The organism is Flavobacterium pedocola (assembly GCF_053764385.1).
The window spans coordinates 57,672-115,342 of the sequence record NZ_JBSNCR010000001.1 but is presented as its reverse complement, the minus strand read 5'-3'; the positions used below and the strand labels follow the sequence as shown (position 1 = coordinate 115,342).

At 36.5% G+C, this 57,671-nt stretch carries 59 protein-coding genes and 1 other RNA gene (2 of these 60 cut by a window edge); 23 read left to right on the top strand and 37 right to left on the bottom strand.

Annotation, left to right across the window (positions count from 1 at the left end; all coding sequences use genetic code 11):
• The 3 genes in view from ACWPKD_RS00535 to ACWPKD_RS00525 are tightly spaced (at most 55 nt apart) and all read right to left on the bottom strand, a layout consistent with a single transcriptional unit that may run on beyond the window.
• Positions 1-741, bottom strand: the 5' end (the start) of a protein-coding gene (locus ACWPKD_RS00535; protein ID WP_455410723.1) for a PH domain-containing protein. It extends 786 nt beyond the left edge of the window; only the first 741 of its 1,527 coding nucleotides appear in the window; the start codon lies at positions 739-741; its stop codon lies beyond the left edge, outside the window.
• Complete coding sequence (locus ACWPKD_RS00530; protein ID WP_455410722.1) at positions 734-1,270, bottom strand: PH domain-containing protein; 537 nt, start codon at positions 1,268-1,270, stop codon at positions 734-736. Before ACWPKD_RS00530 ends, ACWPKD_RS00535 begins: the two co-directional genes overlap by 8 nt.
• 55 nt (positions 1,271-1,325) lie before the next feature.
• Positions 1,326-2,165 carry a 1,4-dihydroxy-2-naphthoyl-CoA synthase gene (locus tag ACWPKD_RS00525; RefSeq protein WP_455410721.1) on the bottom strand — a complete coding sequence of 280 codons (840 nt, stop codon included), beginning with the start codon at positions 2,163-2,165 and terminating at the stop codon, positions 1,326-1,328.
• Positions 2,166-2,222: 57 nt separating this feature from the next.
• Here ACWPKD_RS00525 and ACWPKD_RS00520 point away from each other — a divergent pair, with 57 nt between their 5' ends.
• The 4 genes from ACWPKD_RS00520 (at position 2,223) to ACWPKD_RS00505 (ending at position 5,183) form a co-directional block, all read left to right on the top strand.
• Positions 2,223-2,744: a hypothetical protein gene (locus ACWPKD_RS00520; RefSeq protein ID WP_455410720.1), complete on the top strand. Its 522-nt coding sequence runs from the start codon at positions 2,223-2,225 to the stop codon at positions 2,742-2,744.
• Between the two features lie 120 nt (positions 2,745-2,864).
• Positions 2,865-3,065, top strand: coding sequence for a hypothetical protein (locus tag ACWPKD_RS00515; protein ID WP_455410719.1), 201 nt, complete (start codon positions 2,865-2,867; stop codon positions 3,063-3,065).
• A 311-nt stretch (positions 3,066-3,376) separates the two neighbouring features.
• A complete protein-coding gene (locus ACWPKD_RS00510; RefSeq protein WP_455410718.1) occupies positions 3,377-4,564 on the top strand; it encodes a serine hydrolase domain-containing protein in 1,188 nt (395 codons plus the stop codon).
• A 184-nt stretch (positions 4,565-4,748) separates the two neighbouring features.
• Positions 4,749-5,183, top strand: coding sequence for a PH domain-containing protein (locus ACWPKD_RS00505; RefSeq protein WP_455410717.1), 435 nt, complete (start codon positions 4,749-4,751; stop codon positions 5,181-5,183).
• On the opposite strand, the gene ygiD is transcribed toward ACWPKD_RS00505, so the two are convergent.
• The 6 genes from ygiD to ACWPKD_RS00475 form a co-directional block, all read right to left on the bottom strand.
• Positions 5,180-6,013, bottom strand: coding sequence for a 4,5-DOPA-extradiol-dioxygenase (gene ygiD / locus ACWPKD_RS00500; protein WP_455410716.1), 834 nt, complete (start codon positions 6,011-6,013; stop codon positions 5,180-5,182). The genes ACWPKD_RS00505 and ygiD overlap by 4 nt on opposite strands.
• A 131-nt stretch (positions 6,014-6,144) precedes the next feature.
• The gene (locus ACWPKD_RS00495; protein WP_455410715.1) at positions 6,145-6,972 is read right to left on the bottom strand and encodes a CvfB family protein; all 828 of its coding nucleotides are present in this window, start codon (positions 6,970-6,972) and stop codon (positions 6,145-6,147) included.
• A gap of 124 nt (positions 6,973-7,096) precedes the next feature.
• Complete coding sequence (locus tag ACWPKD_RS00490) at positions 7,097-7,438, bottom strand: DUF2853 family protein (RefSeq protein ID WP_455410714.1); 342 nt, start codon at positions 7,436-7,438, stop codon at positions 7,097-7,099.
• A gap of 96 nt (positions 7,439-7,534) precedes the next feature.
• Complete coding sequence (gene menD / locus ACWPKD_RS00485; protein WP_455410713.1) at positions 7,535-9,187, bottom strand: 2-succinyl-5-enolpyruvyl-6-hydroxy-3-cyclohexene-1-carboxylic-acid synthase; 1,653 nt, start codon at positions 9,185-9,187, stop codon at positions 7,535-7,537.
• Between the two features lie 88 nt (positions 9,188-9,275).
• Positions 9,276-9,923: a hypothetical protein gene (locus tag ACWPKD_RS00480; protein ID WP_455410712.1), complete on the bottom strand. Its 648-nt coding sequence runs from the start codon at positions 9,921-9,923 to the stop codon at positions 9,276-9,278.
• A 110-nt stretch (positions 9,924-10,033) separates the two neighbouring features.
• Positions 10,034-10,714, bottom strand: coding sequence for a hypothetical protein (locus ACWPKD_RS00475; protein WP_455410711.1), 681 nt, complete (start codon positions 10,712-10,714; stop codon positions 10,034-10,036).
• A 67-nt stretch (positions 10,715-10,781) separates the two neighbouring features.
• Between ACWPKD_RS00475 and ACWPKD_RS00470 the strand changes: the two genes are divergently transcribed.
• Positions 10,782-11,279 carry an N-acetyltransferase family protein gene (locus ACWPKD_RS00470; RefSeq protein ID WP_455410710.1) on the top strand — a complete coding sequence of 166 codons (498 nt, stop codon included), beginning with the start codon at positions 10,782-10,784 and terminating at the stop codon, positions 11,277-11,279.
• Between the two features lie 157 nt (positions 11,280-11,436).
• Here the strand turns inward: ACWPKD_RS00470 and ACWPKD_RS00465 are convergent, their stop codons facing one another.
• The 3 genes from ACWPKD_RS00465 to ACWPKD_RS00455 all read right to left on the bottom strand — a co-directional run bounded on the left by ACWPKD_RS00465 (position 11,437) and on the right by ACWPKD_RS00455 (position 16,690).
• Positions 11,437-12,024 carry a glutathione peroxidase gene (locus tag ACWPKD_RS00465; protein ID WP_455410709.1) on the bottom strand — a complete coding sequence of 196 codons (588 nt, stop codon included), beginning with the start codon at positions 12,022-12,024 and terminating at the stop codon, positions 11,437-11,439.
• Positions 12,025-12,137: 113 nt separating this feature from the next.
• A complete protein-coding gene (gene ccsA, locus ACWPKD_RS00460; protein ID WP_455410708.1) occupies positions 12,138-15,332 on the bottom strand; it encodes a cytochrome c biogenesis protein CcsA in 3,195 nt (1,064 codons plus the stop codon).
• A gap of 140 nt (positions 15,333-15,472) precedes the next feature.
• Complete coding sequence (locus ACWPKD_RS00455; protein ID WP_455410707.1) at positions 15,473-16,690, bottom strand: porin; 1,218 nt, start codon at positions 16,688-16,690, stop codon at positions 15,473-15,475.
• Between the two features lie 99 nt (positions 16,691-16,789).
• Between ACWPKD_RS00455 and prmA the strand changes: the two genes are divergently transcribed.
• Together prmA and ACWPKD_RS00445 are read left to right on the top strand one after the other, a co-directional pair.
• Entirely contained in the window at positions 16,790-17,626 is an 837-nt protein-coding gene (gene prmA, locus ACWPKD_RS00450; RefSeq protein ID WP_455410706.1) for a 50S ribosomal protein L11 methyltransferase, read from the top strand.
• Between the two features lie 27 nt (positions 17,627-17,653).
• The gene (locus tag ACWPKD_RS00445; protein WP_455410705.1) at positions 17,654-17,929 is read left to right on the top strand and encodes an ATP-dependent Clp protease adaptor ClpS; all 276 of its coding nucleotides are present in this window, start codon (positions 17,654-17,656) and stop codon (positions 17,927-17,929) included.
• Between the two features lie 33 nt (positions 17,930-17,962).
• Here the strand turns inward: ACWPKD_RS00445 and ACWPKD_RS00440 are convergent, their stop codons facing one another.
• The 4 genes from ACWPKD_RS00440 to ACWPKD_RS00425 form a co-directional block, all read right to left on the bottom strand.
• On the bottom strand, positions 17,963-18,391 hold the full coding sequence (locus ACWPKD_RS00440; protein WP_455410704.1) for a hypothetical protein: 429 nt from the start codon (positions 18,389-18,391) through the stop codon (positions 17,963-17,965).
• A gap of 194 nt (positions 18,392-18,585) precedes the next feature.
• Entirely contained in the window at positions 18,586-19,014 is a 429-nt protein-coding gene (locus ACWPKD_RS00435) for a lipocalin family protein (protein ID WP_455410703.1), read from the bottom strand.
• 88 nt (positions 19,015-19,102) lie between these two features.
• A complete protein-coding gene (locus tag ACWPKD_RS00430) occupies positions 19,103-19,525 on the bottom strand; it encodes a DUF6691 family protein (protein ID WP_455410702.1) in 423 nt (140 codons plus the stop codon).
• Positions 19,526-19,534: 9 nt separating this feature from the next.
• Complete coding sequence (locus ACWPKD_RS00425; RefSeq protein WP_455410701.1) at positions 19,535-20,092, bottom strand: YeeE/YedE family protein; 558 nt, start codon at positions 20,090-20,092, stop codon at positions 19,535-19,537.
• 120 nt (positions 20,093-20,212) lie between these two features.
• Between ACWPKD_RS00425 and ACWPKD_RS00420 the strand changes: the two genes are divergently transcribed.
• The 10 genes from ACWPKD_RS00420 (at position 20,213) to ACWPKD_RS00375 (ending at position 26,519) form a co-directional block, all read left to right on the top strand.
• Positions 20,213-20,689: a DUF4199 domain-containing protein gene (locus ACWPKD_RS00420; protein WP_455410700.1), complete on the top strand. Its 477-nt coding sequence runs from the start codon at positions 20,213-20,215 to the stop codon at positions 20,687-20,689.
• A gap of 3 nt (positions 20,690-20,692) precedes the next feature.
• A complete protein-coding gene (locus ACWPKD_RS00415) occupies positions 20,693-21,160 on the top strand; it encodes a 2-dehydro-3-deoxyphosphooctonate aldolase (protein WP_455410699.1) in 468 nt (155 codons plus the stop codon).
• An 89-nt stretch (positions 21,161-21,249) separates the two neighbouring features.
• Positions 21,250-22,068 (top strand): 3-deoxy-8-phosphooctulonate synthase, encoded by an 819-nt coding sequence (gene kdsA, locus ACWPKD_RS00410; RefSeq protein ID WP_455410698.1) that lies wholly within the window; start codon positions 21,250-21,252, stop codon positions 22,066-22,068.
• Positions 22,069-22,211: 143 nt separating this feature from the next.
• On the top strand, positions 22,212-22,820 hold the full coding sequence (locus ACWPKD_RS00405) for a hypothetical protein (RefSeq protein ID WP_455410697.1): 609 nt from the start codon (positions 22,212-22,214) through the stop codon (positions 22,818-22,820).
• Positions 22,821-23,471 carry a YiiX family permuted papain-like enzyme gene (locus ACWPKD_RS00400; RefSeq protein WP_455410696.1) on the top strand — a complete coding sequence of 217 codons (651 nt, stop codon included), beginning with the start codon at positions 22,821-22,823 and terminating at the stop codon, positions 23,469-23,471. It abuts the gene before it with no gap.
• 2 nt (positions 23,472-23,473) lie between these two features.
• A complete protein-coding gene (locus ACWPKD_RS00395; protein ID WP_455410695.1) occupies positions 23,474-23,776 on the top strand; it encodes a winged helix-turn-helix domain-containing protein in 303 nt (100 codons plus the stop codon).
• A 72-nt stretch (positions 23,777-23,848) separates the two neighbouring features.
• Positions 23,849-24,304, top strand: coding sequence for a hypothetical protein (locus tag ACWPKD_RS00390; protein WP_455410694.1), 456 nt, complete (start codon positions 23,849-23,851; stop codon positions 24,302-24,304).
• A gap of 2 nt (positions 24,305-24,306) precedes the next feature.
• Complete coding sequence (locus tag ACWPKD_RS00385; protein ID WP_455410693.1) at positions 24,307-24,606, top strand: hypothetical protein; 300 nt, start codon at positions 24,307-24,309, stop codon at positions 24,604-24,606.
• An 18-nt stretch (positions 24,607-24,624) separates the two neighbouring features.
• Complete coding sequence (gene creD, locus ACWPKD_RS00380; protein WP_455410692.1) at positions 24,625-26,004, top strand: cell envelope integrity protein CreD; 1,380 nt, start codon at positions 24,625-24,627, stop codon at positions 26,002-26,004.
• Between the two features lie 14 nt (positions 26,005-26,018).
• A complete protein-coding gene (locus ACWPKD_RS00375; RefSeq protein ID WP_455410691.1) occupies positions 26,019-26,519 on the top strand; it encodes a hypothetical protein in 501 nt (166 codons plus the stop codon).
• Positions 26,520-26,579: 60 nt separating this feature from the next.
• Here ACWPKD_RS00375 and ACWPKD_RS00370 read toward each other — a convergent pair whose 3' ends face one another.
• A complete protein-coding gene (locus ACWPKD_RS00370; protein ID WP_455410690.1) occupies positions 26,580-27,782 on the bottom strand; it encodes an NAD(P)-dependent oxidoreductase in 1,203 nt (400 codons plus the stop codon).
• Between the two features lie 278 nt (positions 27,783-28,060).
• On the opposite strand from ACWPKD_RS00370, the gene ssrA reads away from it, so the two are divergent.
• Positions 28,061-28,459: a transfer-messenger RNA gene (gene ssrA, locus ACWPKD_RS00365) on the top strand.
• Between the two features lie 120 nt (positions 28,460-28,579).
• On the opposite strand, the gene ACWPKD_RS00360 is transcribed toward ssrA, so the two are convergent.
• The 4 genes from ACWPKD_RS00360 to ACWPKD_RS00345 all read right to left on the bottom strand — a co-directional run bounded on the left by ACWPKD_RS00360 (position 28,580) and on the right by ACWPKD_RS00345 (position 37,517).
• On the bottom strand, positions 28,580-29,947 hold the full coding sequence (locus tag ACWPKD_RS00360) for an RCC1 domain-containing protein (RefSeq protein WP_455410689.1): 1,368 nt from the start codon (positions 29,945-29,947) through the stop codon (positions 28,580-28,582).
• 460 nt (positions 29,948-30,407) lie between these two features.
• Positions 30,408-33,032, bottom strand: coding sequence for a prolyl oligopeptidase family serine peptidase (locus tag ACWPKD_RS00355; protein ID WP_455410688.1), 2,625 nt, complete (start codon positions 33,030-33,032; stop codon positions 30,408-30,410).
• Between the two features lie 11 nt (positions 33,033-33,043).
• Positions 33,044-34,468, bottom strand: a complete 1,425-nt coding sequence (locus ACWPKD_RS00350; RefSeq protein ID WP_455410687.1) for a RagB/SusD family nutrient uptake outer membrane protein — start codon at positions 34,466-34,468, stop codon at positions 33,044-33,046.
• 16 nt (positions 34,469-34,484) lie between these two features.
• The gene (locus ACWPKD_RS00345) at positions 34,485-37,517 is read right to left on the bottom strand and encodes a SusC/RagA family TonB-linked outer membrane protein (RefSeq protein WP_455410686.1); all 3,033 of its coding nucleotides are present in this window, start codon (positions 37,515-37,517) and stop codon (positions 34,485-34,487) included.
• Between the two features lie 555 nt (positions 37,518-38,072).
• Between ACWPKD_RS00345 and ACWPKD_RS00340 the strand changes: the two genes are divergently transcribed.
• The 3 genes from ACWPKD_RS00340 to ACWPKD_RS00330 all read left to right on the top strand — a co-directional run bounded on the left by ACWPKD_RS00340 (position 38,073) and on the right by ACWPKD_RS00330 (position 41,481).
• Entirely contained in the window at positions 38,073-38,348 is a 276-nt protein-coding gene (locus tag ACWPKD_RS00340; RefSeq protein ID WP_455410685.1) for a hypothetical protein, read from the top strand.
• Positions 38,349-38,483: 135 nt separating this feature from the next.
• Positions 38,484-40,658 (top strand): hypothetical protein, encoded by a 2,175-nt coding sequence (locus ACWPKD_RS00335; RefSeq protein ID WP_455410684.1) that lies wholly within the window; start codon positions 38,484-38,486, stop codon positions 40,656-40,658.
• Positions 40,659-40,743: 85 nt separating this feature from the next.
• A complete protein-coding gene (locus ACWPKD_RS00330) occupies positions 40,744-41,481 on the top strand; it encodes a DUF2971 domain-containing protein (protein WP_455410683.1) in 738 nt (245 codons plus the stop codon).
• Between the two features lie 438 nt (positions 41,482-41,919).
• Here the strand turns inward: ACWPKD_RS00330 and ACWPKD_RS00325 are convergent, their stop codons facing one another.
• A complete protein-coding gene (locus tag ACWPKD_RS00325; RefSeq protein ID WP_455410682.1) occupies positions 41,920-42,090 on the bottom strand; it encodes a hypothetical protein in 171 nt (56 codons plus the stop codon).
• A 566-nt stretch (positions 42,091-42,656) separates the two neighbouring features.
• On the opposite strand from ACWPKD_RS00325, the gene ACWPKD_RS00320 reads away from it, so the two are divergent.
• Positions 42,657-44,207: a Fic family protein gene (locus ACWPKD_RS00320; RefSeq protein WP_455410681.1), complete on the top strand. Its 1,551-nt coding sequence runs from the start codon at positions 42,657-42,659 to the stop codon at positions 44,205-44,207.
• Between the two features lie 365 nt (positions 44,208-44,572).
• Here the strand turns inward: ACWPKD_RS00320 and ACWPKD_RS00315 are convergent, their stop codons facing one another.
• The 12 genes from ACWPKD_RS00315 to ACWPKD_RS00260 all read right to left on the bottom strand — a co-directional run bounded on the left by ACWPKD_RS00315 (position 44,573) and on the right by ACWPKD_RS00260 (position 51,909).
• The gene (locus ACWPKD_RS00315) at positions 44,573-44,713 is read right to left on the bottom strand and encodes a hypothetical protein (RefSeq protein ID WP_455410680.1); all 141 of its coding nucleotides are present in this window, start codon (positions 44,711-44,713) and stop codon (positions 44,573-44,575) included.
• A 154-nt stretch (positions 44,714-44,867) separates the two neighbouring features.
• A complete protein-coding gene (locus ACWPKD_RS00310) occupies positions 44,868-45,284 on the bottom strand; it encodes a hypothetical protein (RefSeq protein WP_455410679.1) in 417 nt (138 codons plus the stop codon).
• Between the two features lie 3 nt (positions 45,285-45,287).
• Positions 45,288-46,091, bottom strand: a complete 804-nt coding sequence (locus tag ACWPKD_RS00305; RefSeq protein WP_455410678.1) for an endonuclease/exonuclease/phosphatase family protein — start codon at positions 46,089-46,091, stop codon at positions 45,288-45,290.
• A 20-nt stretch (positions 46,092-46,111) separates the two neighbouring features.
• Complete coding sequence (locus ACWPKD_RS00300; RefSeq protein ID WP_455410677.1) at positions 46,112-46,321, bottom strand: hypothetical protein; 210 nt, start codon at positions 46,319-46,321, stop codon at positions 46,112-46,114.
• Positions 46,322-46,448: 127 nt separating this feature from the next.
• A complete protein-coding gene (locus ACWPKD_RS00295; RefSeq protein ID WP_455410676.1) occupies positions 46,449-46,814 on the bottom strand; it encodes a DUF4359 domain-containing protein in 366 nt (121 codons plus the stop codon).
• A gap of 10 nt (positions 46,815-46,824) precedes the next feature.
• Positions 46,825-47,880: a type I restriction endonuclease gene (locus ACWPKD_RS00290; protein WP_455410675.1), complete on the bottom strand. Its 1,056-nt coding sequence runs from the start codon at positions 47,878-47,880 to the stop codon at positions 46,825-46,827.
• Between the two features lie 4 nt (positions 47,881-47,884).
• A complete protein-coding gene (locus ACWPKD_RS00285; protein ID WP_455410674.1) occupies positions 47,885-48,217 on the bottom strand; it encodes a hypothetical protein in 333 nt (110 codons plus the stop codon).
• A 28-nt stretch (positions 48,218-48,245) separates the two neighbouring features.
• Positions 48,246-48,665 carry an FxLYD domain-containing protein gene (locus tag ACWPKD_RS00280; protein ID WP_455410673.1) on the bottom strand — a complete coding sequence of 140 codons (420 nt, stop codon included), beginning with the start codon at positions 48,663-48,665 and terminating at the stop codon, positions 48,246-48,248.
• Positions 48,666-48,670: 5 nt separating this feature from the next.
• Positions 48,671-49,015: a hypothetical protein gene (locus ACWPKD_RS00275; protein WP_455410672.1), complete on the bottom strand. Its 345-nt coding sequence runs from the start codon at positions 49,013-49,015 to the stop codon at positions 48,671-48,673.
• A gap of 224 nt (positions 49,016-49,239) precedes the next feature.
• Positions 49,240-49,905 (bottom strand): response regulator, encoded by a 666-nt coding sequence (locus ACWPKD_RS00270; RefSeq protein ID WP_455410671.1) that lies wholly within the window; start codon positions 49,903-49,905, stop codon positions 49,240-49,242.
• 7 nt (positions 49,906-49,912) lie between these two features.
• A complete protein-coding gene (locus tag ACWPKD_RS00265) occupies positions 49,913-51,616 on the bottom strand; it encodes a tetratricopeptide repeat-containing sensor histidine kinase (protein ID WP_455410670.1) in 1,704 nt (567 codons plus the stop codon).
• A gap of 53 nt (positions 51,617-51,669) precedes the next feature.
• Entirely contained in the window at positions 51,670-51,909 is a 240-nt protein-coding gene (locus tag ACWPKD_RS00260) for a hypothetical protein (protein ID WP_455410669.1), read from the bottom strand.
• A gap of 332 nt (positions 51,910-52,241) precedes the next feature.
• Between ACWPKD_RS00260 and ACWPKD_RS00255 the strand changes: the two genes are divergently transcribed.
• Entirely contained in the window at positions 52,242-53,144 is a 903-nt protein-coding gene (locus tag ACWPKD_RS00255; protein WP_455410668.1) for a hypothetical protein, read from the top strand.
• A 351-nt stretch (positions 53,145-53,495) separates the two neighbouring features.
• On the opposite strand, the gene ACWPKD_RS00250 is transcribed toward ACWPKD_RS00255, so the two are convergent.
• The 3 genes in view from ACWPKD_RS00250 to ACWPKD_RS00240 are tightly spaced (at most 12 nt apart) and all read right to left on the bottom strand, a layout consistent with a single transcriptional unit that may run on beyond the window.
• A complete protein-coding gene (locus ACWPKD_RS00250) occupies positions 53,496-53,945 on the bottom strand; it encodes a hypothetical protein (protein WP_455410667.1) in 450 nt (149 codons plus the stop codon).
• Positions 53,946-53,955: 10 nt separating this feature from the next.
• Positions 53,956-54,282, bottom strand: coding sequence for a hypothetical protein (locus tag ACWPKD_RS00245; protein WP_455410666.1), 327 nt, complete (start codon positions 54,280-54,282; stop codon positions 53,956-53,958).
• A 12-nt stretch (positions 54,283-54,294) separates the two neighbouring features.
• Positions 54,295-57,671, bottom strand: partial view of a DUF6443 domain-containing protein gene (locus tag ACWPKD_RS00240; RefSeq protein WP_455410665.1) — the 3' portion only. The gene runs 706 nt beyond the window's last position; only the last 3,377 of its 4,083 coding nucleotides appear in the window; its start codon lies off the right edge, out of view — the gene reads right to left on this strand; it ends in the stop codon at positions 54,295-54,297.

Sequence of the window (57,671 nt, the reverse complement as noted above, 5' to 3'; positions counted from 1 at the left end):
TATCACGCCCGAATAGAGCACCGCATTGGTATTGATCAAACTGTCGATCTTTTCATCCACGGCATCGGCAGCACCATTGGCATCGGCACTTCTTAAAAACTGGTTTACATTTTCATAAATCGTGATAAAAAAAGCAAGTATGATGAAAAAACTGCGCACATAATTGGAGGTAATCCCGATTTTAATCAGACTAGGCAAACCGATTTTGATGAAAGGTTCTTCTTTTGCAACCGCATCGACACTATCCTGCTCGGTACTTTCAGTAGTTCTTTTGGCTTCACTTAACAGTTTTGTTTTTAATGCTACCGCCAACTCATGGGAAATGGCACGAATGGAAACCTCTTTTTTGTTGCTTCCCGCCGTATCCACATCCAAAGCATGAACGCCGATTATCTTCTGAATTAATGTCTGATTGATATTAACCTGCTGGATTTTATGCAGTTGAATAGCAATTTTGGTTTTATTCAACACACCTTTATTGATGATGAATTCGTCGTTGTCTTCATCGATATAAAAGGTAAAATTCCAATATTGCAAATACGCAATTATCCCGACAACCAGAATGACTACGATTAAGCCCAAACCCAGATAGAGCTTGTTCATTTCGTTGAATTTGAACAACCAGACCACCAGTATCGGCCACATGGCGCGGGCAATCTTCTGAAACGTGTCGGTAAACATGACCAGGACACCTACCAGGGATTGTCGTTGCGGTTGGTTAAATTGGGCTTTTTCACTCATTTTCCGAAACTGAATTATGAGGTTGTTCGGTAAGTTTCGACATCAGCAATTGCTTGATCTGCATCGCTTTTTCTCTTTCAATCCCAGGAATTTCGATATCGCTGTCGCCACCACCGGCGGTAAAAATACCAACGGAAGCCAAACCGAACATTCGGGCAAAAACACCTTCATGCAATGCCACGTGCTGCACCCTGCTGAACGGAATTATCGTTGTCGTTTCCGCAATGACACCGCTCCTGTACAACACATCGTGCTGACGGAAAGCATACCCTTTCTTCCTGAAACTGATTCTCCCCAAAAATAACGTCATCAGAAAAACCAACGCTACGGCAATCGCAAAGAAAAGCCAAAACTCACGGAGTTCTTCATTAAACAACAATAGTAATCCTGCAGCAGCACTCATAATTCCCAGAAAAATAAATCTTGCGATCAACATGATTTTCCAGTAATCCGGATGCAACGGCTGTAATGGAACTTCTTCATATTTAGGAAGCTCGGCGATGTTTATGGTTTCGTTGGTGAAATTCACTTTACAATTACGAATTAGAAATTACGAATTATGACTCTTGAAGTTCGACTTTCGACTACGGAATATATTTCTTCTCAAAATTAGGCTTACGTTTTTCAAGGAACGCATTTCGTCCTTCAATCGCTTCATCGGACATATAAGCCAAACGGGTAGCTTCTCCTGCAAAAACCTGCTGTCCTACCATACCGTCATCGGTTAAATTCATGGCAAACTTCAGCATTTTAATAGAGATTGGCGATTTCTCAAGGATTTCCTGTGCCCATTGATACGCTGTATCTTCCAATTCTGCGTGAGGCACCACTGCATTTACCATGCCCATATCAAAAGCATCCTGAGCGGAGTAGTTTCTGCCTAAAAAGAAGATTTCACGGGCTTTCTTCTGTCCTACCATTTTTGCCAAATATGCCGATCCATAACCGCCGTCGAAACTCGTAACATCCGCATCCGTTTGTTTGAAAATCGCATGCTCTTTACTCGCTAAGGTCAAATCGCAAACTACATGCAAACTGTGTCCTCCGCCAACAGCCCAACCCGGCACTACGGCAATCACCGCTTTTGGCATAAAACGGATTAAACGCTGTACTTCTAAAATATTTAATCTGTGGTAACCGTCATCGCCTACGTATCCTTGCTTTCCTCTTGCTTTCTGATCGCCACCACTGCAAAACGACCAGATGCCGTCTTTACTAGAAGGCCCTTCCGCAGACAACAATACCACTCCGATAGAAGTATCTTCGTGCGCATCATGAAAAGCTTCTAAAAGTTCCTTAGTGGTCTTCGGACGGAACGCATTGCGAACATCCGGGCGGTTGAACGCGATTCGGGCAACGCCGTCGCATTTTTTATAGGTGATATCTTCAAACTCCTTTACGGTTTTCCAGTTGATTGTACTCATAATTTCAAATTTTATCGTAAAAATACTATTTTAGCGCCAATATAAAGAAACATAAAAATGAAAAAAATCTTAACTCTTGCATTGTTTGCACTGTTTAGTGTTACATCCTTTGCACAATCTTCTCTTACTACTTATTCCGAATCTGGATTCGCTGCTAAATTTGCGGTTGCGCCACAGGTTGTAAATCAAAACATTCCGACAAAACTTGGTGATACTCCCATGACGATGTACGTGTCCGAAGGGCAAGATTATGTGATTATGCTTTCTGTTAATAAATTTGCAGAAGACATTGTTAAAAAATTAGATGAAGCAGGTGTTCAGGGTTTATTGAACGGTTCAAAAAACGGAGCGATAAACAATCTTGCCAAACAAATGGGAGCCGAATTTAAATCGGTTAAAGAAGAAAAATACTTATACGAAGGTAAATTTCCGGCACATAAAGTTGAAGGAACCATTAATGACACTGAAGTAAAAGCGAACTATATTTTTAAATCAAACCAATTGTTTCAGGTTTTGATATTGGGAAACACTACCTCTAAAGAGGTAACGGATTTCGTCGCAAGCTTTAAACTGATCTAATTGAAAACTTTAACATAAAAGTTTTCAACGCTTCTTTTCTTTGAATTCTTTTTTTTGTAATTTTAACTACTTCTTTCACAAGAAGTTAGCTCACTGATTTATTAATTAAAAAGTTATTCTTTGAAAAAATCTGTAATTTTTGTCGCTCTTTTATCTGTAGTATTTTTTGCAAGTTGTAAAAACTCTTCTGAAGTAAAACCGGAAGAAGCAACACCAGAAACAACAATGCAAGAGCAAGTGGATTCCGTTGCCACTGACAGCATTAATGCTGACGAAGTAGCACCTGTGGGAGTTGAAAAGGACACATTGACAAAAAAATAAAGTCAATTTCTTTTAAGTTATTTTAAAAACCACGGGTAACGAAGTGAATGTCGGGTTAATGTGATGAAGTTTCGACTATCCATTTAAAAGACAAAGAAATTTTAAGGCAACTCTTTTCAGCACTATTTTTCGGCTGATCAGTATGTCAGAATTTATTTTTTTTAAAAATAATTAGGCTAACTCAAAAGGTTAGCCTTTTTTATTTCGTCATACACTGAATTAAGACGGGATAATTTTAACAGAAATAATTAAAAGAACAGTTTTGAAAATTATAACAGTTAGTTATATTTGCTTTTTACCTAAGATTACCAATGAACATCTCAAGATATATCACCTTACTTTCCCTTTCATTATTACTAAGCTGCAATAAAGATAAATCAGGAAAAAACGGAAACCCCAACGATACGTTATTATTAGCCGATAAATACGAAGTAAGTTTACCCAAGCTGAGCAAAAAATATTTAGCGGAAAACAAATCGTATGTTGAAAGCTTTTACAACAAACATTACAACCCGAAAGACTTTAGTGGTGCATTTCTTGTAGCTAAAAACGGACAGGTGGTTTATGAAAACTACAGCGGCTACGCTTACAAGGAAAAAGGCTGGAAAATAGAAGCCGAAACCCCGATTCATATTGCCTCGGTAAGTAAAACGTTAACCGCGGTTTGTGTTCTGAAACTTGTGGATGAAGGCAAAATACAACTTGACAAAACCGTTCAGGCCTATTTACCGACTTTCCCTCACGAGGTTACCACGGTCCGTATGCTTTTGAACCACCGAAGCGGCTTACGCAATTACGCTTATTTTACAGCTGATAAAGGCGTATGGGACAAAAAACAAACCCTTACCAATCAGGATGTTTTAGATCTTTTGGCGACCAAACCCATAGGATTGGAATCTAAACCCGGAACGCGTTTTGGTTATTGCAACACCAATTATGCGCTTTTAGCACTGATTATTGAAAAAGCGACCGGAAAATCCTATTCACAAACGATGAAAGAGATGATTTTCGAACCGCTTGGCATGAAAAATACCTTCGTTTTTGACAATCTGGAAAAGAAAGACGAAGTGAGCCAATCCTATAAAAACAACTATTTGCGTTTGGCCTTTGAATTTTTGGATCAGGTATATGGCGATAAGAATATTTATTCCACGGCGAGAGATTTGCTGAAATTTGATATTGCCACGTATTCCGATGAATTCCTGAGCCCTGAAATGAAAAAAGAAATGTTCAAAGGGTACAGCTATGAAGCCAAAGGACAGCGAAACTACGGCTTAGGCATCCGAATGATGGAGTTTGAAACTGGACAAAAGTACTTCTTCCACAACGGTTGGTGGCACGGCAACACCTCATCTTTGGTAACTTTGAGAAAAGAAAATGTCACTTTGATTTCCTTATCAAACAAATACACGCACAAAACGTATCAAACCAAAAAACTGGCGCCTCATTTCGGGGATTATCCGTTTAAGTTTAAGGATGCGATGATTGGAGCAGAATAGTCAGACTGAAGATTGCAGATTGCAGATTGCAGATTGCAGATTTGAGATTGAAGACTGAAGATTGAAGATTGAAGATTGAAGACTGAAGACTGAAGACTGAAGACTGAAGATTGAAGATTGAAGACTGAAGACTGAAGACTGAAGATTGAAGATTGAAGATAGCTGAACTTTACAACTTAAAACAATGAAAACCTATCGTTCCACATTGAATCCTATTATTGTTCCGGTTTTGGTGATGATTGTTTTCGGAATTATTGCCTCTTTTTTTATCGGAAAGAATGAAATTGGGGAAGAAATGCCGATTCCCATCAAAATCTTTTTAGGAGTGGTTGGCGCTTTAATTTTGTGGATACTTCTGGACACCAACTATAAAATAGAAGACAATCATCTCTATTATTGCTCTGGCCCTATCCGTGGTAAAATCGACATCTTAAAAATCAACAAAATAGAGAATGTAAAAACCTGGTATGTGACTTCCCTCTTAAAACCAGGGCTTGGTTCTTACGGGCTAACGATTACCTACAATAAATTCGACGACATTTACATTTCACCAAAAAACAAATCGGAATTTTTAGCCGAATTGCTAAAAATCAACCCGAATATCCAGATCATCGCTTAACCGATTTTCACGGAAGTCATCGTTAAGGAACCTCCTACCGCTTTATCGTTGAAGAAACGCACCTCGTCTTTTGCATCCTGTAAGGCGAGGGAATACAACATCGGATAATAATGATCCGGTGTTGGAATAGCCAGTTTCGCTGCTTTATTCAGGGTTTCATAGTCGATTAAAGCTTTATGGTTCCCATCGGAAATTTTGCTTTTGAAAATCGTATTCATTTCCGTAGCCCAATCGTACCCGTATTCCGGTTCGCTTAGTTTGTCCCAGGCGACCATTCGCAAATTGTGCACCATATTCCCGCTACCGATGATCAAAACGCCTTTTTTACGCAAGGCGGCTAACTGTTTCGCTAAATCATAATGGTATTGAGGCGGCTTGTTGTAATCAATACTTAGCTGCAACACCGGAATGTCTGCATCGGGATACATATGACGCACAACCGTCCAGGTGCCGTGATCCAAGCCCCAATCGTGATCCAATCCAACTTCTGTGGAAGTAATTAGTTTTTTGGTTTCCAAAGCCAGTTCAGGACTTCCGGGCGCCGGATATTGTACTTCAAACAATTCCTGAGGAAAACCACCGAAATCGTGAATCGTTTTAGGATTGTTCATCGCAGTGATATGGGTACCGTTTGTCAGCCAATGCGCAGAAACCACCAACACTGCCTTCGGTTTTGGGATTTCAGTACCCATTTTGGCCCAATTTCTTGAAAACTCGGTGTCTTCAATACCATTCATCGGCGAACCATGGCCGATAAATAAAACCGGAAGCTTTACCTCTTCTTCCTTTAAATCCTTTGTCCAGTTATAAAACGGTTGCAAACTTGCCATGACAGTTCCTCCTATTATAGTTTTTATAAAATCGCCCCTATACATTTCTATACAATAATTGTATATACAAATGTAATAATAAGTCAAATACGAATTATAAAATTAAGACATTTTAACAGTAAACAATTGATTTACAAAAGATAAATTCCGTCCGGCTTGATTTCGATCAGCTTTTGCTTGTAAAGCGTTCCGACAGCTTTCTTGAAAGTTTTTTTGCTCATGCGAAGCACGGTTTTGATATCTTCCGGATGGGAATCGTCGTTCAGACGCAAGAAACCGCGACTGGCTTTCAGTTCATCTAAAATAGCCTGAGCAGAAGCATCGATACGTTCCATACCGAATGGCTGACGGGAAACGTCAATTTTACCGTCCGGGCGAATGTTTTTTATGTAGCCGATAATACGGTCTCCGGTGCGTAAATCCTCGAAAACTTCATTCTGATACAGCAATCCTTTGTGTTTTTCGTTGATGATTACGTTAATCCCCACTTCAGTGATATGAGAAACGATCAGATCGACTTCTTCCCCTACTTCAACGGTAATTTCCTTATTATCCAAAAACTGATTGGTTTTACTCGAACCTACCAAACGGTTGCTTTTCTCATCAAGATACATGTAGACCAGATAGCGTTTTCCCTGATCCATTGGTCTCGCCTGCTCCCTGAAGGGAACGAACAAATCCTTTTCAAGCCCCATATCAAGGAAAGCTCCGGATTTATTGGTGTAATTTACCCGTAACAAGGAAAACTCATTCAGATAAATGTAAGGTTCAAGTGTTGTGGCCACCGGTCGTTCTTCCTGATCCAAATACACAAACACCTCGATTTCATCTTCAAGCTGAAAACTCTTCGGTACATATTTATTGGGTAATAAGATGTCCGTGGTGCCATCGGTTAGGTATAATCCTATGGAGGTTGTTCTGGCTATTTTCAGGGTGTTGTATTTGCCTATTTCAATCATATCTGCAGTTTATTATATCTGTTCGCCTTTATGGCTCGGGTCAAAGCGGCAAAGGTACAAAGTTTCAAAGTGGTTTCAACAAAAAAGCGCCCGATTTGGACGCTTATCTTTATCAGAATACTATTTATTTGTATACGTTTTCTTTCTTAAAATGAACCGCTAACAAGTAATACACTACGGCTCTGTATTTGTTTTTATTCGATTTACCATACTTCTCAATTACCGTATTGATGCCTTTGATCAGCTCGGGACTGTCTTTTAAACCTAGCTTTTTGATTAAAAAATTGTTCTTTACAATCTCAAGTTCCTTTTCGGAGGAACCGGAAACCGTTGCCGAATCGGCATTGTAAATAGAAGGTCCGCAGCCAATGGTCACTTTGGTAAGCAAATCCATGTTTGGGGTTACACCGCACTTGTCTTTTAAATCGGCAGCGTATTTGACAATCAGTTCATCTCGTTTACTCATAATGCTGAATTTTTGAAGTGTATAAAGGACAATCCTTTCAAATTTAAGCATTACAACGAAAAGCAGGCACTGTTTCTTACCCCGGAACTATTATAATTATGTTAAACTTTTAAAGTAGTTCTTCAAAACCACATCGTTTACTTCGGTCGGGGTAAAAATTTCCAAAATAGACGGTTTATCGGCGTTCAAAAAAGATTCCATTCCGGTTGTCAGTTCCGACTCGTTATTCGCTTCAAAATAGTCGAAACCATACATCTTAGCCAAATGATTTGCCGTTAATTGATGCGTTGTTTCAAAATAAGTATTAAAAACCGGTGTTTCCTGATGGCCCGGCAAAATCCTGAAAATCCCGCCGCCCCGGTTGTTAATCACAATGATCTTGAAATCTTTCGGGATATAACTGTTCCAAAGCGCGTTGCTGTCGTAAAAGAAACTCACGTCTCCGGTAATCATTACTGTTGGTTTTCCGGATGCCAGAGCTGCTCCGATTGCTGTTGTGGTACTGCCGTCTATACCGCTGGTTCCTCTGTTACAATACACTTCGATTCTTGAATCGATGGCAAACAACTGCGCATAACGTATTGGTGAACTGTTACTGATCTGTAATTGTATATTGGTTGGCAACATTGGGAAAATCGTACCGAAAACCTTAAAATCTGAATACGGAACGGCCTCAAGATATTGCTTGTGCTTTTCGCTTCGCAACGTTTTTAAATCCAGAGTTTTTTGAAGATAATCACTTTCCCCAGCTGTTGTCATCGGAAGCAATTCGCTGAAAAAACGGTTTGGCGTAACTTCAAAATGCTGAGTAAGGCAATCAAAAGTGTTGTACGCGCGTAATTCGTCTATGTGCCAATGTTCCTGAGGCTGGTATTTTCTTAAAAAAGCTTTTATTCTTTTAGACACCACCATTCCGCCTATAGTAATCAGGATTTCCGGTTGAAAAGCCTTGAAGTCTTCTTCGGAAAATGGCGTGATTATCGTATCAATATTAGTGATGAAATTCGGGTGATGAATATTCGACGTTGCCTCAATCATTACAACAACTGAAGGATCATTTGCAAGATTTTCAATGATTTTGGTATCGATTTGAGCCGGATAATTCACCCCGATTAAAATGAGTTTCTTCTTCGCAGCAGCCCATTGTTTTGCAAAGGCTTCCAGATGGGGCAACTGCTTTTCTTCCTTGTATAAATCTACAACAGCCGGGGTAACCGAAAGTGCTGCAACAGTTTCGTAAAGCGGTTCTTCAAAGGGAGCGTTGATATGCACCGGGCCTTTCTGTGTAATGGCTACATGAATGGCTTCGTTGATTTTCAAATCGTTTTCTTCCGAAGCATCTTCCAATAAGTTGGCATTGAAAAGAATATGATTCGCATAAACATTTTCCTGACGGATGGTCTGCCCGTCACCGATATCGATTTTGTTTTTCGGTCGGTCCGCTGAAACGATAATCAGGGGAATCTGACTGTAAAACGCTTCGGCTACTGCAGGATAATAATTCAGCAAGGCCGAACCGGAAGTACAAACCAAAACTACGGGCTTTTTCTTCTGCTGGGCCATTCCCATGGCAAAAAACGCAGCGCAACGTTCATCGGCTATACTGTAACAGTCAAAAGCCGGATTGCTAGCGAATCCTATGGTTAACGGTGCATTACGGGAGCCTGGGGAAATTACGATATCGTGGATGTCTTTAGCGCGCAGGATTTCTATAATACTTTGGGCTAAAGGTATTTTTGGGTAAATCATTTTATAATCCGGTAAGAAACAAAGATACAAATATTTGGGGATTTGAGGATTTGGTTATTTGGGATTTGAGGATTCGGTTATTTGGAATTTACTTCTCTGCTTTCTTAGCCAGTTCTTCATCTTTATAAACCATGAATCTATAAAATGTGTAATGGGAAACGCCATAAAAGACAATAATCAGTTGGAGGAATATCTGCTGCTTCAGATAAAATCTGTTGACAAAAAACAAACCGACCTGAACCACAAAAAGCAATGCACTGATTAACAGCCAATAACTTTTCCGGTCTTCCTTATAACAATAATTCGATACGGCCAAACCTCCTACAAATGCAGTTAAAAAACCATTGAGCAGCCATATGTAATAACTGTTCTGAACATTTTCTTTGATTAAATTGACAAGGTACCAAAAGATAAAAACAATGGGCAACGAGGTTAAAATGATAGTCTTCCAGCGCTTATCGCTAATAGCCCTGAAGATGATGATCAAAAGTGAAATCCGAAACAGGACCGAAACAATGGCACCAATTAAAAGGCTCGTATCCGATTGCTGGTTAAACAGTACATAAGCAGCCTGAAATAAAAGTAACGCTAAAAAATACCAATAATCTTTCTTTAAAGACGAAAAAAAATAAAGCAACATTAAGACCGGTACCCTGATAAAACCAAAGACTTCTTTTAAAGGAGCATAGTCGAAATAAACAAAAATACTGTACAAGACGATAACCGAAAAGTACAATAGTGTAAGGTTGCGTATACTAATATCATTATGCTGAAAAACCATACTTAAAGTTATGGCTTTTTTTGGAATTTGTTAAATAATTTACTGAATAACAACTGATTACAGCATCATTCCGGCACCAATTTCTCTTCTTCCTTCAGCACCAGGAATTTATAAAAGGTGAAATGTGAAATGCCATAGGAAAGAATTACCATCTGGTAAATCCCATCGCTTTTAACATAGAATTTATTGATAAAAAAGGCCGCAATCTGCACAATAAACAGGATAGCACTGATTAACAGCCAATAGCCTTTTTCATCGTTTTCGTTTACATAATGAATGATCGCAATGCCTCCCATAAAAGATGTCAAAAGGGCATTTAGTATCCATATATAATAACTGTCACCCAGCGATTCGACTACCAGCTCGATTACATATAAATACAAAACGAAAAAAGGCAGACTGGCAAAAATAATGGCCATCCGCTTTCTTACGGCAAATAAATCCAAAACCAGTAAAACCAAACAGAATTTAAACAATACCGAGGAAAAAGTACCGTAGAGGAAATACTCCTCATTTCCGGTAAAAAACAATACTGAAGCTAACTGATACAACAAAAGCCCTAAAAAGTAGAACGGTTTTCTTTCTTTGGAGGTAATAAAATACAAAATCATCAGAATCGGTATCCTTGAAAACCAAAAATACTTCCCCATTTCCTCATTATCCAATAATGAAAAAACACTGTATATGAGCAGATTAACAAAATAAAATAGGATTAATCCTTTAGAAAAATTATGTTCCTTCATCATTAACGGCCGACATCTTTTACCCTTATCTTCTTTAAATTTACTAATTTTATGTTCAGAATCAAAAATTATGTCAATAATCATCCGAAAAATAACCCCTGAAGACATCCCGGCAGTACTGGAAATCGTAAACCATGAAATTCTTAACTCAACTGCCATCTGGGATTATGACGTCCGTACTCTAGAACAGCAAACCGCTATAATCAACGAAAAGAACGAAAGCGGATTTCCGTTTCTGGTGGCTGAGAAAGAAGGCAGAATTGCAGGCTTTGGAACCTACGGCACTTTTCGGTATAAAATCGGGTACCGCTTTACCGTAGAGCATTCGGTATATATACACAAAGATTTTACGGGGAACGGAATTGGTTCGCTCCTACTGAAAGAATTGATCGAAATAGCAAAACTTCAGAAACTCCACACCATGATTGGCGTAATTGATGCCGAAAACGGAGGCAGTATTGCCTTCCACGAGCGCCTGGGTTTCAAACGCGTGGGTCATATCAAGGAAACCGGTTATAAATTCGATCGTTGGCTGGATTCGGTTTTTGTACAGATTCTTTTGGAGTAAGCAATTTTCAGTCGCAGTCTCAGTTGACAGTCTCAAAAAAGCAGATAAAAAAAAGACCTATAAATGATTTTTTACAGGTCTTTTTTTATTGATTGTATCTTGAAAAATTAACGGATTACTGTGACTGAATACTGTGACTGTAAACTGCGACTGAACACTAAGCTTTAATCCAGTTAGTGATTTCTTTATCATCAGGTAAAACCCTCGGACTGATCACGTTTTCCAACTGACCTTCTTCGTTGATTAAGTATTTCTGAAAATTCCATTCCACCTGATTATCTTCCAGACCGTTTTTGGATTTTTCGGTCAGGAAATGATACAACGGATGCATGTCGTCCCCTTTTACCGAAATTTTCTCCATCATCGGGAAAGTCACGCCGTAATTTCTGCTGCAAAACGTTTTGATTTCCGCGTTGCTCCCAGGTTCCTGTGCTCCGAAATTATTAGCCGGGAAACCTACAATTACAAATCCTTTGTCTTTAAATTCATTGTAAACATGCTGTAATTGTTCGTATTGCGGTGTTAAGCCACATTCGGAAGCCGTGTTGACAATCATGATTTTTTTTCCTTTCAAAGTAGCGAAATCAAATTCTTTACCTTCAATATCTTTTACTTTAAACTGATAAATGTTTTGCGCATTCATTACTTTATTTTTTTGTACTGTTTCCATGTTTTTTTTATTTTGATTTTGCCCCTGACAGCTCATTATCAACAACAAACTGAAGGCTAAAATGATACTTCTCATGCGATTAATTTTTTTATAAAATTACTCAAAATGTATGCTATGAAATACATTTTGTGATTAAAGTTTTGTTAAACAAAAAACCCACAACCTTTAGATTGCGGGCTTTGTGCTCATTATTTTTTAAAATATTTTCGGTATTTAAAGAAAGAAGCAATTCCCAACAAAGTCACTAAAGTCACAGAAATATAAACGAAAGTCGGTGTTACTACTTTATCGCCTGTCGCATAGGAATGCAATCCTGTTAAATAGAAATTCACCCCGAAATAAGTCATCATAATTGAGTAATACGCAAAAACACTCATCAGGTTAAAAAACCATTTTCCGCGTAAAGCCGGAACAAACCGCGCGTGAATCACAAAAGCATAGACCATGATACTGATTAACGCCCAGGTTTCTTTCGGATCCCATCCCCAGTAACGTCCCCAGCTTTCATTAGCCCATTGACCACCCAAAAAGTTACCGATGCTCAACATCACCAAACCTACCGTCAGCGTCATTTCGTTGATAATGGTTAACTCACGGATATTCAGCTCCATTTTCTTTTTATTCTTTTCGGTGGTTAACAACATCAATAACAAGGAAACGATTCCTAAAATCATTCCCAACGTAAACGGACCGTAACTCCCTACAATTACCGCCACGTGAATCATTAACCAGTATGAATTTAAAACCGGTTTTAAGTTGGCAATCGCCGGATCCATCCAGCTCCAGTGGGCAATCATAAGAATCATTGAGGCAACAAAAGTACCGGCTGCAACTGTCAACGGGGATTTGTTTACCAGTTTATGTCTTGCCAGTAACAACCACAACGGATTTCCAAAACCAAGCACCAAGGTAAAAAGCATGGTCGCCCAACTCACATAAATCATCGATTCGTAAGCATCACTCCAAGGCGCGTGTCCTGAAATATACCATCGGGCGATCAATCCTGCAGTATGCAGCAAAAACAATAGTAAAACAATAACATTAAAGGCTTTAATGGAAAACTGAAGCCATTTTTTATTGTTGAATATGTTTACAATAGCTAAAATCAACATCAATAATCCAACATACATGTACCAGGAATACAACTTCTTGAACACATCGTATTTGTTGTATAAAATCTCCGAATCAATCTTCTCTTCACTCGGATATACTTCTTTACCATATTTCTTCTGGAATTTGATCAAACCGTCCAGGAACATATTGGCAGTTTTGTAATCCTTTTTTACCGGAACTTCATCCAATGCAGCCAAATAAAGCGGAATGGCATTTTTAGTGAACAACGAATCCATACCGGTCAAATGCGCTTCATTCAGTTCCAGATGAGAAACCCATTTGTTGTTCTTGTCTGCCGGAACAGGGAAAATCTTCAGAATTTGCCCGCTTAACGCAGAATATAAAAGATTTACCTTTTTATCGGTATCAATAAAATCCGTCTGAAACTTGTTCGGAACGGCAGCTTTATAGGCTTCATCAAGGTATGGAGCCAGTTTGTAATTTCCTCTTTCATCGAAGAATTTCATCAACGAAACATACTTGGCATTTTTATCAGCACCAATCAGATTGTGAATACTGTCGTTGTATTTTGGAATAAAAACAATCGGAACATTATACCAAAGCTGCGGAAACTGTGTCATGGAAAGGAAAGCCTGATCGGAATTCATTCCCTTATAGGTATCACTTTTACTGACTTTTCTAAGCAATTCTGATGAAAACGTATTTACAGGTTTCATACGCCCGCCCTGATCCTGAACAATCAGGCGGCCAAATTTTTTCGCGTGCTCTTCAGATACTTTGTATTTCGAGAGCATGGAATCAATCTGTTTTTCCGAAGGCATTTTAGGCTGATGTGCTTCATGCTGTGCCAATGCAGAAAAACTGAAAAACAATGCTATCATTGCAGTTAACGCGGCTTTTTTGCCTTTTACTTTTTTCAGTTTGCGTTTTAAATCTCCGAAACGGGAATCTTTGGTAAACAAAATCCCCAGCAAGCCGATGTACAATAACGCATAACCGATATAACTTACCCAAGTTCCCCAAAAGTCGTGGTTCACGGAAAGAATGGTACCGTGCTCATCCGGGTCAAAAGATGCCTGAAAGAAACGGTAACCTCTGTAATCCAAAACGTTATTCATGAAGATTCTTGCGTTGAATTTGTTGTTTTGCTCTTTATCATCCAACGTTACCTGGCTTTCGAAAGCGGAATAACTTTTCTCGGTTCCCGGATATTTCGAAGCGATAAAATCGTTCAGTTTAATGCTGAATGGCGTTTCATAGACTTTACTTCCGTACATGAACGTATATTCAAGGTTCCCTAATTTGAAGGATTGCGGAACGCCCATTTTTCCTTTGGAACCTACAAGCGTTATTTCTTTTTCTTTTCCTTCATTGGTTACCGTGAGCACCAAAGCATCATCGGTATCTTTGTCTTTGTAATCTCCGTTGGATTCGTGTACAATCTTTCCTTTAACGGCAGGCTGCGGAATTACGAATTGTGTCCCGCCCATATTATAAAGCGAACGCAGCATTAACGGCTGGATTTTGTCCTTTTGAACGGATCCTTTGAACTGATCGGCCATTCGCATGAAGTTACCGTCAAATGGAGTCTGGATTGTATAAGCCTCACTTACTTTGGTGATATTAATGGCTCCCTGTGTGAATTTATTGAACGCAAACAACACATTATGAATATTTTGCACTTCTCCTTCTTTGATAAAATGCTCATGTCGGGTACCGTCTCCGGATTCGACCAATTTCAGAAAGTAAACACCGTTTGCGTCTTCTTTAATGGTTTCTTTGGCACCCATGATGAAATCTTTGTATCGGATTTCAAACGGAATTTCGTCAAACTTCTCTGAAATCGAAAAATCGTTATCGGTTGCCGGTGACATCAATAATTGTTTCTCGAAAGAGCGGCGTTTCATTTCGCCTTCATGTTTTCCGTCCACAAAAACATTCAGATAAGTCTTCTCCGAAAAAATCTGTGTGGACGATTCTCCTTCACGGATCGGCATCATCCCTTCAAAACTGATGTATCGTGTAATGAATGCTCCGGTAATAATCAGAATAAACGCCAAATGCAATAACAAAGAAGCCCATTTGCTTTTCTGTAATAAATTGTAACGCTTAATATTTCCGATGAAGTTAATTACGAAAAATACCATAATTACTTCGAACCATCTGGTGTTGTAAATTAAAATTCGTGCGGTATCGGTATTGTATTCGTTTTCGATAAAAGTTCCGGCTGCCATGGCAACTGCAAAAACAATAAACAAAACAGCCATTAAACGCGTGGAAAACAAGAAGGAGAATATTTTTTTATCCATGACGGAAATCGGTTTTTCAAATTGTCGCGAAGATACTTAAAAACAACCTTTTGTTAAGCCTTTTTAACGAAATTTAAGAAATAAAAAAAGCCTGATTGGAAGTTCCGCTCAGGCTTATGATTCTGTATGTCTGTCTTGAATTAAATTCCGATTTCCACCTGGAAACGGATATACCAGTTGTCTTTGGTAGCACCATTATTATAATGCAACTGATCATAGGTGAATTCCGTTTGCAGTTTAAAGGCATGCTCCCAAATATATTTGGTTACACCGATAGTATATTCTCTTGTATTTGGCGTCAAAGCTTTGATATCGTCATGTGCATTCTGGTACGAATAGCGACCGATGATTTCATACATCGACGGGAAAATATAACTCAATTGGTAATCCATTCCTTCCCCAACATAGGCATAATTGGTTTTGGTTATATCCAAAGGATTCACAGTAATCGGATCTTTAGCCATACGTTTCATGTAAGTGGCCATAGCCGCCCATCCGTTGTATTTAAAAACCGCATCTCCGAAAAGTGAGGACATGGTGCGCTGTTCGTACAAATCACTACCGGTTTCCCCTTGCGTTCTTCTGGCAAGGTTGTTTTGGTGTGCTGCCCCGGAAAGCATAAATTTAGGTTTATCTTCACGGGCTAAATCACCTTCGAAATTGGAACCGTCTTTCTTAAAACTACCCAACGGAAATAATTCGATTTTTCCAGTAAATGCCACTCCATTATCCGGGCTTTTTGTCCAGTTTCGCCCTTCACCTGTTGTAACGGCTGTTTTGAAGTTATAAGAGAACTTATCTTTCTTTTCATGCAGATAATACGCCTGGATACCAAAATCCCTGTCAATATTGAATTTCGCATTATTGATGGAACGGTCTGTTAACTGTAAAGCTCCTGATGAGTTTACACGCTGACGGTTTCCGGGAATTTTTGTTTGTCCGAAAGTGAAACTCCAGCTTTTGTTCGGGCGGTAAATTACAGCCGCATCACGAATAATGTTCAGATTTTCCCCGTCGTGGATTTCTCCGACATCACCCGGCGCGAAAGACAACTGCAATACATATAAGTATTTCGGGTTACCAACATAACCGTCGAAACGCAAACGCAAACGACGAACCTGACCGTCATACGCCGCATCTTCCCCATCGTTCTGAATGTAACCGATACGGTTTTGCATACGGAAACGGATGTTCAGCTGGAATAAACTGTCCGCAGAAGTAATCCCTAATCCTTTACCATAACTATAATACGGTAAGGCCGCTAATTTTAAATCGTTATCTTTAGTAGATAATTTTATGTCCTGCGCCTGTAAAACAGCAACAAAACACAATGACAAAATTGTAATTAATTTTTTCATGTTAAGAAAATGTAAGTGGTGTGTTATTCGGGGGCAAAACTAATGTTATTAATTTCAGTGAATATTAAGGAATTGTTACCTTTGCGGAAATTTTGCGTTATGGAAAACAGCTATATCGGGTACCATTTCACCGTGGAACCGAGAGAATTAGGCTCAGAAATACTGATTGCCGAACTAGGGGAAAGAGCCTTTGAGAGTTTTATCGAAACCGAAACAGGAGTTTCTGCTTATGTGCAGAAAGAATTCTGGAACGAACATATATTGGATGATATTTACATTCTTCAATCGGAGGAATTTAAAATCTCTTACACCTTTGAAGAAATCGAACAGGTAAACTGGAACGAAGAATGGGAAAAGAATTTTGATCCGATTGATGTGGACGGAATCTGTCATGTACGCGCACCGTTTCATCCGAAAACCGATGCACAATACGATATTGTAATCGAACCTAAAATGAGTTTCGGAACCGGTCATCATGAAACCACTCATATGATGATCCAGCACCTTCTTGAGACGGATGTAACCAACATGAAAACCCTGGACATGGGCTGCGGAACGGCTATTTTAGCCATTTTAGCCGAAATGAAAGGTGCCCAACCGATTGATGCTATCGATATTGACAACTGGTGCTACCTGAATTCCATAGAAAACGCAGAGCGTAATCACTGTAAACACATTACAGTTTATGAAGGAGACGCTTCTTTGCTGCAACAGGGACAAAAATACGATTTAATCATTGCTAACATCAACCGTAATATTTTACTGGAAGACATGCAAACGTATGTAAACTGTTTAAACAAAGACGGTATTTTACTGTTAAGCGGTTTTTATAATGAAGACATTCCTTTCATTGATGCCTCCTGCACGGAAAAAGGATTAACCTATGTTAAAAAGTTCCAAAAGAACAATTGGGTATCACTAAAATACGTAAATTAGCTTAAATTTCAACACAAGTAATTGATTATGAGTGTAAAAGAAAAAATAAAAGAACAGGTCTCCGTTGAGGAATTATTGGCCAGCAATTATGAAATCATCTTGTTCAATGACGATGTCAATACCTTTGACCATGTGATCGATACTTTAATTGATGTTTGCGACCACGAACCTTTACAGGCGGAACAATGTGCCCTTTTGGTTCACTACACCGGAAAATGCGGCGTAAAAACAGGCCCTTACAGCGAACTGGAACCGCAATGTTCAGCATTACTCGATGCCGGACTGAGTGCCGAAATACAATAATAAAAAAGTCCCGAACGATTCGGGACTTTTTTATTAAGAACTCCTGATAAACTCAAGAATTAAATAATCATCAAGTTTAATTTTCAGCATCGTGGAGGTCAGTATTTGAATTTCACCATAAATTTCAATATCGCCGTCATCTAAAACAATACTGTTTCCGTTTCGGGTCCAATTCCCATAAAAATAAAATAATTCACACGGGATAACTTCAGAATCATAATCTCCAATCAGTAATTCATTGTTTGATTTAATGTGAATATAATCCTTGGGACAACCAACTTCGTTTCCTTCATAGGCCATCATTACTTCCTTACCGTCAACAATCTGTCCCTGTCGTGAAAAATTCCATTTCCCGGCAAGATTCCCTGAAGTCAATGAATTTCCTCCATCGTCACTACTACAGGAAAAAAATAACAAACCTAAAATTGGGGCAATAACTAATGAAAGAATAATTTTCTTCATGATTAACCACTTTAAGATTCTAATACAAAGTTACTTACTATAATCTAAAGGAATTTTAAAACCAATTAATATATCAAATCCGAAATTTTTATACTGTCAGTTTAACAGATTAAAAAGAGTGCTATGATCATGTCGCCAATAAAAAATCCCCCACTTGAAAACAAACGGGGGATTTTTAATTATTGTGTTACCATTTATGATCTGGTCATTTCATAAATTTCTACTTCTCCTGAAACACTTCTAACTTTCAACATTGAACTGTTCAAAATTAAAATTTCATATGTTTTAGCTTCCCCTTCAAAATTAACCGTAACATAATTCCCTTCTTTTGACCATGTTCCGTTAGACGTAAACACTTCACATGGAGCATCAAATGAATCATAATCAGTTACGACTACCGTTCCGCCGGAATTAAACGTCATATAGTCTTTTGAACAACCGCTTTCATTACCTGAATAATCCACCATCACCTCAGTTCCATCTACACTGGTCCCTTCCTTAGAATAGTACCATCTTCCTGTAATTGTTCCTGAACTGTCCGATGAATCATCATCTTTATTACAAGATGTGAATGAAAGACCTAATGTTAAAGCCGACACAAATAATAATGCAATTTTTCTCATTTTTATAGTTATCTTAGTTAATAATCCCTGCAATAATAGTAATAAAGATTTAAGCGAAAAAACCTACACTAAAGATTTAACAAAATATTTAATGGGGCAATTTGTCTTTAAAAACGCCGTAAAGATACGTTCCTAAAAGTGCCCCGGCCAGTACAATTACAATTCCGTAAAAACCGGCTCCTAAAAGGATAAAAATAGGTCCCGGACAAGACCCTACAAGCCCCCATCCTAACCCAAACAGGATTCCGCCCACTACATAACGGACAAATCCTCTTTCCTTATCGGCAATTTCAATAGGTAATCCTTTAATATCTTTCAGTTGGTTTCTTTTTATGAATTGCACCCCTGCAAGGCCTGTAAAAACAGCAACTCCAATAATTCCGTACATGTGAAAAGACTGAAATTGGAACATTTCATAGATTCTGTACCAGGAAACCGCTTCGGATTTTGTCAGTACAATACCGAACACAAAACCTACTAGAACAAATTTTATCAAGTTTAAAAATTTCATACGCCTGGTTTAAAAGATTAACGGTAAAAGAAAATGCGCCATAACCAAACCTCCTATAAAGAAGCCGATAACCGCAATAAGAGACGGTTTCTGAAGGTTACTCAATCCGGAAATCGCGTGTCCTGAAGTACAACCGCCGGCATAACGGGTACCGAAACCGATCAACAATCCGCCGAAGAATAAAATCAATAGTGTTTTCGGGGTTTTAATGGCTTCCCAACCGAATAACGATTCCGGACCTAATTTCCCGTTCGGTGCTTCGATGTTCATGGCTGCCAATTGTTCAACCGTTTGCGGATTCAGGTTTACCCCGCTTCCGTCGCTTAAAAAATGTACGGCTACAAATCCGCCTAAAATCGCTCCGAAAACCACTGCAAGGTTCCACTTTTGCTCGCGCCAGTCGAATTTGAAAAAATCAACTTTCCTGCCGGCTCCTGCAATCGTACAAAGCGTCCTTAAATTGGATGACATCCCGAAAGACTTACCGAAATACGTCAGGGTAAGCATGATCGCCCCTATTAAAAACCCTGAAACATACCAGGGCCATGTACCTAAAAATGAATACATATCTATTTTTTTTACACAAAAGTAAATATTGACAAACTAATATGTGTAACAAACATTACATATTTTTCGTTTCCATAGAAATATTCTTCTAAATTTGAATCACCAAAACGAATCAGGTTTATGAAAAATTTTAAGATTGAAATCAAATGGGGTATCATTTTTGCTGTTGCTTCATTAGTTTGGATGTGTATTGAAAAAATGGTTGGGCTGCACGACAAACATATTGACAAACAATTTCTCTATACTAATATTTTTGCCGTTTTTGCCATTCTGATTTATGTTTTGGGCTTAAGAGACAAAAAGAAGCATTTCTTTAACGGGCAAATGGATTGGAAACAGGGATTTGTAAGCGGGATTGTCATCACGATTGTTGTGGCGGTTTTAAGTCCTTTAACACAAGTGATCACAAACACATTGATTACTCCTGATTTTTTCAGTAACGCGATTGCTTATGCCGTGGAACACAAAAAAATGACACAGGAATTGGCTGAAGCGTATTTCAATTTGTCCAGCTATATTGTTCAGGGCATCTTCGGAGCGCTTTCCATGGGAGTGGTAACTTCTGCGATAGTTGCATTTTTTCTTAAATCAAAATAACCTATGTTAAAAAGAGTTTTCTTTATTTTTATTTGCGGATTGGGCCTTACCTCCTGCATCAGTACAAAATCTACTATCAAAAATATCGATAATGGTTCCATAAAGCCTGTTATCAAAGACGATACCTATCAGCTTAAAGAATATGCCACCGATAAAAAATATGGCCATGATTCCGATTATCCGGTTAACATCGGATTCATTATGGAAATTAATGAAGAAAAATTCATAAAGTATTACTTTAATGCCCTTGAAGGCCCGAAAGGAGAAGAAATCCATTATAAAAAGGCCGGCAACTGCTGCCCATTCCCGACCATGAACAACAAAGTTGGCGGCGGGATGCTTTCCATATATGAAGTAACCTGGGAAGGTCAGAGCAAACCTATGCTGTTGCATTTCAATATTTTTGAAAGAGGCAAAATTATGTGCCCGACAGGTCTTTCCATTAAGAAATCGATCTTAAATACTCCTTAATTTTAAGAATAATATAAGATTTACAACCTTCTAATGAGTCGTTTAGAAGGTTTTTTTATTATATCTTTGTACAACTTTTAAATACAACTATGAATTTACAGAACATACCTCAAATCAAACATACTGACAGCAATAACTTCTTTCTTTTGGCCGGACCTTGTGCCATTGAAGGGGAAGAAATGGCTATGCGAATTGCCGAAAAAACCGTTGCCGTTACAGACAAATTGAAAATCCCTTATGTATTCAAAGGTTCGTTTAAAAAAGCAAACCGTTCCAGAATTGACAGTTTTACGGGTATCGGTGACGAGAAAGCCTTAAAAATTCTGCAAAAAGTTTCCCGTGAATTCGGAGTACCGACCGTGACCGATATCCACACCAATGAAGATGCAGTAATGGCTGCTGAATATGTAGATATTTTACAGATTCCGGCCTTTTTGGTTCGCCAGACAGATTTAGTGGTTGCAGCTGCAAATACAGGAAAAACCGTTAACCTGAAAAAAGGACAATTCATGAGCCCTGAAAGCATGAAACATGCTGTTCAAAAGGTGCTAGACTGCCACAATCAGAACGTTATGGTTACCGATCGCGGCACCATGTTCGGGTATCAGGACATGATTGTGGATTACAGAGGAATTCCGACCATGCAGCAGTTTGCTTCAACGGTTTTGGATGTTACCCACTCTTTACAACAGCCAAATCAAATGGTTGGTGTGACCGGCGGTCGTCCGGAAATGATCGAAACGGTTGCCAAAGCCGGTATTGCCGTTGGTGTTGACGGAATTTTCATCGAAACCCATTTCGATCCGGCCAATGCGAAAAGCGATGGCGCGAACATGTTACACCTGGATTTATTCGAAGGTTTAATGGAGCGTCTTGTAGCAATCCGACAGACAATCAACAAATTCTAAATACAATCCCTGACTTGTTCAGGGATTTTTTTTACTGGCAAATGCTTCTTCGGAAAACAGTCCTTCCTCTTTCAAAAAAATACTGAAAAAAAATTTGTTCAGTTCAAAAATTATAGCTTACTTTGTTTTTCAAAGTACTTTATATGGATACTCAAAATTATTTACAGGATTTAAAAGAAATCAAGGATTTGATGAACAAATCATCACAATTCATTTCTTTAAGCGGTTTGTCCGGAATATTGGCCGGTATTTACGCCCTTATCGGAGCTGTAATTGTTTATTTCCTAATAGAAAACCATACGGAATACTATATAACATTAGAAAGTCTGACTTTTAAACTTATTGTGCTGACAGCAGTAACCGTTTTATTGGCTTCTCTGGTAACTGCCTACATCATGACAGTCAATAAAGCCAAAAAAGTAGGTGAAAAAGTCTGGAACACTTCCTCAAAACGATTGTTGACGAACTTTTTCATTCCTTTGGTTTCAGGAGGGATTTTTGCATTATTATTACTTAAAAACGGGCATTACGGACTGATTGCCCCAATCATGCTTATTTTTTACGGAATGGCTTGCCTTAACGCCAGCAAATACACCTTACGCGATGTGCGTTACCTTGGCATCACAGAAATAATCATTGGTTTGTTTGCGGTTGAATTTTCAGGGTATGGTTTGTATTTTTGGGTTTTGGGATTTGGAATCTGCCACATCGTCTACGGTGCGGTGATGCATTATAAATACGACAGAAAGTAAATGAAAAAGTTATTATTATTAGTAATCACGGCTTTTATAACGGTTTCTTTTATTGGCTATTTCAAGTTCGAGAAAGCTAAGGAATCGATACAGCAATCACAGGCTTTATTAAAAGACGGCGATATCATTTTTCAAACGTCTGTTTCCGAACAATGCGAAGCTATCAGAATTGCAACGAATTCGAAATACTCACATTGCGGCATCATCTATGTTTCAGACGGTAAAAAATATGTTTTAGAAGCCGTACAACCGGTAACCATAACACCTTTTGAAGAATGGATTAAACATGGAGAAGGCAGAAAATATCTGGTAAAAAGGCTAAAAAATGCTGAAACGGTTTTGACTCCGGCAGTAATTTCTAAAATGAAAGAAAAAGGTGAGCTATATTTGAACAAAGATTATGATTTATATTTCAACTGGTCTGACGATAGGATTTATTGCTCAGAACTGGTTTGGAAAATTTATAAAAATGGAGCCGGTATTGAACTTTGCCCGTTTCAGGAACTGAAAGATTTTAATTTAAACGATCCGAAAGTCCAGAAGATTTTAAAACAGCGCTATGGCAATGCAATTCCTTATAATGAAAAGGTAATTGCGCCTTCACAGATCGAAAAATCTGCTATATTAGAAACCGTAATCGACACGTATTAATTTTGAAAAACATCATTCAAAATATAAACAAAGCTTTTGACAACCGTATCCGTTTGGGTATCATGTCGATATTGATGGTGAACGAATCTGCCGATTTTTCTACCCTTAAAGAATTATTGGGGATAACGGACGGAAACCTGGCCAGCCACGCTAAAGCCCTGGAAGCAGAAAATTATATCGCAATCGAAAAACAATTTATCGGAAAAAAACCTAATACAAGTTACAAAGCGACAACCGAGGGACGAAAGGCCTTTCAGGAGCACATTGACGCCCTTGAAAAACTGATTACACCCCCAACCCGCTAAACCCGGTTTAGAAGCAGAGCTATTTTTTTATCCAAAAACTTTGAAATTCAAAGTACTTTTAAGACATAAAAAATGAAAGACCTAATCATCGAGACACTTTACAAAACTATCAAAAAACCGTATCAGATCATGTTCAAGAAAAACAAAGCATGGAACTTAACCATCGAAGATTATATGACTAATCCTCGGGAAAGTCTTGGGTATCAATTAGGTACTTTTCTGAAAGCCAATAATTTTGACATTCAACAGGAATTGGAGGAACACGATGTCTATCACGTACTTACCCGAACCGGTACGACCGTAAAAGACGAAATCTTGATGCAGTTCTATCTGTTGGGCAATGGAAAGCATACACCTTTTGTATACATCGTTATTATGACCGGCATCTTCTTCTATCCTTTTGATTATAAATCATTTATCGAGAATTACAAAAAAGGGAAGCAGGCACACCGGTTTTATGATCTGGATTTTTCAAAAATGCTGGCCCTTCCTATTCAAAACATTCAATCATCCTTTAATATCAAATAATCATGGAAAACACAGAATTCCAACGTGATTTAAAGCAATTAACCAATTACACAGCCCTCACTTGCTTCGTTATCGGCACGCTTCTCTTTTTGAGCGGAATGCTCTTTAAGCATTTGGATACGCTTTTTTTAATAGGTTACTTCTATGTAATCATCGCATTCATCATAAACGCTTTACTTGTTGCTGTGCTACTGCTGACACTTATAATCAACCAAAAAGACTGGCTTTTTTATCTAAAAAGGATATTGGTGCTTTTAGCCAATGTTCCCGCTGTTATTTTATACCTGTACTTGCTTTTTTAACCGTTAATATTTTCAATCATGGAAACCGAAAACCAAAACCAACCTGTAATGAAAATCGAAGCCAACACTTCCTTTTTTCAATCCAATACCGCTAAAATGATCATGGTGGGAATACTCACCCTGGTGTTACTCATTCCGTTAGCGTTTGTAAATGAACTTATCACCGAACGCTCCGAACGCAAAAAAGAAGTCGTTAATGAAGTTACCCAGCTTTGGGGTGAAGATGTTTTTTTCTACGGGCCGATTTTAAAAGTTCCTTATAATTCCTATTCAGAAACGGCTGTTATCGACCCTAAGACCAAGCAAACATCCATCGAACGCAAGGCAATTATTAACTATGCTTATTTTTTCCCGGAAAAACTGAACAATAAATCGAACATTAAAAAGAATACTTCCTTAAAACGAGGCATTTACAACAATGTGGTCTATACGGCCGACATGCAATTTGAAGGTTCTTTCGGTAAATTAAACGTTGAAAAATTAGGAATAAAAGACGAAGATTTACTTTGGGACAAAGCAGCTCTTGTTGTAAAAACGACCAACCTGAAAAGCATCAAGAGCGATTTAAACATCAAACTGAATCAGAACAATTTCAATTTTGAATCTAAAGCCGAAGAGGATAATTTCTACGGCACACTGGAAACCGGTCTTTTCGATTATAAAACACTGGCTGCCAACAATACACTGAACTTCCATTTTGCCATGAAATACAACGGAAGCAATAGCGTGAAATTCATACCCATTGGGAAAACAACGCAGATCAGTATGGATTCGGATTGGGATTCGCCTAGTTTTGAAGGAATGTTTGCAGCCAATGATGCTACAAAATCCATAGCAAAAAGCGGTTTTCATGCCGATTGGAAAATCCTGGACATCAACCGTTCGTTTTCACAGCAATATGCCGGTAAAATCCCGAATCTTAAGGAATATTCATTCGGTGTAAAACTGATCGATACCGTAGACGAATACCAACAGAACGAGCGCGCTTCCAAGTACGGTTTTCTGGTAATCGGCTTGACCTTCCTGATTTTCTTTCTGATCCAGTCTGTAAACAAAATCAACATTCATATTTTTCAGTATACGATGTTGGGACTTGCTTTGATCATGTTCTATACCTTATTGATTTCGATTACGGAACATTCAAGTTTCTCACTCGCGTACCTAATTGCTTCGGTAGCCGTTATCGGAATGATCGTACTCTATTCGGTATCGATACTGAAGACGAAAAAATTCCCGGTTTTCATCGGATTGGCACTTGCCGCGCTGTATTCTTTCATCTATGTGATCATCCAACTTGAGAATTATGCGCTGTTGGTAGGAAGTATCGGATTGTTCATTATCCTTGGACTGGTGATGTATTTCTCCCGAAAAATAGACTGGAATAATAGCAATTCTTAAATTAATAATGACGAATGAAAACCATTTTTAAAATAATTCATTTTACGATCACAGCATCATTGCTTTTAATAACAATTTTCATTTTTTATATATTTTCAGGTTTGCAAAAACCGCTAAACAATATTGTTCTATTTGAATTAATTTTAGCATTAGCTATTTTACTGTTCTTACTATACGGTAGCATAACTAAAAATGGGGTCACGTTTATAGTTCCGTTGCTAGTATCAAACTTGTTTTTTATGCTCGTTTCCTGTATACAAAAACCAGTTATTATGAGAAATACAGGCTTTCATGACGCATCGCTTGTACCTATAGTAAATCCATTAGCAGGATTATCAATACTGTATTGTTTGTTAATGACGTATATAACCTATAGCTCAAAAAATAAAAAATTAATCTCAACCAATTTTAGTTATATACTATATGGTGTCATTATTTCTGCAATACTATTAGTAATCTATCTGAAAATTAGTTCTGCTGATGAAATTCAGGAAATAATTCATTTTAAAGGATAAATAAAAAAGCCCCGACAAAATCGGGGCTTTTTCTATAGTCTATTTTCTATTCTCTAACTTCTAATTACCGTCTACAAACTCCTGAAGATACTTGAATCTTTCCGTTAACTGACCTTTTTCTGTAATTTTGGCGCGTTGCAGGATTCCGTCTTTGTCTTCGTTGTAAAAGGCCGGGATTACATGTGTAAGGAACATTTCCCCGAAACCTTCACTGGCATCTTTTGGTAATTCGCAAGGCAGATTATCTACCGCCATCACCACAACAGCACCCGGATGGTTAACATCCACCTCAATACCTTCACTTGGATAATACCCGTATAAAGGTTCAGCTATAGTAGAAGCTCTCAAGGTCGATTCGATCGGGCCGCCCACATCACAGGAAATATCGGCAATTACTTTTATTTTATTGTCTGCAGCGTTCAACATGTCTCGGGTTAAAATATGTGGTGAACCGTTGCTGTAAAAATGCCCGGCAATGAAGATATCGGCTACTTTAGTAAAACGCTCGAAATCGGAAACATAGTCTTGTGGTTTTGTATAGAAATCTTTATTATCGATCTTTTGACCGTCTTGGCGCTTGTTATAATCCAATACGTCGATTTGTGCGTAAACCGGCTGGGTATAGGTTTTAGACAGAAAATCTTCCGGGGAAACCTGTTTGATTTTCATACCGTCCAGAATCTCCTTGGCTCCCATTCCTACTTTACCGTGTCCTGTCAGCACAATTTTGATCGGCGGTAACATCGGACGACGCAAACGTTCAATCAAAGCGGCTTTATCGGTTAAGGTTTCCGCTTTTGGCAAATTGTACAATTCAAATTTCAACCCAAAAGCCCTGAAAGCATTATAAGCGCCAACGATTCCGGCATAACGCCCGAATCCGATCAAGCGGTGGTTGGTGTGGTCTACAATGGTTTCATGATCGATCAATTCGATGTTTTTCTCTAAGCAAGCGATAAGTAATTTTCTGTTATAGGCCTGTTTTTTAATAGTGTGTGAAAAGAAAAAATATTTTTTGTTCGGAATTAAAGCCTCTACCGGCACTTCTTTAACCCCAATAAGGACGTCGCAATCGGAAAGGTCTTCCGTCACTTCAAAACCCAAAGCGGTATACTCCTCGTCTTTAAAGACACGAATATCGGAAGCTTCCACTTTAATTTCCGCCTGAGGGTATAACTCCTTCAGTTTCACCAACTCTGTAGGCGTAAAAACAACCCTTCTGTCTGGTGGATTTTTTCTTTCTTTAATAATTCCAAATTTCATTGTAAGGCAATCTTTGTAAAATTCTGAACAATCGTTAAAAATTTATAACAAAAGTTTAAAATTTTTAATTAATTTTAATTGGTTTTTAGCTATTTTCGCCCAAATGTAACATTTTAAGCACAGCAATGCAATTATTTTCTTTCGTTTTTTTAATTGTTTCTTAAGAATGTTCCGCTTCATTATTTTAAAAAATTTTCTTTCCTCAGGAGTTTCAATTGAAATTTAAAAAGGCTAACTTTACGGCGTGGTTTTTGCAGTACATAAATCACATTTCAACTGGGGTCGACTGGTTTTGACAGCGGGTGGAATTAAATGGTAAGCACGTCGAGCATTGTGTTTTTGGCTCGTAAATATCAAGGACACGAACTTATAAACGGCGAAAATAATTACGCTTTAGCTGCTTAATCTGAATTATAGTAAGATTTGCCTAGTTCCGGCCAGGCCGGAAAGCTAGATTCTCCTCAAAAGCCTTGGTTTATGGCGCTTGATTCAGGGGAACCGTAAAAGTAAACCTAAGAACGGTAATGCTTTAAATCCGCTCTGACACTCATAAAGCTAAGCAGAAAGTGGCGGTTTCCGGCCTTGCTTTTTGTCGAAAATCCAATCGGGAACTAAACGTGTAGAAAGCTCTTTGATTGCCTGTTTGGACGAGAGTTCGATTCTCTCCGACTCCACAGTAAAAAACCGCAATTAGCTAATTTTAAAGCTTTTGCGGTTTTTTCTATTTATAAACGGCCTATTTCGTGTACGGTTATCTTAACCCAAGTACCTATTTTTTGAAATTTGTTTTTCAGGATTTAATGTAGTACGATCTTTCTTTTTAAAACAATATCCCCAACAAATACCTGAATTGTATATATTCCTCTTGCCAAATCAGCCACATTAATTTGCGTATGGTTGCCGTTAAACTCAACTACTTCCCTACCCGACAAATCTACAACCTCAACTTTATCTATCACACCACTGCTAATTTGAATCGTTAAAACGTCTTTTGCAGGGACAGGAAACACCATTAACTCTGATTTTTTATGAAAATCTATTGTTTCGAGATTAGCACAACTTACCTGTGAAGGAATATAAGTATTATCTGGATTTACTACTCCCAGTGAACCATGAATATATAAACCCCAAGTCCAAAGGGTTCCGTCAGCTTTAATAGCGGATGAAAAATAAACTCCTGCACTTATTTTTTGCCAATTATTGCCCGTACCTACCTGAACAAAGATGTTTTTATCCACTTCGGTACCATCTCCTAACTGTCCATCAGAATTACTGCCACAAGACCATAAAGTACCGTCATTTTTAATGGCTAAAGAAAAGTCCCCTTCTGCATAAACCTTATGCCAATTAGTCGCTGTACCGATTTGAATTGGAGCGTTTTTATCTGTATTAGTCCCGTCTCCAAGTTGTCCCTCATAATTATACCCCCAAGCCCACAGTGTTCCGTCTGTCCTGGTTGCGATACAGTGATAATAACCGGCACTTATTGACTGCCAATTATTTGAGGTCCCTATTTGTAATGGAGAAGTTGTACTGTTTGTTGTTCCGTCTCCAAGTTGTCCCTGCCAATTACTTCCCCAAGCCCAAAGTGTCCCATCCGTTTTGATGGCATAGGTAGAATTGTACCCCCCAGTGAATGATTGCCAGTTTGTAGCAGTACCGACTTGAATCGGAATGTTTCTGTTAGTAGTATTACCAAGCCCAAGCTGACCATAGTTATTTCTGCCCCATACCCATAATGTGCCATCACTTTTTAAAGCAATGGAATGCTCAAAACCAGTTTGCAAAGCAGACCAGTTTGTACCTGTTCCTATTTGTACCGGAGTATTTTTGCTTACGTATGTTCCATCTCCTAATTGACCATATTCATTTGATCCCCAAGCCCATAATGTACCATCAGTTTTTATTCCTAATGAATGAGTACCTCCAGATGCAACTACCGCCCAATCATTATCAACTCCAATTTGTACCGGAGTAAACCTATTAACATTAGTTCCATCGCCAATTACATTAAAAGCATTTCCACCCCATCCCCAAAGTGTACCATCGGTTTTAATGGCCAGGGAATGTACACCTCCGGATGAAATTGTCTGCCAACATTGTGCATTACAAAGTGTTGACAGTAAAAGCATTGACAGTATTATAAATTTGCTATTCATTTTCATAGGAGGCTAAAATTAGCAGCAAAGTTAATCTATTTTAGTTAGTGATAGTACTACAAATTTGATAATGAAAAGCAGGTTCCTCAATGTTAACCATTAAAATCAACAATCCTTTTTTATTAGCTAATATATTCAATCTAAGGCCATCATGAAAAGACTTCAACTTTTTACGGTTGTAGTTTTGGCACTTCTCTTTGTGTTACTATAGATAGCGCGGATTTACTTCCTCTGTTCGGCTAAAGCCCCGGGTACAATCTGCGCTATCGAAATGCACTTTTAATACACTCCCCATACTTTATCCATACCTTTACCATAGCTTTACCATAGCTTTAGTAGCCTATAAAGTTGAATAATGTTTCTTTGATGGTGCTTCTATTACCTGTCTCTCAATAGTGTTTCTGTTTTTCTATACATCCTGTACTTTTATAAAACAATGCAGCTCCCATTTAAGGGAGCTGCTTTTTTATTGGGGTGCCATCCAGTCCTGCTCTTTACCGTCTTTAAGGTAGTGGTCAAACCATTGCATGATTTTAACCGTGAGGTCTTTTTGATAATTCTCATTTACAATAGCGTGGTTTTCATTTGGGTACACAAGCATAACGTGCTTCTTTCTTAATCGCCTTAAAGCCGTATACCATTCAAAACTTTGAAAACTGTTTACCTGGGTATCACTGTTCCCTGTCCACGACAGCAAGGGTGTTTTTACTTTTTCAGCGTGTTGTATTGGCGAATTGTTCAGATAACCCTCTTTATCCTCAAAAAACGTTTTCCCCATCCGCATCTGATAGTTTTCAAAACGCCAAGTGTCGTCTTTGGCATAACTCCAGCCAACCGACAGGTAACAACTGGTAAAATCCATAATTCCTGCACCGGAAATCGCAGCCGCGAATATATCGGTTTGCGCAATGATAAAATTGGTTTCATAGCCTCCAAAAGAATGCCCAATCAATCCAATCTTCTTCGGGTCTACCGGTACATTTTTAATCGCCTGTTTGGTTGCAGCCACTACACAATCCACTGCCGATAACCCTGGGTTTCCAATCTCATAAACAATACTCGGGAACAATACAAAATAGCCTTGTGAGGTAAAATTACTTTTATTAAAACCATCCGAATTGTGCCAACTTGGGTTCTCAAAAGTATGGAGCGCGCTCAATTGCTTTTCATAAATGTGCACCACCATCGGATATTGCTTTTCAGGCTTATAATCAAACGGGTAGAACAATATCCCCTTTAAGGTTTCCCCTTTTGCGTTCTTGTATTCAATAATTTCAGATTTTCCCCAGTTGTACTCTTCATACTGCTTGTTACTTTCAAAAATTGTTTTGAATTGTTCTTGCTCTTTATCAATCACTTTAAGTATTGGCGGCTGGTTATACTTTTGTTGTACATGTAAAAACACATCCTGTTCTTCTGCTTTTAGCACATCACTCACTTTACAATCCTCAAAAACAATTGGCTTAAGCCCTTTGTCTTTCTGATAACTGTAATAACCCGACATGGAAAAATCCGGGATAACGGCGTCCAGTAGTATTTCATTGTCAGGATTCACTGTTATAATGGGCTTTGAAAAAGACAAAGAATTAGCACTCTCCATCGATTGTTTATTAATCCTAAAAATAACATTGTTTTCCCTCCCCTTGGTTATCCTTTTTACAATGTTCTTTCCTAATGTAAATTGCCATATATCATGTTTATCATACAAGAGCAATTCTTTTTCATCTTTTGTCCAAGCCGCTATGCCATAGGGCTGCGCAACTTCCGGTGTGTCAATATCCTGGTCAAAAAAATTTGCGGCAGTATTTTTCGATAAATTGTAATGCGTTTTGCCGGCAACATGGTAAAGCCACCAAATACCATCCTTTGCATAAAGTACATAACTGCCTTTTGGAGAAAATTCTATATTCCTGTAGTCACCAAACCCTTCCTTAATAAAACTTGTCTTTTTACCCGTAGGAATGTCCAGCAAATAATAATCCGCATCCGGCGTATATTTAGATTGTGGTTTATAAGCATCCGGATCCATAAGGATTGCCTTTTTCTGATTGGGCAGTAACATGGCCGATGGCTGCTTTTCGTTACCAATAATCTCAAAGGTGCTTCTTTGTGGGTACCACACCGCCAATCGGTTTTGCGATGCCCTATCTCCGTACCGCTTTCTAAACTCAAATAAATCTTTATCCGCCGCATTCCAGATCTGTACATCTTTGTTATCCGTCAGCTCCTTTTCGTTTCGTTTCTTTTTAACTGTAAAGAAAACTGCCGTTCTATCGTCCGAAATCCTTAAAGCCTCTGTAATGACGGATTGTATCAGCATATCCTTTGGCCAGTTTTTGGCTTTCTCAAGTTCAAAAGAGTACTGCTTTTTTGCGGATATGTCGTAATAAAACAGTTTCGCCGAATACGATTCATCAGGCCCTTTCAATTGGTTCACAAAAGCAAAAGCTTTCCCATCCTTATGCCAAACAAAGTTTTGAAAAGAATCAGTTTCACTTTCAGTCACCTTAACTGTCCTAAGTCCATTTTCCAGGCTAAGGCAATTCACTACACTGCTGCCTGCAACATTTGTCTGATAAACTATTGCTGTTTTACCTGGGTTTACTGCAAACTTGTTTACAGCAGTAATAATTTTAAGCACTCTTAGGTCTTTATCCCTTATTTCCAAAGCCGTGTTTGCGTTTAAATTGCGAACAAACAACAACTGCTTTCCGTTATTCAAATACTGGTACTCACTCACGTCTTCTATTTTTTGGATTTGGTTTGTTTTTAAATCGAGTAATTCAAACGTATTGCCGTCTGTAATACAGGCAAACTGCTCCTCATTAGTAAATAGCCCATTATTCCCTTTTGCAAAGGCAATTGGGTTTAAACTATTTGTATTTTTCACAAACAGGGTGTCATTTCCGGATTCATAAGTTATCGCATAACTAACCCAATTTCCTTTATCCGATAGGTCATGGCGCTCAAGCGTACTCCACAACGAATCATTTGCTATATCCAGTTGGGGCGTTTGCCCAACCTGTCCCATTACAGGACAGGCTGTGGCAAACAAAATACAACCCACCCAAATAGCTTTTATAGTTTTCATAATTGTTTTCATTAGTAACCCGGATTTTGAGGTGATAGATTAGGGTTTAGCAGCAGTTCCGATTCCGGAATTGGAAAAAGCGCATCATGGGTACTCCAACCCGCTTTTACTAGTAGTAAAACTTCATTTAGTTTCCCAAAGCGCTTTAAATCGAAAAACCGGTGCCCAAATTCCGTAAAGAGTTCCACTCTTCTTTCTTTTAATATCGCATCAAGGATTTCCTGCTGTGTAGATGCAGTGGTGTTAGGCAATCCTGCCGTGGTACGTATTTTGTTCAAATCTGTTTTGGCAGCCTCCAAATCACCTAAACGCGCATAGGCTTCTGCACGGATTAAATACAATTCAGCCAAACGAAGTACAACAGAATATTCCAGCGAACCTGCCGAGTTGTTCCGCTGCTTGTATTTATAAGGGTGGTACCAAGTGGTAACCCCATCGGTAACTGCGTTTACCCAATTAGTTTTTCTTTGGTCTAAAGGCTCAAAGGCATCAATAAAATTTTGGGTTAAGCCCGATAAGGGTGGCGGGCCGCTTGTAAAAATAAAAGTTGCTCCCTCTTGTGTATTCCCTCCATTTCCGGACGGAGCAAACTGCCAAATGGTGGTATTGCTTTCTTTTAGGAAAACCTCATCAAGGTTATTCTCCCAAACGTAAAGTCCTGTGTGTTCCAGTACCGTAGTAGCCTCGTTTTTGGCAGCCTCCCAATTCTCAGTGTAAAGGTATACCCTTGCCAGTAAGGCATGCGCTGCATATTTATTAGGGCGGACTCTTTCGGGTGTTGGATAGTCCTCAGGTAGCAGCATAATAGCGGCCTGTAAATCTTCAATAAGCTTTGCGTACACCTCATTAATGGGCGTTTTTGTTACCCTGCTGTTTTCGCGGTAATCTGTTGTGGTGATATACGGGATGTCCCCATATAAATTAACCAGATAAAAATGCAGCATAGCCCTAACAAATAAAGCCTCACCTTTAAGTTGGTCTTTAACGTTTTGCGACAATGCTGTCGAATTCTCTACCCCTTCAATAACACTATTGGCGCAATAAACCTGATTGTAGGTATTGTTCCAAAACTGCTTTACATCCGGGTTAGAGGCAATTAGCGCATTGTTGTAAAAAGCCACCGCTCCATTTTGGCTGTTCCCATAAAACACAAACTCGTCTGTATAGTTTCCCAATAAATGCGATAAGCCACTGGCAGAACCCGTAAGTAGTCCCGCATCCCTCATTTTAGCATAAATGCTAACCATGGCAGCATTGGCCGTAACCTCGTCTTCAAAAACGGTCTCTGTTGTCAATTGCGAATTAGGCAGTTCCACTTCAACAAACTCCTCACAGGAAAACAAAATAGTTAGGATAGCTATTGCAGCAACAAAAAGTATCCGTTTGTACAATACCCATAAATCAAAATCCTGATTGCATAATAAATATTTCTTCATAATAATTCCTTTTAAATTAAAAACTAAACTGCATACCGGTAGTCCAAACCTTAAGCGGTGGCAGGTATCCGCTCGATTTAAATTCAGGGTCGGCACCCTTATAAGGCGTAAAAGTCAGCAGGTTCTGTCCTTGAATATATATGCGGCACTTTACGTTTTTCAATACACTACCCGGCACATCCCACGAAAGGGAAATGTTTTTCAATCTTATGTAGGAAGCATCCACAACCGCGGCATCACTTTCAATGTATCGGTAAAAAGCATCCACCGCCGCACCGTTTGAACCGTCTGTGTATATTTGATACGTTCCTGTGTTGCTCGGGCTTTGCCAATGATTCGCCACCTCAGCCGGTTGATTCGATAGCATTCCCGGAACCGATGTATTAACAACAGGGCTCCAGTTTAACTGCTTTACAAACTGAAACAGGAAATCGAGTTGCAGCTCTTTATATCGAAACTGGTTTTGCACCCCTCCAAAAAAATCAGGGTTAAAATCCTTAATGATCTGTTTATCATCCTGAGCCGAGAGTATACCATCGCCGTTAACATCTTCAAACTCATAAAGTCCGGTTTGCGGATTAACTCCTGTAAAATGATACACCTTTTGGATGTTAAGCGGCTGCCCGATTACAAACTGATTGCGGTAGGTAGAGTTTTCCAAATCTGGGAACGATAACAACTTATTGCCAGCCTTGGTGAAATTGATATTGGTAGTCCAGCCAAAGTTTTTGTTTTGGAAGTTTACTGTTCTAAGGCTCAGTTCTAAACCTCGGTTTTGCACCGTTGCATCTAAATTAGCCTGTAAAGATGTGAAACCCGTTGTTCCCGGTAGCGGAATACCCACCAACTGATTCGAAGAGCTGTTGTTGTACCAAGCCGTTGTTAAAAAAATCCTGTCGTTTAAAAAACCTGTTTCCAGTGCTATTTCAAACTTTTTGTTGGTTTCCCAACCAAAATCAGGGTTGAATAAACGGGTTGGTTCCAAACCAATGGTGCCCTGATAAATAGCCCCTGTTGAAGCGTACGTATCGAGATATTGGTAATCGCCAATCTGGTCGTTACCGGTAATCCCGTAACTAGCCCTTAATTTTCCAAAACTTAGGGAACTATTCCCATCAAGAAAGCCCTCTTCAGAAAACAGCCATGCCCCACCAATAGCCCCAAAGTTGGCAAATTGCTTACCGGGACCAAAGCGGCTTGAGCCATCCCTTCTGCCTGTTATGTTGACGATGTATCTATCCTTCCAGTTGTAGTTGATTCTACCAAAAAAAGCCTGATACTTATAAACCGTTTCTTCGGAACCTATGGTATACAAAGTCGAGGCTGAAGCCAGATTGTAAATTAAACTGTTGCTTGGAAAACCAATACCCAACTGCACTAACTGGTTGCCTTTTTGAGATTGAAAGGTAGTACCCACCAGTACATCCAGCTTTGAAGAAGTAAATTGTTTGCCCCAAGTAAGTTGTGGCTCTATAATCCAGGATTTGCGGGTAGCCTGGCTTGTAAAAAGTGTCGAATATTCACTACCCAAACCATAAGCCGGATCATAACGGGTTGATGGTGAAATATTCGTATCGTTATTCTTTAAATCGGTAAAACCAAAGCTTGATTTAAATTCTAAATTGTTGGTGAGTTTATAACTCATCAATGTGTTAGCAATTAAATCATAGGTTTTTGCCGTGTAAACTGCTTTAAAATCAGCTAACGGATTGTTCCAGGTACTGTTTTCCCAATTAAGGTTGCCTTCGCTGTCGTACAAAGCCGGAGCGTTGGGCGCAAGGGATAAAGCCGTTAGGGTTGGGTCTGTTCCGGGTTGGTTGTTGTTTTGAGCGGTATAGCCGGCCGAGAAATTTATTTTAAACCTTTTATTGTCGGATTCATGGCTTAGGTTTACATGCACATTCCCTTTTTTATAACCAAAATCCCCGGGGAAAACCGTAGTTTGTTTGTTGTAGTTGGCACTTACCAAAAACTGCGTACTTGCATTACCTCCGGAAATAGACCCCTGTACACTAGTAAAACTCGCATTCTTACCTAACAATTCCTTTTGCCAGTCAGTGTAACGGGTTTGATCCCAGGTACCGTTAACATCATACGCATAAAATGGATAAGGACTAATACCATCGTTCACAAACGCTTCACGGCGCATTTGCAGATACTGCTCTGTATTCATCAAATCGACAAATTTGGTTACGGTGCCAATACCGCTTGAAACATTGGCTGAAAAACGGGTTTTACCCTGTTTTCCTTTTTTGGTGGTAATGAGCACTACCCCATTGGCACCCCGTGAGCCGTAAATGGCTGTGGCATCGGCATCTTTTAAAATCTCGATGCTTTCTATCTGGTCGGGGTTTATACTGTTTAAGGGGCTTGGTTGTGTGGGCAGAACGGGAGAAGTAATCCCTGTACCAATAGGGTCAGAACTGTACGGTACCCCATCAATTACATACAATGGCTGATTCCCGTTTGCGCGGAGGCTGTTTATTCCTCTAATTTGGATATCGAAACCACCACCCATGACACCTGTGGTTTGGGTAACACTTACCCCTGCCATCCTACCTTGCATTGCTGCAAGTACATTCGTTACTGGTTGTTTTTCAATATCCTTAGAGGAAATTTTGGCAATACTACCTGTACGTTCTTTTTCCTTAACGGAATAATAGCCCGCATTGACCACCACTTCCTGTAGTTGTGTGGCATCATTATCCTGTAACTGCACATTAATAACCGAACGCCCGTTTACCGGAACGTGAAGCGGCTTATAGCCAATGAAAGAAATAACGAGGGTATCTGAAACTGCGGCGGCGATTTGATATTTCCCGTCTATATCAGACATGGTGCCTGTGGTTTTTCCTTTTATGGTCACGGAGGCACCGGGGAGTGTACCGGCAGTATTGGTGATTGTACCGCTGACCTGATGTGTTTGTTGCATTATTGTGGCATTTGGCAATGGTGCCAATGCCCTGACGGATGAACAAGTAAAGAGCATGCCTAAAATAAAGGAATACCATAGCCTGCTCCATCCCTTGTGGAATGAAAAGTTTTTCATAATATTGGTTTGGTTAAATGAAACGTTAGTTTTGTTTGCTTGGGCCTTCTGTACTTATGCGCCAACACTAGGCAGGAGGCTCTTTTTATTTAAAATTATTTGTTCATAGGCGATACCATTACTGTTTGACATTGTTTAAAACAATGCCACTATTAGCCTAATGCAGCTAAGCCATAGTGGCATTTAGCGACAAGGAAATGTATTTTCCGGTCATGTTTATTTAATACTTGCGATACTGTGAAAAGAAGATTGCTTTGAAAAAAGGAGAGTTTAGGGCATAAAAAAGCGTGGAACTCAGCTTACTGCCTTAGAGGTACTGGTATACCGTGCAACAATAAGTGAGCCCACGCCTATAGACGTGAGCATCTTAACTTATCATCTCGTTGCAAAATTACCAGTTTTCTAAGGCGAGACTCAAAGCGAATGCTTCAGATATTGTATTTGAAGTATCGCAAAATTAATACTATTTATAGCATTATGCTGACAAATATAAAAAATATTACCGACATATATGTCGTTGTGTTAAACTTTTTTTCTCTGTCAATTTGAATTCAAATGAAACAGATAATAAATATACAATTATTAGCAGCTATAAGAAAGGTTTTACAAGACCTACGTGCAGAAACAAAACTAACACAGGATGCTGTTATAACTGATATTTTTGATTCAAAAAATGTAACCATTAATCTAGCTAGGATTGAAACTGGAACAGGGAACATTTCCCCCAGTACTCTATTTCTTCTCTGCGAATACTATAAAATTTCTATTTCAAACTTCTTTAAACGAGTTGAAGAACTCGACAAAAAATTAAAGATAAATGACAAAAGATAAAAGATGCCTCGGCATCTTTTTTAATTTATGGGAAACCGTAATATTACTTTTAGGATTATTCTTATTTTTGATAGGAACTTCATATATTTAGAAGTTACAAGTAAGCTTAATCGCGATTCTTTAAAAAAAAGAAAAATGGATAAACTACAAATTCATCTGGAAAATTGTTATGGTATAAAAAAGTTTATACACGATTTTGATTTTACACAATCTGAAACACATTTAGTCTATGCACCAAATGGTGTAATGAAATCATCATTAGCTAGAACATTTGAAGATATTACCAATAATGTAGCTTCGAAAGATCGAATTTTTGATAACCGTGCCACCCACAGAGATATTAAAATTGATAACCGACAAATTCTAAATAATGAAATATTTGTTATCCAAAGAATGAAAGAGGTTGATTTCAAAGAAGCTTCCACATTACTTGCTAATCAAGAATTAAAAGACAAATTTGTTCATTTAAATTCTTCGCTAAACCAATCAAAAAAAGAATTCATGCAATTGCTTGCCCCATATTTTGGAGTTAAAGAAGCGTTGATCGAATCTGAGATTGGTTCAATTTTTCGAGATACATTTTTTGTTGCTTTAGAAAAAATTGAAAACTCAGTAAAGGAAAATAACAATCCTATTCTAACCGATATAAAATATGCAGAGATTTTCAATGAAAAAGTTATAAAATTTCTTACCAGCAAAGATTTCAAAATTAAGATAAGAGAGTACATTGAGACTTACGACAAAATCGTAAATGAGAATACTAGTCTTTTTATGAAAGGAACCTTTAATCATTACAATGCTGACACAGTTACAAAATCTTTAAAAGAAAATCATTTTTTTGAAGCTTCACACAAGTTAAAAATAAAGGATAATGAAATTTCAAATGTGGCAGAACTTGAAGAATTAATTAAAGGAGAGAAAGAAAAAGTACTAAACAATCCTGAACTTGTTAGCAAGTTCACAGAAATTGACAAAGCTCTTAATAGTAATGCGGAACTTAGAAATTTCAGAGCATATGTTGACAAAAACCAAGACTTAATCAAGGAATTTGCAGACTTAGATAATTTAAAAAAGAAGTTATTAATTAATTATGTAGCAGTTAACAAAGCTGAATTTGAATCTCTTCTCAAGAAATACAGAGATACAAATGTAGAAAGAGCTCAGATATTAGAGGATGCAAAAAAAGAACAGGATGAATGGAAAAATGTTTTAGAGATTTTCAATAGAAGGTTCACAATTCCTTTCAAGGTCAAAGTCAAAAATCAAGAAGATGTAATTTTAAAAGAAGAAGCTCCTCTATTATTTTTCGAATATGTTGACGGTTTAGATAAAAAAGAATTGGGTGGAGCAGAACTGCATGAAAGTTTGAGTACAGGCGAACAAAGGGTATTTTATTTGTTGAACATAATATTTCAAATTGAATCGAGAAAAAAAATTGCACTAAATCAAATAATGATCGTTGATGATATAGCGGATTCATTTGATTATAAAAACAAATATGCAATTATAGAATATTTGAAAGATGTATTGGAAGACCCAAAGTTTCGGATGGTGATATTGACCCACAATTTCGATTTTTATAAAACAATAAAAAGTAGATTTGGAGGCAAAATAAATTACCAAGGAAACTGGCGAAGCATTAAAACCACATCTGAAGTAAAACTTGTGATTGGGGAAAAGGAAGATGTTTTTCCAACATTGAGAAGTAATTTTCAAAATTGTGATTTTACATTCGTTGCTTGTATTCCTTTTGTTCGAAACCTTATTGAATTTACAATTGGAAACACCAACAACGATTATAAATTTCTTACTTCACTATTGCATTTGAAACCTGAAAATGTAGTTGATGGAATTCCAAAATCTGAAATGATAACAAGGAATGATGTTATTACTATTTTTAACTCTGTATTTAATTTAACAATCGTGCCAGCAAATCCTAATGACAAAGTTTACGATTTAATTCATACCAAAGCCGAAGAAATTATGGCTTTGCCCGAATCAAACACGTTAGATATAAAAAGTAAAATATGCCTTTCCTTATCAATAAGGCTCAAAGCCGAGGAATTTGCAATTGGAAAAATTGTTGATGCAAATTTCAAAACAAATATTCTTAAAAAGCAAACAGGTCAAATTGTTGGCCAGTATAAAAAAGAATATCCATTAGAATCTATATCTATCGCTGTTTTAGATCGAGTAAATTTGATGACGCCTGAAAATATTCATGTAAATTCATTTATGTATGAACCTCTCATGGATTTGTCTGAAGAACATTTAAGAAAGTTACACCACGACGTAAAAGCTTTGGTTTAAAGATTTGCTTATAATTTCAGTTTTGAGCAAGTGGCTTTAGAGAAAACTGAAACTCGTTTTAGTGATAAAACTAAAAAGATTACCAATGAAGAAAATGGACGATACTCTTCCTGAGTTTTTCTACAAATACACAAAAATTGAGAATGTAATAAAAACACTTGAAAACAAAACAATTTGGTTTTCAAGTCCGAAAGATTTTAATGATCCTTTTGATTGTAACATAAAGCTTATTGACTTTACTCCTTCTGAAGAAGACATTGTCAAGTTGATAAATGAAAAGGTGGCAGGTAATAGAGCTTTGAGAAGAAAAGAAATTCAAAAAAATAAGCAAAACCCTTTCCGAATTAAAAACCAAATGAATGAACAATTTCAAGAAGTATTTTATAGTTCAGGCGTGTGCTGTTTTAGTGAAATTAATGATGATATTCTTATGTGGTCACATTATGCAGAAAACCATAAAGGAATTTGCTTAAAATTCAATTCTTCAATTTCTAATATTGCAGACATGACTGCAAAAGTAAAGTATAGTCCAACCTTTGAAAAAGAAAAATTCTTTTCTGGAGATCCTTATTCTGTTTATCATCTAGTTTTTACTAAATCAAATAATTGGTTTTATGAAAAAGAAATAAGAGCCGTAAAAATGCTTTACAACGGGAAAATTGAATTTGATATAATGAACTTAACTGAAATAATTTTTGGTTGCAAAACTGAAGAAACTAATATAAAACTAATTAAAAAATTGATTCTAGAATTAGGCTATAAACATATAATATGCAAACAAGCAGTACTAACAAATTCATCTTTCAAGCTAAAAATCCATTGAGGCATAAATCATTATAACTTGAGCTAATATTTTTTTTATTCAAAAAACAGAAGCTTCTTATTATTCATTATGGAATGATGTTTGTTTTTTTAGAATATTGATTTAGTTGTCAATTTGGGATAAACAGTTATCCAAAACGGAGCTTTTGATTTTGTGGTGACTTAGTACTACCCTACTTCCTGTATTTTTGGGGTATGAAATGGTATAAAATTTTAGGATTAATTGTTTTTGGGTTTGCCGGGGTTTGGTTGGGGGGAAAGGTTTATGATGGTAGGAAGTTTCGTGGGGATAATGATAGTTGGGGTTGCCGTGTCGTGCCTCCTCGCAATGACAGAAAATGAAAGACGCCTTTGAGGCTTCTTTTTTAGTTTTATAACTACTAGTACCTGTTTGGTTTGTTTAAAACGAAATCACAACTTTTCCTATTTATGAATCGAATTAAAATTTCTCACCTTCGTCATTTGCTTCAGAATCCTCTGGTTTTTTGTAATCATTGTTAAAGAAATTCTCGAGTTCTTTTTTGTCTTTTTGATTTTTCATGATTAAAACCACAACCAAAATCAAACAAACAATTATTACAAAAACAATTAACATCACATAAACTTCCATGACAATAATTTTTATTAAAGTTAATCATTTTTGGCATCCCACTTATACTCAATAATCTGGTTTTTTTAACACTTTAATATTCTCTATCCATTACACTATAGTTGTCAAAAACAGCGTTTTTGTTTTTGTGGTTATTAGGTACTATCCAACTTATTATTGTTTTGGGTTATGGAATGGTATGAGATTTTAGGGTTGAATGTGTTTGAGGTTACCGCGTCGTACCGCCTCACAATGGGAGTTGCTATGAACTAAATCTAGTAAGATGTTTATTATTATGAGCGTTAAATGTAAATACTGCCTAAAGATGAACTGTTTTTTTAAGGGAGTTTAGATATTTAATTTCACGAATATATACTTCATAAACCTATTATATTTAAGTCGTTATATTCCCTTTTTTGTATATTTGCATTCTAAGCTAGTTTTAATACAACACTCTAGGCTAGTTTTAATACAACATTATGAGCTAGTTTTAACACAACACTCTAGACTAGTTTTAATACAACATTCTAGACTAGTTATCCAACAATACGCTAGGCTGGTTAATAACTAATAAAAAACAAAAAGTTATGGCTACACCAGGAGAAAAATTGGCAACATCACTTCAAGTACTTCAAAAACTACAACAGAAAGATAACATAGTAGCGATAAAATCAGCAGAAATTAACCGGACACATCGTGAACGCTTAGTAAAAAACGGTTTTCTAAAAGAAGTATCGAAAGGATGGTATATTGTTGCTAATCCTAATGAAACTCCAGGAGACAGTACCTCGTGGTACACCTCTTATTGGCAATTTTGTTCCCGTTATCTGGAAGATAAATACGGAAACGACTACTGTCTTTCAGCCGATCAGTCACTACTAATACATTCCGGAAATAATACAGTTCCGCTACAATTAATTATCCGAGCTCCCACAGCTGCTAACAAAAGTATTAAGCTGCTACATAATACAACACTACTTGAAATAAAAACACAGCTACCTCCTAATACCGATATTATTGAAACAAACGGTGTAAGAATGCTGGCGTTACACTCGGCTCTAATTGGATGTTCCCCTGTAATGTTTGAAAAAAATCCGGTAGATATAAGAACAGCTTTAGCAATACTGCCAGATGCTTCTGATATTTTATCCGTCTTACTGGCGGGCTCACATTCCGTTATTGCCGGAAGATTAGCCGGAGCATTCCGTAACATTGGTCGTGACCGCATTGCTGACGAGATAATAAAAACAATGAAAGCAGCCGATTACGACGTTCGAGAGGTTGATCCATTTCAAAATAAACCAACGGTAAGTCTCTCCTTTCGGGAAAGATCTCCTTATGCAAACCGTATAAAACTGATGTGGGAGCAATACCGTCCAATTATACTAAAACACTTCCCCAAAGAACCGGGTATTCCAAAGAATAAAGAAAAATATCTTGAAGCAGTAGAGCAGATATATGCCACCGATGCCTATCACTCGTTATCTATCGAACGATACAAGGTCTCTTTAGAACTAATTGAAAAAGTTAGAAGTGGAAATTGGGATATAAACCAAAATATAGAGGATAAGGAGCACCGAAATGCCATGGCTGCCCGTGGGTATTGGCAGGCTACCCAAGTGGTAAAAGAGAGTATCAAGCAAATATTAGAAGGTAGTAATGCCGGTAAAACAGCAGACAGGGAACATTCTGATTGGTATCGGGAACTATTTGCACCCAGTGTTACTGCCGGAATCTTAAAAACTTCTGATTTGGCCGGATACAGAACAAATCAGGTGTATATTTCAAATTCCTTACATACGCCACTAAACCGGGAAGCGGTAAGAGATGCCATGCCAACACTATTTGAATTACTCGAAAACGAACCCAGCGCAGGTGTAAGAACAGTACTTGGTCATTTTATTTTTGTATATATCCACCCCTACATGGATGGTAATGGAAGAATGGCGAGATTTTTAATGAATGTTATGCTGGCCTCTGGTGGATACCCTTGGACTGTAATTCCTGTAGAAGAACGAGCCCGCTATATGTATAGCTTAGAAAAAGCGAGTGTAGAGGGTGATATTGAACCATTTGCACTATTTATTGCAACATTAGTTCAAGAGAGTTTAAAAGGGAAACCAGTAGCAAAAATATAAAAAGTATTAACTTAAATGAACCTAATTACATCTCAAGTTCATTTGTAAAACTATAGGCAATCTTATTTTGAGATACTAAAATGGGTTCATAAATAATAGTGATTGCGAAGCAAAGTATTACTGCAATAGTAAACGATAAAAGATATATTACAACCGCTACCTTACATTTTGGGTTATGGAATGGCAAGAAATTTAGGGTTACTTATGTTTGCTGGGGGTGATTAAAGGGTAAGACATATGACAACTGGAAGATCAAGGAAAATAATGGCAGACGGAGAGATGGCATCTAAAGTATAAAAAACTATTTCCTGAGAAATTCGGAAATAGTTTTTATTTTTTCTAAGTACATTTCAGAAAAAGCATCACTAATCCTTCGGCTTATGTATGTGAGGTTTTAAATCAGGATGCTTTGGTTTGTTTGGTGGAGTAACTCTTCTTCTCTCATCAGGTGTTCCATCTTGTTTGTTTGGTTTTGGCCCTGGTTTAATTGCCTGAATTTTTTCCATAATGTGTGTTTTAAATTTGATAATAAACTTTAATTCTCAATAACAAATAAAACTATTTACTCAATCATTTCCTTACGGAAAACCGTATTCCATAATTTATCGCATAAAAAAAGATGAGACAAACCTCACCTTTCCAATAAACTTCTATTTTTAATTACTCTGCCTCCAACTCATACTCATTTCCATTTTCATCTGTCGCCTTTAGCTTCCCATAATCATACCATTCAGCATCAACTTCTACCTCATCCCCATCAGGTGTTGTAATCGTTCCACTACCGTATTTACCATTCATGGAAACATTTCCTGAAACATCATCGCCATTATCGTCGTGGCCAACTACATCATAATTATATTCATAATCTCCTGATGTACCTGTACGGTATTCATATTTATGCTCTTCATCTACATGATAAGTAGGATCATCTTCTGGTTCTTCATACTCTACTTGATTGGTAGATACAAAACCCTGTACTTGAGAATTGGAATTGTTATCGTATGTTTCTTGTTTTTTTTTGCAGCTGATTAAGCCCATCAAAACAAATAAAAATGCTAAAAGTATAGTTTTTTTCATAAGCTATTTTATTTCTATTATTGCCCAAATTGGGATGTGATCTGAAATTTCTCTTGTTTTATGTATATCCTCAAAATCTTGATAAAAATGAATTACCCCATTGCTTACTACCTCAACTTTAGAGGCATCTATAAAGATATTATCATATTCAGATGCTAAACAATCTGAGCCATTACATTGCCTTTTTAATGAAGTTTTCTGGTTTTGAAAAACAGGTTTATATCCTAGACTTTTTAACGGCCCGAAAACGGAGTGTGACTGTGGACAATTGAAATCGCCCAAGAAAATGAGATTTAGTTCCGGATATACTTTGGGTAAAAACTTAAAGTATTTGATTTCGGTTTCCGGTTGAAGTTTTTTTGTAATTGCGTGAAAATTGGAAAGAGTGAAGTTCTTGCCTTCATATTGAAAAGTACAGTAATAGGGTTCCCGATCTATTTCAAGCTGATACTTTTCTTCAAGCCAGGCTTCACCTATTTTCTTGACGTTTGCAGTTTTCCAAAGATAGGCATAGCGCTCTGTTTTGTATTTGCTACCTGAAGTAGGATTACTTACCACATAATCCCATTTGGTTCCTTTACGATTTAAGATATCGGCTAGTTTGGCTATAGTTTGTGCACCTCCATCATTAGGAACTACTTCCTGTATAGCTACAATATCAAACTTCTTAATTGTATTAGCAATGTACTCTAAGTCTTCATCAGATTTTGAAGAACCAATATTTTCAATATTCCATGTGCATAATTTAACTTGTGCATAAAACAAATTGGAACAAAGAACAAGGAGGATTATTAAGCTCTTTTTCAAAATAGTATTTTAAAGCCTTATTAATCTTCCCAACCACAAAGGGTTAAACCGTATCCTTGCGCTTCTTTAAGGGTTACTTTTTTAACCCCGTGACCACATGAATTTAATCCTCGGCAATTTTCTTTATAATGGTATTTTTTTGCACCTGCTGTCCCACAGACATAAACATCCGAACCGGTAGTATAAGACGTTGTAACAACAAAAACTAATGATAATAAAAGTAGTTTCATATTTTTTGTTTTGGTTTTTAAAGATAGTCTTTTTCTTAAAGAGTTAAAACTAGAAGATTAGCTATCACGTGAGTACAACAATTGTTTACTTTTAACGCTTCAGTTTTGAGCTTTTAAACACCTTGGATTATGATTTTTTAGTATCATCAAATGCTTCTTTCACCTTTTCCGATAAAAAGACATTTCCAAATACTCCAAAACCAATAGACTTTTCCTCACCTTTATATCTGATTTTTGTAATTGAAAAAACCAAGTAATTATCACTACTCACTCCGTTTTCCACCAAAGTATTTATCAATGATGTTCCCAATAAACTCCCTAATGCAGAAAAGCCGTTTTTCGGTATCGTATCATCTTCTTCAATAGACTTTTGATAATATGATGTTATGGTAGATTTCACAACCTCCTTATGTATCTCTTGATTAGGATTTGTAAAAATTGCAATTGCTAAAATAATCCCTAAACCAATTAAAATTATTTGTTTTGTTTTCATATTTCTGACTTTAATTTTCAATTTCATAAATACTTACTGTCTCCAATAACTCGTTTTCAAAATTGTAGATATCATCTATGGTTTCAAGCAATTGACGATTTTCGTTCTTATTGTTATTGAAAAGACCTATGTACTTTTTCCCTCCATTAAGATGTAGTCTGCAAAGTGGTTTACGATTATTATCATCAAGGAGAACTCCAAAATAAGATTGTGTATCACGATGTACTATCCGGTGGACAGGTATTTTTCTTCTAAGAATTGCTACTATAATTCTATAAGCTTCGAGTTCTTCATCTGTTGTAGTAACTTTAGATATTTCAGACTCCTCAATTTGATCTTTTTCCTGAATGATTACTTCTTTATTTAAGGCTAAATGTAACCGCTCGTTAATCTTTTCCCCAATAAGCTGACCAAACGCTTTTTGAACAAGTTCTGTAAATTCATCCATTACTTTTTCAGTCAATCTGCCATTATATACTTTATTGGCAAATAGTCGAACAAATTCCGGTGAAGGTTTATCTATTTCACTATCAATTTGCTTTCGAATCTCTTTAATGAATTTAAGTGAACTTGCATTGTCAAGAATCTTATTAATGTCAAAATTTGATTTGTGGAATTTTAACACCTCGTTTACGGCACTGTCTTTCAAATTGGTAATGTCGAATTCAAAAAATGGTTTCTCATCCATCTTATTTTTCTCATCCAAATCAGTAAAAAACTGATACTGGATACCATTAGTTAACAACGCAAAACGCGTTTTACTTACATGAAAATACCTAAACAATTGTGAACCATGGATGGTTAAGTTTTCTTTCCAGTTTTTGCACTCAATAATCATGATAGGTTCGCCGTTCTGAACAATAGCATAATCTACTTTCTCCCCTTTTTTGATTCCGATATCAGCCACATATTCCGGTACCACTTCTAAAGGATTGAAAGTGTCATAACCAAGTGTATTGATAAACGGCAATACAAATGCGTGTTTTGTAGATTCTTCTGTTTCTATTTTATCTTTTAGCTGATGGATTTTATCGGCTAATGATTTAAGTTGTGTTTGTAGTTCCATGATGCTACCTTTTAGGACGTGTTAACAATGTCATTATCCCTAATATTAAATCTCCAAATACCCAAATGGTTATGATAAGCATTGCACCAATGCCTGTGCCAATTGCAGCCCCAGCTTGCTCCGCTTCACTTGCTGCACCGTCCACTGTTTGTGCTGCACTTCCGACTCCTGTAATAAACCAAAGTAACATCAGAAGGTTAAATACTATAAAAGTGTATTTCACTATTTTTCCAAAAAAACTCCTTTCAGGTTTTCTTAATTTTGCGCCACATTTAGGGCAATCAAAAGCTTTATCGCTTATTTCTGAATTGCATTCTTTACAATTAATTAGTGCCATATTTTCAATTATTTATATTATACTTTCCCTATTTTAAAACATTTCCTACTTCAACTTCATAATTTTCAGCATTTTGAATATCGATGCCCAAAACATCAATAGTTTTTTCTGCTCCTGCTGCTAAATTTGCTGCATTACCTATTCCGGTTCCTACAATATCTCCTTTCTTATTATAAAAAGTTGCCTTAAGATCTAAATAGTCAATTAATTCATCCGTATTATTTTTCACCCTACAATGAACGGTGTATGCATTCATTGTCGATTCATAATTAGCGGTGTGTTTCAATATCTCTACTTCGGGTTTTTCATTTTCTATTACTGTCTCATCTGAGCTTATTGAAACATTTGATGTCGTTTCATTAGCCTTATCATCGCCACTTCCATAAGCGATAAATAAGAATCCTGTAATTACTATTACAGATAATAAATGTTGTACTCTTTTTTTCATCTTTATTAATTAATTTGTTCTTGTTTTCTAAAAATTACAAATGGGAATAGAGTTCCCACGAAATACATTATTACATCCATCCAATCAAATGTTCCTGGAATTATTTTAAAAAATTGCCCCGCTTCAGACAAAACTGCTATAACTGGCACGCTGAATACCCATACAATGTTTTCCTTGTTGATTTTGTTTTTCCAAATCATTAACACTAAACATATATAGGATGACAACCAAAGACCGTCTGGTAAAGAATAAAGCATCCAATCTGGGATTACATCTACAATTTTTAATGTAATTCCCCGTATACTTTTTGTTATTCCTAAACAGGCGAATGTATCCAGCCAGCTAAACAATTTTAGGGACACACTCCTGAATAGAATATAGATTAAGCTCCCAATAAACAATGTCCCTAACGAACCTAAAAGCAAACGTTTCTTCATTTATCAATATCAATAATCAAACTTATGCTGAATGGAAAACTATTCCTTACGGAAAACCGTAAACAGAAACATTTTAATAAGCACAAAAAAAAAGCACCCTAAGTAGAGTGCTTTTTATAACATAATATTTTAAAGTCCTAAACAATGCCAAGATCTTTAGCAATAGCAACTAAATGAACAGTATTATTTGCATCGAAATAATCTTTCAATTTTGCGATTCTTTTTTCTACAGTGCTTTTACTGTTTGGTGTTATACCGGCTTCTTTCAAAGTAGCTTCCATATTTTCCTGCAAAACTCCAACGGACAGGTATTGCAAAACAACAACGTCAAAGTCGTCTATTTCGTTAATAGTTTTATCTTTAAGAATATAGTTTAAATCTGATGAAATAAACTGTTCTTTATTAAATGCGCTTCCAATTGCTGTTTTAAGTTCCTCTATACTTCTTCTCCCTTTAAGTACAAATCCGTCAACATTATATTTATCAAATAAAGCTTTTATGCGATATGGCTTATCTTCAATCGAAAAGGCAATTATTTTAACCGCATGGTCTTCAATTTTCACTGCCTCAACAAGCTCTTCTCCGGAATTTAACTTTGCTATTCTATGGTCAGTTTTAAAAGACAAGTCAGTAATTATTAAATCATATGGCTGATTGTCTTGCTTTGCTTTTTTAACCTTAAGTAAAGCATCGTCACAGTACTTAGCATAATCTATAACTGGCACATTAAGTTCATTTAAAACCTGTACAACAGCAATATCATTCAAATCAATATCGTCTACAATAAGAGCCTTTTTAAACATATATAACTTATTTAGGAATTGATAGATTTACTCTTAATCCTTTATTGGTATCTGTTTCAAAAGTAATAGTTCCTTTAATTGCATTAATACGGTTTTCCGCATTTGTTAAGCCGTTCTTTAAATTCAATTGTTCAGATATTCCAACACCGTTATCCGAGTATTTTATTTGAATCACATTACCTACATCTTCAAATCCAACAACAACAAAACTAGCATGACTGTGCTTCTTCATGTTCACCATCAATTCTTGCAACGCTCTATAAACAGCTACTTTTTTCCCCGTCTCTACTTTGTCCCAATTAATATCATGATTGTCTTTTATAATCACTTTTATTTCATCATTTGCATAATCCGAAATCATTTGCTTTAGATTGGACTTATATTGTACGTCTGTGTCAATTTCAGCAATTCCTCTCGAAATATCTCTTGCTTTTTTATATATACCGTCTAAACTTCTTAAAAGGGTTTCCTTTCTTTGTGAGTTTTGAAATTCCTGGACCTGTACATAAGAAATCGTCTGATACACATCATTAGCCAATTCATCATGAAGCTGTTTCGATATTCTTGCTTCTGTTTCATGGATGGCTTTCTGCTTTTCTTTTCTGTTTCTCTTTACAAAGAACCTCACAATCCAAAAAACCAAAAATACTAATGTTACAAAACCAATAACCAACAAAAGGCTTTGTGTTTTTGCTCTTTCAAGTTTCAATAAATTATCGGCTCTTTCAAATTTTAACTTCTGATTTTCTTCTTTCTCTATCTGAGAATCATACTTAATCTTAGCAAATTGGTTTTTAGCATTATTCCTAACCTTCACTATGCTATCATTCAATCTTAAAAACTGACTCACATACTGGTTCTTTCCTTGCCTAATATTGTTAGCCATTAAGAAAGACAAAGACTCTAGTCTTTCGTCTATACTTTTATGATTTGTCGCATTCTCATATGCCTTAAGAGCATATTCATCAGACTTTGCTATGTTGCTATTTTGATAAAATTCAGCTAAATGTAAAAAGCTTTCAATAGCATCATAACTAAGACTGTCTTTATTTCTAATTTCAAGACCTTCATTCAAAAAAGTCAAAGCATCTTTATTTCGATTTACTTTAAAGTAAGCATAACCTAAATTATCTACTACCCTTGCTTTTTTAGCGTTAAGTGTAGTGTCCCTAAAAACCTTAGATTTTAAAATTGATTCTAAAATATCAACTGCTTTTAAAGGTTCACTCTTTTGAATCCAAATCACAGCCATATTGTTAAGTGGAGATATTTTCTCAACTTCATTCTTGGCGTTTTCTAAAGTCCAAGAATAGTTTTTATAAGCATCGTCATAATTTTTTTGCTCCTTTGCAATTATTCCTAATTGATTATATGCTGGAGCAATGTAATCTGGAATTTTAAATTTCAACAATTCGGTTAATGTCTCTTCACTTCCGTAATAATCACCTATGGTTTGTTGAGCCCTCGCCATTTGATACAGGCAATACCCAATATTAAGAGTATCTTTTTCTATTTCATATAATTCTTTTGCCTTATGAAAAAAAAAGAATGCACTGTCAAACTTACTTTCTCCAAATTTCACAATTGCCTCTTCACGTGATAGATTCGCTTTTGCTCTATTAACGCCTGAGTCAGATTCTCCTTTAAAATCATTTTTACAAGAAAAAAGAAATGAGAATATAACTAAAATTAAAAACGGGGAACGTACCATAAAAGTTACTTTCCCCGAAATTAGTAATTATTGACAAACCTGTCTGTTTTTTTTTACGGTTTTGTTGGAGGTGGCGGTACAATAATAGGATCGTCACCAGGACCATTAACTGTGTCTCTTTGTACAATATTAACAGATGGAATTATACCACCTTGACTAGATAGTCTCATAAAATTGTTTTCCTTTTCAAGGTTTCTCTTGGAAGGGTTAACAATTTCATTATCATCAGAAGAACAAGAAACTACTGCAAAACCCAATACTGCAAATGCAGCTAATAAAAATACTCTTTTCATTTTGTTTAAGATTTAAATTAGACACAGGCATTGCGCTCCGGCTATAAGCCGGAATTGTCATAATGGCAATGCCAAATTGAATTGGGAAGTGTAGTGTGCCTAAATTGCAATGGAAGAATTGTACTTCCCTAGCAATTTTCTATTACAATTTTTGGCAACACTATGTAGAAGTAGTTTTGTACATTTGTTCTTATCGCGAATAGAACAAGAACTAATTCTAAGGCAAAGTAAAAGCCTTTTGTTTTAGGCATTTATACGGAATTCCTACAATTCCTGCAATTCCGCAGGAGTCCTTATAATTCCTGAAAAATCCTAAAAAATCCGATATGCTTATGACTAAAAATACTCCTGAAGAATACAAAAAAAGGATACGTGAAAAGTTTGAGACCGAAAAGAATGGAATTCATTCGGATGTTTTTTTAAATCCTTCCAGAGCGAAATTGAGAAAGCTGTGCTTTGAGCTTTTTAAGGACAATACCAATCCTGATGATTTAAAGATTTTCGAATCGTTTTTTAAGTTTAAGTTTAGCCTCGATTGTGGAAAAAAAATAAAAGAGGAGACTGATAAATTCAGACCTATTGAAAACTTTTTAAAAGGAGAAACAGAACCCGCAGATTTTGAAACTGTTAATATGGCTGCGATTCTGGTAGATTTTCAGCCAAGACCCTTTTTTAAGTTTTCTAAAAAAGAAATTACGGATACGGTTATTAATAATCAAAATACAATTGTTGAGGAAAACACAACGGTTTCATCTGACAACAGATCAAATAAGCCTTCCGAAAATTTACCAGAAATAAACCTTCCGCAAAACCTTATCAATGCTACCAACAAGAAAAGAATTAACAAAAAAACTGTACTTTTTTTAGCAATAGTTACAGTTTTAGGATTGGGTTTTTCAGTCAAACAACTCTTTTTCCCGAAAAAGCAATGCATGGAATGGAAAAAAGACCATTATAGTATTGTTGATTGTTTACCTAACACAGAAAGTTTTGGAAACGTTAATAAAAGTATACCATTTGACGAATCATTATTTAAAATGCGTAGAATATGGGCTTGTGATACCACAACTTTTTTTAAAGATGGAAAAGCTGTTTTATGGTATTATAAATCACCCGAAGAAGTTGAACTTTACAATATGCCGGGCTTCCATCCTATAAATGAAAAGCCATTAAAACACATAACAGATTACATGATCAAAACATATTTTAAAAAAGATGGTGTAGTCAAGAAATAAAAAAATGAAAGACGCTTTTGGAGCGTCTTTTATGTTTATATGAGTTGCCTATATACTTGAATGTACCAATAGTATTGAAGACTTTTGGAGTTTATTAAAGAAAGATATTGTTGTTACATTCAAGTATATAGGCATCGTATTTGAGTTCAGCAATTTCTTATAAAAAATCTAAAAAAATAGAGATTATTTTTCTTTTACTTTCATCACTTTATTATGAATAACAAATTACTTTAATAAGGAATTCTTCATCAAGATCAATAAACAAGTTCTAATTTATGGGTAGAACAAATAAAAAAAGATGGTTAAAACATAAACCATCTTTTTTTTAACCTCAATTATTAAGATTTATGACTATTCAGACAAAAAGTCTTTAGATCCTATTCTATAACCTACAATCTTATACTTACCTGAAGTAGCATCCCTCAACAAAAGAAATCTTTCTTTGGTTTTTGATTTTTCATATTCAACCTCATATTCCACTTTAAAACCATCTGATGAAGAGTTATAGCTCTTCGACCATACACCCATTTCATATTTTTTTACTTTTCCGAATTTTTTATTCATTCCAGCAAACATCTTTAATAATTCTTCTTTACTGGTTTTTGTAAAAAATTCTTCTCCAAACATATTTGTCAATTCTTCATTTTTTTGAGCATTATAATCAGAATAAAATTTAGAAACCAATAATTCCACCTCTTGTGTATGCTTTTTATTGTTTTCATCCATCTTTTCCTTATTTACACAAGAAAACATACTTAATGAAAGAACGAATATTAAAACCAAAGTTGCTTTTACTTTCATATCAATTAAATTAATTAAACAAACCTGTTGCTTTTATTGAATCCACCTTTACATATTTACTTTCAATTGGGGTATAAATATACAAATATCTGGATTTTTTTGGCTTTACAATTGAATCCCCAATTTTTAATTTAGTCGCAACCGAAATAATAAAGTTTGGACTCACCAAAGCCCCATTAACCTTTACACGCTTGTTTTCCAAGGTATCTAAGTTTTCAACAAGAATTGAATACCCTGAATTAAAATCATTATCGGAATCAATTTTATTTTTTATAAATAAAGATAAAATAATACCTATTCCAAATAATATTATGAGCATTTTTAATTTTTTTTTCATAACATGAATTAATTACGGATTAACAGGAACAGAGTGCTGCATCCCTAAAGTTGCTCCACCACCAATACCTACTCCAAATCCAAAACCAAAATTAATCCAATTTGGTGAAGCCGTTTCTAAATCATCTAATCCTACATTCATAAACAATTCTCCACCTACTCCTTCGTGCGCTTCTCCTCTCACTTCAAAACTCCAACCATTCAAAGCATTTGCTGCTTCACCAGGCTTCAAATCTCTCATGTCCATTGTAGCATAAGTGCCCCGAGATAATGAAATTCCAGCGTTAGCTGAAATATCTGAGCCAATTTGTCCACCAACAGTATGAGTTACATAAGGCACGAAACTGGCGTCATGTCCTCTAGTTATGAAATTTAGTGATAACCCTGAACCCACTCCTAAAACAGCTGTAATTGATTGATCAACACCAATAGAATATTTATCAGCAACCATTAACCTTGAAAAAGGATTATTCCAGAAATCAGAAAAATCATCCTCAACTTCTTCAAATATATCAGTAAAAAAATCCGAAAAATCAAAATCTTCCTCCTCTTCAAAGTCACCAAAATCAGGTTCATCGACAATGTCATCAGAAAAATCCTCTATTGGCTCTATAACTTCCTCTTCTAAAACCTCTGTTAAAGATTCTGGAGCTTCTACTACATTTTCAAATTCAAATGAAAAAAAATGCTCATTACCTTCAAAATCAATAAATCCATACATGTACCCTCCTTCATATTCAAAATAGAAAAAATCGAAATCACGTTCTTGATCTACAGCCGGTATATCAAGATCATGGTGAATCCCATCCCCACTCTCCATTCCTTCAAGCTCAGGCGCATGAATTGGTTGGTTAGAAGAGAACTGATAAGGTGTCATGAAATTGTATTTTTCAGCTAATGGATCTACACTCATAAATCTACCTAAAGCTGAATCATAATTTCTCCATTTAAACTGTATCCAATTTAGACCTAATTCGTCTTGTGTTTCCTGCCCTTCATAACCTAGCTTAAATGCAATACTTCCAAAAGCATTATACACATTATTATAACCCGTATGTTTAAGACCAAAAGGATCATAATTATTCTCTTGAATTATTTCACTCGTAGCAATTATACCGTTTTTATTAACATCTGTATATGAAAGTCGTGTACTCCCTAAGTGGTCTTTATAATTGTATACGTAATTTAATTGATTGTTATTATTTGCAATATATCCTTCAGGTTGAGAAACATACTGTAATACTAAGTTATTTGCATTTGTTTTTTGATAAATATAACCTCCACAATATTCTGTTATTGTTACATTACTTCCATCAGTAACTTTCTTGCTTAACTTTTTACCATTACTGTCATAAACATATTCTATTTTTTTGGAAATGTCCTCAAAAGATATAATCTCAGGCAAATTCAAACGATTATAGGTAATATTGGCAATTTTCTTGTTTCGGTCTTTAATCATATTACCGTTACTATCGTACGTATATTGTGATGTGGAATCCGATGTTGGAATCTGAGAAGTATGGCCAAAATAGTTATGACCTAAATCCTGTACTCTTGTTAATTGGTTTCCATTATATGAATAACTCATATAATCCATCCATTCAAGGTTTGGATCGCTTATTTTATCACCTGCTCTATGCATAAATGTTATATTACCATTTTTGTCATAATTTACAGTCTCAAGATTAAAGCTGTTATTCTGCAATGAATTGTTTAAATTATAAAATTTAGCTTTCTTAATTCTATTCAAATCATCGTAAGTATAATCATAATAGCGCAATTGGTTGTCATTTGCCGTTTTCCAAAACACCTGACTTACATTTTTATTATATAATGGAGTCCCTGTAGAGGTTGGATTATTCCTTCTAATTTCTAAAGCAAATAAATCATTACCAAGATTATTCGGATCATTTATTTGTGTCAGCCATCCGCGAATGTTGTATTTACAATTTATAGTTTGCAAACTTATAAGATTAGTAAAACCATAATTATCTATACTAAGATTTGTCATGCTGGAATTTATAGCATACAAATGACCGTCACCATAAAGAGTTGCTGAACTTGTTGGTGTAGTAGATGTATAAATTAAGATTCCATTCTTTTTATAGAATATTGTATTCCCGATTCTCTCTATAATGAACAAATCCCCTGCATAATAATTTGTAATTAATTTCGAAGACCCATTCTCAAAGATCTCTACAGTCTTACCTCCATTTACATGAGAAGCATTTGTCAAAACAAATGAATAGTTAATCTGATTATAAGCTGTAGTATTAGGAGAATATGACAATCCAATAGCTAAATGACTATTATTAGTCGCTTTAAACTTCAGATTACCGTCAGCTATAACACTACTTATTGTAGTAAAACTTGAATTAGTCCAAGAATCAGTAGCTATACTCTTTGTTAACAAACCTTGATCATCTGTAATAGCCGTAAGATTTAAAAGTGTCGTCCCTCCAACTTTTTTCTCAACAAGCTTTCCTAATTCATCATATTTATTAGCTAAAATCAATTCGTCAGACTTGTTACCCAATGATTGTAAATGCTTTAAAAGTCTTCCTTTTTTATCATAAGAATATTTATCAAAAGTCACTAAATCAGTTGTAACTCCTGTTTTGTTATGAACCGTCCTTGACTCAATGATGTTACCGGAAAAATCTAATTTTAAATCTATAACATCAAGCGTATTTAATGTTTCATTCTTATCATATAATTTGACAACTTTTTCATTTTTATCGTAAAAGAAAACTGAAGTTTCCCAACTTGAAGTGCTTAAATTTTTAACTTTAGTTCCAGTTAACAAACCATTTGTTAGTGTCGTTAAATTTTCATTATAAAAATTCTGAGTCGGGATGGTTATTCCGCTTAAATCAAATTGATAATTATCATAATATGAAACTTTATTTACTGTTAAAGTAAATTGATCCAAATAGTGAGAAAATAAAAAATCCCCACTTCCCGTATAATACACATAACTACTTAAAAGCTGATCAACCGTGTTTTGCATTACTTCACGGGTAGAGTTATTTACATCAGTAAGTGTTCCAGCGAAAACTATTCTTCCATAAATATCATACTCAACAAAATTCCATTCTTTCGCACTCAATTGACTTTGCTTGGAATCTTGTGTCAATAATAATCTATCTAATGTGTCATAAACTAAATATTGCCAACCGGAACCCGGTAATTTTTTCTCAATTAATCTGTTTTTATAATCATATCTGTATTGATAACATAAATTATCTAAAACATTTTGATAAGTTGAAACAGGATTATTATTCGAATCAAAAAGATTAGCATGAACTACTTTAGGAGATAAAACAAAAACAATATTCCCTTGAAAATCATAAACATAATAAGTATCATGAGCAACTCCGTTTTCAAATT

What these genes read in the sequence shown, in the direction of transcription:
- kdsA (WP_455410698.1), top strand. Translation starts at nt 21,250, where the DNA reads ATGAATTTACAGAACATACCTCAAATCAAACATACTGACAGCAATAAC.
- ACWPKD_RS00360 (WP_455410689.1), bottom strand. Translation starts at nt 29,947, where the DNA reads ATGAAAATGAATAGCAAATTTATAATACTGTCAATGCTTTTACTGTCA.
- ACWPKD_RS00285 (WP_455410674.1), bottom strand. Translation starts at nt 48,217, where the DNA reads ATGGCACTAATTAATTGTAAAGAATGCAATTCAGAAATAAGCGATAAA.
- creD (WP_455410692.1), top strand. Translation starts at nt 24,625, where the DNA reads ATGGAAACCGAAAACCAAAACCAACCTGTAATGAAAATCGAAGCCAAC.
- ACWPKD_RS00495 (WP_455410715.1), bottom strand. Translation starts at nt 6,972, where the DNA reads ATGATTGAAATAGGCAAATACAACACCCTGAAAATAGCCAGAACAACC.
- ACWPKD_RS00295 (WP_455410676.1), bottom strand. Translation starts at nt 46,814, where the DNA reads ATGAAAACAAAACAAATAATTTTAATTGGTTTAGGGATTATTTTAGCA.
- ACWPKD_RS00350 (WP_455410687.1), bottom strand. Translation starts at nt 34,468, where the DNA reads ATGAAGAAATATTTATTATGCAATCAGGATTTTGATTTATGGGTATTG.
- ACWPKD_RS00250 (WP_455410667.1), bottom strand. Translation starts at nt 53,945, where the DNA reads ATGAAAGTAAAAGCAACTTTGGTTTTAATATTCGTTCTTTCATTAAGT.
- ACWPKD_RS00335 (WP_455410684.1), top strand. Translation starts at nt 38,484, where the DNA reads ATGGATAAACTACAAATTCATCTGGAAAATTGTTATGGTATAAAAAAG.
- ACWPKD_RS00470 (WP_455410710.1), top strand. Translation starts at nt 10,782, where the DNA reads ATGTCAATAATCATCCGAAAAATAACCCCTGAAGACATCCCGGCAGTA.
- ACWPKD_RS00525 (WP_455410721.1), bottom strand. Translation starts at nt 2,165, where the DNA reads ATGAGTACAATCAACTGGAAAACCGTAAAGGAGTTTGAAGATATCACC.
- ACWPKD_RS00390 (WP_455410694.1), top strand. Translation starts at nt 23,849, where the DNA reads ATGAAAGACCTAATCATCGAGACACTTTACAAAACTATCAAAAAACCG.
- ACWPKD_RS00400 (WP_455410696.1), top strand. Translation starts at nt 22,821, where the DNA reads ATGAAAAAGTTATTATTATTAGTAATCACGGCTTTTATAACGGTTTCT.
- ACWPKD_RS00420 (WP_455410700.1), top strand. Translation starts at nt 20,213, where the DNA reads ATGAAAAATTTTAAGATTGAAATCAAATGGGGTATCATTTTTGCTGTT.
- ACWPKD_RS00490 (WP_455410714.1), bottom strand. Translation starts at nt 7,438, where the DNA reads ATGAGTAAACGAGATGAACTGATTGTCAAATACGCTGCCGATTTAAAA.
- ccsA (WP_455410708.1), bottom strand. Translation starts at nt 15,332, where the DNA reads ATGGATAAAAAAATATTCTCCTTCTTGTTTTCCACGCGTTTAATGGCT.
- ACWPKD_RS00435 (WP_455410703.1), bottom strand. Translation starts at nt 19,014, where the DNA reads ATGAGAAAAATTGCATTATTATTTGTGTCGGCTTTAACATTAGGTCTT.
- ACWPKD_RS00520 (WP_455410720.1), top strand. Translation starts at nt 2,223, where the DNA reads ATGAAAAAAATCTTAACTCTTGCATTGTTTGCACTGTTTAGTGTTACA.
- ACWPKD_RS00270 (WP_455410671.1), bottom strand. Translation starts at nt 49,905, where the DNA reads ATGTTTAAAAAGGCTCTTATTGTAGACGATATTGATTTGAATGATATT.
- ACWPKD_RS00355 (WP_455410688.1), bottom strand. Translation starts at nt 33,032, where the DNA reads ATGAAAACTATAAAAGCTATTTGGGTGGGTTGTATTTTGTTTGCCACA.
- ACWPKD_RS00325 (WP_455410682.1), bottom strand. Translation starts at nt 42,090, where the DNA reads ATGGAAGTTTATGTGATGTTAATTGTTTTTGTAATAATTGTTTGTTTG.
- ACWPKD_RS00440 (WP_455410704.1), bottom strand. Translation starts at nt 18,391, where the DNA reads ATGAAGAAAATTATTCTTTCATTAGTTATTGCCCCAATTTTAGGTTTG.
- ACWPKD_RS00340 (WP_455410685.1), top strand. Translation starts at nt 38,073, where the DNA reads ATGAAACAGATAATAAATATACAATTATTAGCAGCTATAAGAAAGGTT.
- ACWPKD_RS00300 (WP_455410677.1), bottom strand. Translation starts at nt 46,321, where the DNA reads ATGAAACTACTTTTATTATCATTAGTTTTTGTTGTTACAACGTCTTAT.
- ACWPKD_RS00385 (WP_455410693.1), top strand. Translation starts at nt 24,307, where the DNA reads ATGGAAAACACAGAATTCCAACGTGATTTAAAGCAATTAACCAATTAC.
- ACWPKD_RS00265 (WP_455410670.1), bottom strand. Translation starts at nt 51,616, where the DNA reads ATGGTACGTTCCCCGTTTTTAATTTTAGTTATATTCTCATTTCTTTTT.
- ACWPKD_RS00245 (WP_455410666.1), bottom strand. Translation starts at nt 54,282, where the DNA reads ATGAAAAAAAAATTAAAAATGCTCATAATATTATTTGGAATAGGTATT.
- ACWPKD_RS00405 (WP_455410697.1), top strand. Translation starts at nt 22,212, where the DNA reads ATGGATACTCAAAATTATTTACAGGATTTAAAAGAAATCAAGGATTTG.
- ACWPKD_RS00315 (WP_455410680.1), bottom strand. Translation starts at nt 44,713, where the DNA reads ATGGAAAAAATTCAGGCAATTAAACCAGGGCCAAAACCAAACAAACAA.
- menD (WP_455410713.1), bottom strand. Translation starts at nt 9,187, where the DNA reads ATGATTTACCCAAAAATACCTTTAGCCCAAAGTATTATAGAAATCCTG.
- ACWPKD_RS00260 (WP_455410669.1), bottom strand. Translation starts at nt 51,909, where the DNA reads ATGAAAAGAGTATTTTTATTAGCTGCATTTGCAGTATTGGGTTTTGCA.
- ACWPKD_RS00510 (WP_455410718.1), top strand. Translation starts at nt 3,377, where the DNA reads ATGAACATCTCAAGATATATCACCTTACTTTCCCTTTCATTATTACTA.
- ACWPKD_RS00475 (WP_455410711.1), bottom strand. Translation starts at nt 10,714, where the DNA reads ATGATGAAGGAACATAATTTTTCTAAAGGATTAATCCTATTTTATTTT.
- ACWPKD_RS00310 (WP_455410679.1), bottom strand. Translation starts at nt 45,284, where the DNA reads ATGAAAAAAACTATACTTTTAGCATTTTTATTTGTTTTGATGGGCTTA.
- ACWPKD_RS00455 (WP_455410707.1), bottom strand. Translation starts at nt 16,690, where the DNA reads ATGAAAAAATTAATTACAATTTTGTCATTGTGTTTTGTTGCTGTTTTA.
- ACWPKD_RS00430 (WP_455410702.1), bottom strand. Translation starts at nt 19,525, where the DNA reads ATGAAATTTTTAAACTTGATAAAATTTGTTCTAGTAGGTTTTGTGTTC.
- ACWPKD_RS00465 (WP_455410709.1), bottom strand. Translation starts at nt 12,024, where the DNA reads ATGAGAAGTATCATTTTAGCCTTCAGTTTGTTGTTGATAATGAGCTGT.
- ACWPKD_RS00425 (WP_455410701.1), bottom strand. Translation starts at nt 20,092, where the DNA reads ATGTATTCATTTTTAGGTACATGGCCCTGGTATGTTTCAGGGTTTTTA.
- ACWPKD_RS00320 (WP_455410681.1), top strand. Translation starts at nt 42,657, where the DNA reads ATGGCTACACCAGGAGAAAAATTGGCAACATCACTTCAAGTACTTCAA.
- ACWPKD_RS00415 (WP_455410699.1), top strand. Translation starts at nt 20,693, where the DNA reads ATGTTAAAAAGAGTTTTCTTTATTTTTATTTGCGGATTGGGCCTTACC.
- ACWPKD_RS00375 (WP_455410691.1), top strand. Translation starts at nt 26,019, where the DNA reads ATGAAAACCATTTTTAAAATAATTCATTTTACGATCACAGCATCATTG.
- ACWPKD_RS00505 (WP_455410717.1), top strand. Translation starts at nt 4,749, where the DNA reads ATGAAAACCTATCGTTCCACATTGAATCCTATTATTGTTCCGGTTTTG.
- prmA (WP_455410706.1), top strand. Translation starts at nt 16,790, where the DNA reads ATGGAAAACAGCTATATCGGGTACCATTTCACCGTGGAACCGAGAGAA.
- ACWPKD_RS00445 (WP_455410705.1), top strand. Translation starts at nt 17,654, where the DNA reads ATGAGTGTAAAAGAAAAAATAAAAGAACAGGTCTCCGTTGAGGAATTA.
- ACWPKD_RS00330 (WP_455410683.1), top strand. Translation starts at nt 40,744, where the DNA reads ATGAAGAAAATGGACGATACTCTTCCTGAGTTTTTCTACAAATACACA.
- ygiD (WP_455410716.1), bottom strand. Translation starts at nt 6,013, where the DNA reads ATGGCAAGTTTGCAACCGTTTTATAACTGGACAAAGGATTTAAAGGAA.
- ACWPKD_RS00345 (WP_455410686.1), bottom strand. Translation starts at nt 37,517, where the DNA reads ATGAAAAACTTTTCATTCCACAAGGGATGGAGCAGGCTATGGTATTCC.
- ACWPKD_RS00280 (WP_455410673.1), bottom strand. Translation starts at nt 48,665, where the DNA reads ATGAAAAAAAGAGTACAACATTTATTATCTGTAATAGTAATTACAGGA.
- ACWPKD_RS00290 (WP_455410675.1), bottom strand. Translation starts at nt 47,880, where the DNA reads ATGGAACTACAAACACAACTTAAATCATTAGCCGATAAAATCCATCAG.
- ACWPKD_RS00370 (WP_455410690.1), bottom strand. Translation starts at nt 27,782, where the DNA reads ATGAAATTTGGAATTATTAAAGAAAGAAAAAATCCACCAGACAGAAGG.
- ACWPKD_RS00255 (WP_455410668.1), top strand. Translation starts at nt 52,242, where the DNA reads ATGACTAAAAATACTCCTGAAGAATACAAAAAAAGGATACGTGAAAAG.